This window comes from Ruminococcus sp. XPD3002 (assembly GCA_900119535.1).
In the GTDB taxonomy this organism is placed as follows: domain Bacteria; phylum Bacillota; class Clostridia; order Oscillospirales; family Ruminococcaceae; genus Ruminococcus; species Ruminococcus flavefaciens_H.
Window position 1 is genome coordinate 1 of the sequence record FPJT01000008.1, and the last position, 57,671, is coordinate 57,671.

The 57,671-nt window shown below is 45.5% G+C and carries 44 protein-coding genes and 2 pseudogenes (1 of these 46 running past the window's edge); 28 read left to right on the forward strand and 18 right to left on the reverse strand.

Annotation, left to right across the window (positions count from 1 at the left end; all coding sequences use genetic code 11):
• Positions 1-235 (reverse strand): transposase (locus tag BT127_RS16275; protein ID WP_082334961.1); only part of this gene is annotated, 235 nt, incomplete at its 3' end.
• Positions 236-414: 179 nt separating this feature from the next.
• On the opposite strand from BT127_RS16275, the gene BT127_RS08415 reads away from it, so the two are divergent.
• The 3 genes and pseudogenes from BT127_RS08415 (at position 415) to BT127_RS08425 (ending at position 2,900) form a co-directional block, all read left to right on the forward strand.
• Positions 415-822, forward strand: coding sequence for a hypothetical protein (locus BT127_RS08415; RefSeq protein WP_082334962.1), 408 nt, complete (start codon positions 415-417; stop codon positions 820-822).
• Positions 823-981: 159 nt separating this feature from the next.
• A complete protein-coding gene (locus tag BT127_RS08420) occupies positions 982-1,185 on the forward strand; it encodes a transposon-encoded TnpW family protein (protein ID WP_075424584.1) in 204 nt (67 codons plus the stop codon).
• A gap of 90 nt (positions 1,186-1,275) precedes the next feature.
• Positions 1,276-2,900 (forward strand): annotated as a pseudogene (locus tag BT127_RS08425) (recombinase family protein).
• A gap of 80 nt (positions 2,901-2,980) precedes the next feature.
• On the opposite strand, the gene BT127_RS08430 reads toward BT127_RS08425, so the two are convergent.
• The 4 genes from BT127_RS08430 to BT127_RS08445 are packed head-to-tail and all read right to left on the reverse strand — an operon-like array spanning position 2,981 to position 6,721.
• Positions 2,981-4,537 carry a recombinase family protein gene (locus BT127_RS08430; protein ID WP_075424585.1) on the reverse strand — a complete coding sequence of 519 codons (1,557 nt, stop codon included), beginning with the start codon at positions 4,535-4,537 and terminating at the stop codon, positions 2,981-2,983.
• Entirely contained in the window at positions 4,525-4,950 is a 426-nt protein-coding gene (locus BT127_RS08435) for a recombinase family protein (RefSeq protein WP_075424586.1), read from the reverse strand. The genes BT127_RS08430 and BT127_RS08435 overlap by 13 nt, the downstream gene beginning before the upstream one ends.
• The gene (locus tag BT127_RS08440; protein WP_075424587.1) at positions 4,950-6,500 is read right to left on the reverse strand and encodes a recombinase family protein; all 1,551 of its coding nucleotides are present in this window, start codon (positions 6,498-6,500) and stop codon (positions 4,950-4,952) included. Before BT127_RS08440 ends, BT127_RS08435 begins: the two co-directional genes overlap by 1 nt.
• 29 nt (positions 6,501-6,529) lie before the next feature.
• Positions 6,530-6,721 (reverse strand): SHOCT domain-containing protein, encoded by a 192-nt coding sequence (locus BT127_RS08445; RefSeq protein WP_075424588.1) that lies wholly within the window; start codon positions 6,719-6,721, stop codon positions 6,530-6,532.
• A 214-nt stretch (positions 6,722-6,935) separates the two neighbouring features.
• Here BT127_RS08445 and BT127_RS08450 point away from each other — a divergent pair, with 214 nt between their 5' ends.
• Together BT127_RS08450 and BT127_RS08455 are read left to right on the forward strand one after the other, a co-directional pair.
• Positions 6,936-7,379, forward strand: coding sequence for an Hsp20/alpha crystallin family protein (locus BT127_RS08450; protein ID WP_019679684.1), 444 nt, complete (start codon positions 6,936-6,938; stop codon positions 7,377-7,379).
• Between the two features lie 186 nt (positions 7,380-7,565).
• On the forward strand, positions 7,566-8,201 hold the full coding sequence (locus BT127_RS08455; RefSeq protein WP_075424589.1) for an SMI1/KNR4 family protein: 636 nt from the start codon (positions 7,566-7,568) through the stop codon (positions 8,199-8,201).
• A gap of 54 nt (positions 8,202-8,255) precedes the next feature.
• Here the strand turns inward: BT127_RS08455 and BT127_RS08460 are convergent, their stop codons facing one another.
• The 7 genes from BT127_RS08460 to BT127_RS08490 are packed head-to-tail and all read right to left on the reverse strand — an operon-like array spanning position 8,256 to position 15,430.
• The gene (locus BT127_RS08460) at positions 8,256-9,434 is read right to left on the reverse strand and encodes a GH25 family lysozyme (RefSeq protein ID WP_075424590.1); all 1,179 of its coding nucleotides are present in this window, start codon (positions 9,432-9,434) and stop codon (positions 8,256-8,258) included.
• The gene (locus BT127_RS08465; protein WP_075424591.1) at positions 9,431-9,892 is read right to left on the reverse strand and encodes a phage holin family protein; all 462 of its coding nucleotides are present in this window, start codon (positions 9,890-9,892) and stop codon (positions 9,431-9,433) included. Before BT127_RS08465 ends, BT127_RS08460 begins: the two co-directional genes overlap by 4 nt.
• 12 nt (positions 9,893-9,904) lie before the next feature.
• On the reverse strand, positions 9,905-10,576 hold the full coding sequence (locus tag BT127_RS08470) for a hypothetical protein (protein WP_075424592.1): 672 nt from the start codon (positions 10,574-10,576) through the stop codon (positions 9,905-9,907).
• A complete protein-coding gene (locus BT127_RS16785) occupies positions 10,573-12,075 on the reverse strand; it encodes a hypothetical protein (RefSeq protein ID WP_075424593.1) in 1,503 nt (500 codons plus the stop codon). The genes BT127_RS08470 and BT127_RS16785 overlap by 4 nt, the downstream gene beginning before the upstream one ends.
• Positions 12,075-13,454 carry a leucine-rich repeat domain-containing protein gene (locus BT127_RS08480; protein WP_075424594.1) on the reverse strand — a complete coding sequence of 460 codons (1,380 nt, stop codon included), beginning with the start codon at positions 13,452-13,454 and terminating at the stop codon, positions 12,075-12,077. Before BT127_RS08480 ends, BT127_RS16785 begins: the two co-directional genes overlap by 1 nt.
• 5 nt (positions 13,455-13,459) lie before the next feature.
• A complete protein-coding gene (locus tag BT127_RS08485) occupies positions 13,460-14,569 on the reverse strand; it encodes a siphovirus ReqiPepy6 Gp37-like family protein (protein ID WP_075424595.1) in 1,110 nt (369 codons plus the stop codon).
• A 3-nt stretch (positions 14,570-14,572) separates the two neighbouring features.
• The gene (locus tag BT127_RS08490) at positions 14,573-15,430 is read right to left on the reverse strand and encodes a phage distal tail protein (protein ID WP_075424596.1); all 858 of its coding nucleotides are present in this window, start codon (positions 15,428-15,430) and stop codon (positions 14,573-14,575) included.
• 235 nt (positions 15,431-15,665) lie between these two features.
• On the opposite strand from BT127_RS08490, the gene BT127_RS08495 reads away from it, so the two are divergent.
• On the forward strand, positions 15,666-16,097 hold the full coding sequence (locus BT127_RS08495; RefSeq protein WP_318257209.1) for a VanZ family protein: 432 nt from the start codon (positions 15,666-15,668) through the stop codon (positions 16,095-16,097).
• 22 nt (positions 16,098-16,119) lie between these two features.
• Here BT127_RS08495 and BT127_RS08500 read toward each other — a convergent pair whose 3' ends face one another.
• Genes BT127_RS08500 through BT127_RS08515 form a run of 5 tightly spaced genes read right to left on the reverse strand, consistent with a single transcriptional unit; the run spans position 16,120 to position 22,522 of the window.
• On the reverse strand, positions 16,120-20,997 hold the full coding sequence (locus BT127_RS08500) for a phage tail tape measure protein (RefSeq protein WP_318257204.1): 4,878 nt from the start codon (positions 20,995-20,997) through the stop codon (positions 16,120-16,122).
• Between the two features lie 52 nt (positions 20,998-21,049).
• Complete coding sequence (locus BT127_RS08505) at positions 21,050-21,700, reverse strand: YczE/YyaS/YitT family protein (RefSeq protein WP_075424598.1); 651 nt, start codon at positions 21,698-21,700, stop codon at positions 21,050-21,052.
• Positions 21,690-21,824, reverse strand: a complete 135-nt coding sequence (locus BT127_RS17185; RefSeq protein WP_318257212.1) for a hypothetical protein — start codon at positions 21,822-21,824, stop codon at positions 21,690-21,692. Before BT127_RS17185 ends, BT127_RS08505 begins: the two co-directional genes overlap by 11 nt.
• A 26-nt stretch (positions 21,825-21,850) precedes the next feature.
• The gene (locus BT127_RS08510) at positions 21,851-22,231 is read right to left on the reverse strand and encodes a hypothetical protein (protein WP_075424599.1); all 381 of its coding nucleotides are present in this window, start codon (positions 22,229-22,231) and stop codon (positions 21,851-21,853) included.
• Between the two features lie 15 nt (positions 22,232-22,246).
• A complete protein-coding gene (locus BT127_RS08515; protein WP_175541941.1) occupies positions 22,247-22,522 on the reverse strand; it encodes a major tail protein in 276 nt (91 codons plus the stop codon).
• A 499-nt stretch (positions 22,523-23,021) separates the two neighbouring features.
• On the opposite strand from BT127_RS08515, the gene BT127_RS08520 reads away from it, so the two are divergent.
• From BT127_RS08520 to BT127_RS08635, 22 genes and pseudogenes are all read left to right on the forward strand, one after another.
• A complete protein-coding gene (locus BT127_RS08520; protein ID WP_075424600.1) occupies positions 23,022-23,882 on the forward strand; it encodes an XRE family transcriptional regulator in 861 nt (286 codons plus the stop codon).
• A 2-nt stretch (positions 23,883-23,884) separates the two neighbouring features.
• Complete coding sequence (locus BT127_RS16790; protein ID WP_075424601.1) at positions 23,885-24,721, forward strand: hypothetical protein; 837 nt, start codon at positions 23,885-23,887, stop codon at positions 24,719-24,721.
• 10 nt (positions 24,722-24,731) lie between these two features.
• Complete coding sequence (locus BT127_RS08530; protein ID WP_075424602.1) at positions 24,732-25,295, forward strand: thymidine kinase; 564 nt, start codon at positions 24,732-24,734, stop codon at positions 25,293-25,295.
• A 13-nt stretch (positions 25,296-25,308) separates the two neighbouring features.
• Positions 25,309-25,602 carry a hypothetical protein gene (locus BT127_RS08535; RefSeq protein ID WP_075424603.1) on the forward strand — a complete coding sequence of 98 codons (294 nt, stop codon included), beginning with the start codon at positions 25,309-25,311 and terminating at the stop codon, positions 25,600-25,602.
• Positions 25,603-25,627: 25 nt separating this feature from the next.
• A complete protein-coding gene (locus BT127_RS08540; RefSeq protein WP_075424604.1) occupies positions 25,628-27,250 on the forward strand; it encodes a Y-family DNA polymerase in 1,623 nt (540 codons plus the stop codon).
• The gene (locus BT127_RS08545) at positions 27,225-27,707 is read left to right on the forward strand and encodes a hypothetical protein (RefSeq protein WP_075424605.1); all 483 of its coding nucleotides are present in this window, start codon (positions 27,225-27,227) and stop codon (positions 27,705-27,707) included. The genes BT127_RS08540 and BT127_RS08545 overlap by 26 nt, the downstream gene beginning before the upstream one ends.
• A 13-nt stretch (positions 27,708-27,720) precedes the next feature.
• Positions 27,721-28,011, forward strand: a complete 291-nt coding sequence (locus BT127_RS08550) for a hypothetical protein (RefSeq protein WP_075424606.1) — start codon at positions 27,721-27,723, stop codon at positions 28,009-28,011.
• 292 nt (positions 28,012-28,303) lie between these two features.
• On the forward strand, positions 28,304-28,909 hold the full coding sequence (locus BT127_RS08555; protein WP_075424607.1) for a DUF1819 family protein: 606 nt from the start codon (positions 28,304-28,306) through the stop codon (positions 28,907-28,909).
• An 8-nt stretch (positions 28,910-28,917) separates the two neighbouring features.
• Entirely contained in the window at positions 28,918-29,475 is a 558-nt protein-coding gene (locus tag BT127_RS08560; protein ID WP_075424608.1) for a DUF1788 domain-containing protein, read from the forward strand.
• A 12-nt stretch (positions 29,476-29,487) separates the two neighbouring features.
• Positions 29,488-32,973: a BREX system P-loop protein BrxC gene (gene brxC, locus BT127_RS08565; RefSeq protein ID WP_075424609.1), complete on the forward strand. Its 3,486-nt coding sequence runs from the start codon at positions 29,488-29,490 to the stop codon at positions 32,971-32,973.
• An 8-nt stretch (positions 32,974-32,981) separates the two neighbouring features.
• Positions 32,982-36,686: pseudogene (gene pglX / locus BT127_RS08570) on the forward strand (BREX-1 system adenine-specific DNA-methyltransferase PglX).
• Positions 36,687-36,705: 19 nt separating this feature from the next.
• A complete protein-coding gene (gene pglX / locus BT127_RS08585) occupies positions 36,706-39,243 on the forward strand; it encodes a BREX-1 system adenine-specific DNA-methyltransferase PglX (RefSeq protein ID WP_075424613.1) in 2,538 nt (845 codons plus the stop codon).
• 24 nt (positions 39,244-39,267) lie between these two features.
• Positions 39,268-41,847 (forward strand): BREX-1 system phosphatase PglZ type A, encoded by a 2,580-nt coding sequence (gene pglZ / locus BT127_RS08590; protein WP_075424614.1) that lies wholly within the window; start codon positions 39,268-39,270, stop codon positions 41,845-41,847.
• A 3-nt stretch (positions 41,848-41,850) separates the two neighbouring features.
• On the forward strand, positions 41,851-44,286 hold the full coding sequence (gene brxL / locus BT127_RS08595) for a BREX system Lon protease-like protein BrxL (protein WP_318257205.1): 2,436 nt from the start codon (positions 41,851-41,853) through the stop codon (positions 44,284-44,286).
• Positions 44,286-46,946 (forward strand): AAA family ATPase, encoded by a 2,661-nt coding sequence (locus tag BT127_RS08600; protein WP_075424615.1) that lies wholly within the window; start codon positions 44,286-44,288, stop codon positions 46,944-46,946. Before brxL ends, BT127_RS08600 begins: the two co-directional genes overlap by 1 nt.
• A 12-nt stretch (positions 46,947-46,958) precedes the next feature.
• The gene (locus BT127_RS16795; RefSeq protein ID WP_175541942.1) at positions 46,959-47,132 is read left to right on the forward strand and encodes a hypothetical protein; all 174 of its coding nucleotides are present in this window, start codon (positions 46,959-46,961) and stop codon (positions 47,130-47,132) included.
• Positions 47,129-48,220, forward strand: coding sequence for an SPASM domain-containing protein (locus BT127_RS08610; RefSeq protein WP_075424617.1), 1,092 nt, complete (start codon positions 47,129-47,131; stop codon positions 48,218-48,220). Before BT127_RS16795 ends, BT127_RS08610 begins: the two co-directional genes overlap by 4 nt.
• 13 nt (positions 48,221-48,233) lie before the next feature.
• Positions 48,234-48,866 carry a hypothetical protein gene (locus tag BT127_RS08615; RefSeq protein ID WP_075424618.1) on the forward strand — a complete coding sequence of 211 codons (633 nt, stop codon included), beginning with the start codon at positions 48,234-48,236 and terminating at the stop codon, positions 48,864-48,866.
• Positions 48,867-48,922: 56 nt separating this feature from the next.
• Positions 48,923-49,876, forward strand: coding sequence for a leucine-rich repeat domain-containing protein (locus BT127_RS08620; RefSeq protein ID WP_075424619.1), 954 nt, complete (start codon positions 48,923-48,925; stop codon positions 49,874-49,876).
• 163 nt (positions 49,877-50,039) lie between these two features.
• Positions 50,040-52,934 (forward strand): leucine-rich repeat domain-containing protein, encoded by a 2,895-nt coding sequence (locus BT127_RS08625; RefSeq protein WP_075424620.1) that lies wholly within the window; start codon positions 50,040-50,042, stop codon positions 52,932-52,934.
• A gap of 248 nt (positions 52,935-53,182) precedes the next feature.
• Positions 53,183-54,433, forward strand: coding sequence for a vWA domain-containing protein (locus BT127_RS08630; RefSeq protein WP_318257206.1), 1,251 nt, complete (start codon positions 53,183-53,185; stop codon positions 54,431-54,433).
• Positions 54,433-55,938 carry an ATP-binding protein gene (locus tag BT127_RS08635; protein ID WP_075424622.1) on the forward strand — a complete coding sequence of 502 codons (1,506 nt, stop codon included), beginning with the start codon at positions 54,433-54,435 and terminating at the stop codon, positions 55,936-55,938. The genes BT127_RS08630 and BT127_RS08635 overlap by 1 nt, the downstream gene beginning before the upstream one ends.
• A 918-nt stretch (positions 55,939-56,856) precedes the next feature.
• Here BT127_RS08635 and BT127_RS08640 read toward each other — a convergent pair.
• Positions 56,857-57,671: the 3' end of a DUF262 domain-containing protein gene (locus tag BT127_RS08640; protein ID WP_075424623.1), read on the reverse strand. 904 nt of this gene lie beyond the right edge of the window; 815 of the gene's 1,719 nt are visible here — the last part of the coding sequence; its start codon lies beyond the right edge, outside the window; it ends in the stop codon at positions 56,857-56,859.

Genomic DNA, 57,671 nt, shown 5'->3' on the forward strand with positions numbered 1-57,671 from the left:
TGAGAATGTCATTTGCTTTACGAAGTTCAGCGTTTTCACGCTCGAGCTCTGTAATACGCAGTTTTGCTTCGTCATCGGTCATCTGATACTTCTTAGCTTTGACAGCGGCATTTCGCTTTGTACGCCAGTCTGAGAGTGTGTAATACTGGATACCTAACTGCTGAGCAGCCTTTTTCAGTCCGATCTCATCCGAGAGCTTTAATGCTTCTTCTTTGAATTCTTTACTGTACTTCATAGTCGTTTTCCCTTTCTGGTTTTATCATTTATATTCTACCAGATTATTGGGCGTTTGTCGACTGCTCTTTCAGTATAACACTTCACTGCGAATAGACAGATAGCTCCGAAATTTGCTATAATATTATCGTGGGGTTAAATCAAATCTTGCGATACTCAAAACCGAAAGAGGTGATGCGAATGAGTAAGAAAGCGAAAGCTGAGGTCGCTGACGAGTCCGCCGTTATCATTACGGATGCCGTGCTTGCCGAGAATCAGGCGAAGCTCGATAGCTACGAAAAGTCTATCAAGGCAGCGCAGGAGCGCAGACGTAAGGTCATCATCGAAAGCAAGCTCTACACCTACGATAAGCTCTCACAGCTTTACGGCGGTGCTGAGGGGCAGGCACTTCTCGATGCAGTCACTGCGGAGCATACGCTCATCGGCAAGCTGACCGACAGTGGAATGTCCTACGCTGACATTGAGGGGCTTGTCGATAGCTCTGACGGTGTAGACAGCAAGTCGGGCGATGATGCCGACAGTGGCTATGCCGATGATGAATTTGTCGGACAGACTTCTTTCTTCGGAGATAATTCCTACAAGGATTAACATATTTCCGACAACAAAACGATAGCTGTGAGAGGGGCGGCAGCAATGCCGTTCCTCACGGCTATAATCACAAACAACAACCATGAGGGTAAGAGATATAAAGCGATGCCCTCAGACCTATAAGCGTAGATATAGATAAGCTAAGGAGATAAATTCGCTATGAATGAAACAACAACTGCCGCCGTTGCGGTAACAGATAACGTGTCCGAGTACCATATCGGGCATACGATTTACAGAGTAAAAACCGTCTTTAACCCAGCTTTTCGGCAAAGCCTGAGCGACATACTTGCAAGGCTCATCGCGGCTGACTGTGAAAAAATGCTCGGTGATAATGAACAGGAACAGGACAAGCAGGCTGTGTGAAATTTTAGCTTCGTGTGTATTGACTTTTTCGACAATGCGCGCTAAACTATTATCATAGCTTGCTGTATCCTGTCGGAAAGTGAGGTTAAAATGACAGACAAGATAACAGCTTTATACTGCCGTCTTTCGCAGGACGATATGTTGGACGGCGAGAGCAACAGCATTACGAACCAGAAAGCGATTTTACAGAAATTCGCTGAGGACAACGGCTTCCCCAATCCGACTTTTTATGTCGATGACGGAGTTTCAGGCACGACTTGGGAGCGTGATGGCTTCAAAGCGATGATGTCGGACATTGAGGACGGCAAGGTCGGTATCGTGATAACGAAAGACCTTTCAAGGCTCGGTCGTGACTACCTGAAAACGGGTGAGCTTATCGAAATGGTGTTCCCCGACTACGATGTTCGCTACATTGCCGTCAACGATAATGTCGATACGGCAAAGTCCGAAAACGAACTGCTTGCTTTCAAAAAATCTTCAATGACTGGTACGCCCGTGACTGTTCAAAGAAAATTCGTGCGGTGTTCAGAGCAAAGGGTCAATCGGGCAAGCACCTGTGTCCGCCCGTGTACGGCTACAAGAAGTCCGATACCGACAAGAATTTGTGGGTAATTGACGAACCTGCCGCTGAGGTGGTACGCAAGATTTTCAAGCTCTGCATTGACGGCTACGGTCCGGTGCAGATTGCCCGTATCTTAACGGAACAGGGTATCCCCACGCCTACCGCCTACGCTCTCTCGCAAGGCAGGGACAATGGGAGACACAATGCTAAAACATACCGTTGGGGAGCGCAGACAATTGCCCATATCCTTGAACGCTATGAATACTGCGGTCACACGGTCAATTTCAGAACGAAAATGAAGTCCTACAAGGTTCACAAGATCGTCTACAATCCGCAGGACGAGTGGCAGATATTCGAGAATACGCAAGAGCCTATCATCAGCCAGCAGACCTTTGACTTGGTGCAGGAGCTTCGCAAGCACAAGCGCAGATCGCAGAAAATGCAGACGGTCAATCCGTTCGCAGGAATAGTGTACTGTGCAGACTGCGGAGAGAAGATGTATCTGAGCCGCCGCAAGAATGAGCGTCCAGAACAGGAGCATACGCGTTGTTCTACATACGCAAAAGAACAGGATAAATGCACTGTGCATTATATCCGCACTTGCGTACTAAACGAAATTGTCCTCGGTGAGCTGAACAAGCTCCTGACAATGGTGCGTGAGAATGAGGACGAGTGTATCCAGACCGCTATGAGCAGTTCCGTTCAGCGTAAGTCATCGGAGCTTACAAAAGCGAAAAAGACCTTAAAGCAGGCTGAAAAGCGTATCGCTGAACTGGACAAGCTCTTTACAAGGCTCTATGAGGACAATGTTCTCGGCAGGCTGTCTGACGAGCGTTTCACGATGATGTCGGCAGGGTATGAGGACGAACAGAAGAAACTGAAATCTACTGTTTCAGAACTGACCGCCTTTGTCGAAACGGCAGAGCAGAAGTCCTCCGATGTGACAGCATTCCTCAAAGTGGTGCATAAATACGAGCATATCGAAAAGCTCACGCCTGAGATCATGCATGAACTGGTTGACAAGATCATCGTCCACGAACCCGACAAGTCCAGCGGTAAGCGTGTGCAGGATATTGAGATACACTTCCGCTTTGATGTGGCGGTTTCCACGATCTCCGTGGAAACAGGTAAATATGGAAAAAAGGTCGCATAATGCCTATTTTATGCGACCTGAATTAAGGGAGAAAAAACTTCTATATCACCACTGTGGTTTTGGATATGGTTTCAAATTAATTACTTACAAATTTCAAGCGTTACTCCTGATTTGAATTCAAATACGAGCTTGCTTTCAAAAACAGTCACTTTTGACAGCAGGTGCTTCACAAGGCTCTCGTCAAACTCGGTGATCGCATCAGGCTGTGATGTGATAAACTTCTGCAGTTCCCTGATACGGTCAAGATTATCGTTTCTGGAGGTATCATTCTGCAGGGCGTTTTCTTTCTGCTGGCGGAGCCTGAGTACCTCCTGCGCAGCTTCGCTGTAGTCCTCCTGACGGCTTGCCTTATCTATGATCTCCTGCTGAAGCGCACTGATCCTTGCCTGAATACTTTCGGCGGACTCAGGATTCATTGTCATAAGGACCGATGCGATATTCTTCTGCAATACCGGAAGGTAGGAGTCGCTGTCTGCTATCAGCTGGTTCAAAGCGGCGATAAAGGAATTTTTCAGTTCTGTCTCGTGTACTGTTCTTGCACAACAGTCACCGGCCTTATCCACTCTCGTGATGCATCTCCATACTACAGACTTGCAGCCGTGGTTGTTCCAATGGATCCTGCGAAATCGCTCACCGCATTCGGCACAGTATATCAGTCCTGAAAAGCAGTGATTAGAACTAAATCCTCGCTTTCTGCCGTTGCAGTCAATCAGCGAACCGCGCCGTGACATTTCTTCCTGTACTTTCATGAACAGTTCCTTCGGGATAATCGCTTCATGGTCATCTTCAACATAGTATTGCGGAACGTCGCCGTTATTCCGGGCACGCTTCTTGTTTAGAAAATCTACAGTATATGTTTTCTGTAGAAGCGCGTCACCCATATATTTTTCATTTTCAAGGATGCGCCTGATTCCACTGTCGTGCCATCTATTGTTTCCTCTGGCGGTAGGAACGCCGTCACGCTCCAGCCCTCTTGCTATCTGCTGACAGCTTGCGCCTTCCAGATACTCACGGAATATACGCTTGATTACTTCTGCCTGCTCAGGATTTATGACCAGGTGGCCATCTTCATCCTTATCGTACCCGAGAAAGCAATTTGCATTGACCATGACCTTACCCTGTTGAAAACGGTACTTGATACCTAGTCTTACATTCTGACTCAGCGATTCGGATTCCTGTTGAGCTAGGGAAGCCATAATGGTTATCAGGACTTCGCCCTTTGCGTCCATTGTATTTATGGACTCTTTTTCAAAATATACCGGGATATTCAGCGCTTTTAGTTCACGGATGTAGTTCAGGCAGTCCACAGTATTGCGGGCAAAGCGGCTGATCGATTTTGTAATGATCATATCGATCTTACCGTCCTTGCAGGCCTGAATCATATTATTGAACTGTTCTCTGTTCTTTGTCGATGTTGCACTGATTCCGTCATCTGCAAATATCCCCGCAAGCACCCAGTCCGGTTTTTTCTCGATTACATCGGTATAGTGCTCTATCTGCGTCTGATAGCTTGATGTCTGTTCTTCGTAATCAGTCGATACTCGGCAGTAGGCAGCTACACGTAGTTTCCGTATCTCTTCCTTTTTTGCGATGCTTCCGACCGGTTTCTTTGCCGGGATCTCGGTTACTTTTGGCATTTGACCACCTTTCTTTCTATGAGGCTGTACAGGTACTGAGCTTGTTCGTATGGATCGTTATACTGTGTCTGCGGGGGAGAGAACGTGAACTCCGTTTCAGGCTTTGGTATTATTCTTCTTGTTTTACCTGTCTGGTTCTTATTATCAGCCCGCCGTTTCAGTTCGCTGTTCGCTCTGTGAAATACTGCGGCATCAATAATTGCAGGGTAAAAATCATCACCGCAATAGCACTCTCGGTTTAGTATTCGTTTTACGCTGCTGTGAACGACAGGGTGACCTGCGGCTTTTGCCGATTCAGCAAGGCTCATTCCGCTGATGTAGTTATCGAAAATGCGTCTGACACAGTCTGCTTCAGCTTCGTTTATCACGGCAGCACCATTTTCGATACGGTATCCGTATGGCGTGTGTCCCATCACAGCACCTCCTTCAGCGTGAGCCCGCATTTCAGCTTGAACTCAATGCAGTCCCGGTCATAAACAATAATGTGATCTACAAAAGCAGTGAATAGCTCATCGCTGAACTCGTCAAGTAATGTCGTTGTTTCAGTAAATTTCAGAAGCTTGTCCAGCTCTGTGATCTCATAGGCTTCAGCAGAGGTATATGTTCCCAGGACTGCAAGCTCATTTCTGTAATCTTCTGCCGCTTTTCTCAGCATGTTCATTTCCTGATTAAACATCACATTATCGATAATATCCTGTGCTCGGAGCTGCCGCAGGGTGTGCTTTTTCTCAGAGTTCTTTTCCAGCAGCTGCTGAAGCTCCTGCATTCTCTTAATGCTTTCATCCGTACTGTCTGCTCTGAGCGTATCGTACAACGGCTTCAGGATCAGCTTTCTGCTGAATATGAGCTTATTGAGCATCGTTACAAATGTAGCTTTCAGTACATCGTCACGCACATATTTGGCGGAGCATCTTCTGATATCCTCTATATGTGTATTGCAGACCCATGCTATTTCAGCACCGTGACTGTGGATCCGACGCTTATACTTACCGCCGCATATCCCGCAGATGATCTTACCGGAAAATGCGAAGCGGTTCTGATACTTTCCGTTCTCCCTTACTATGCCCTTTTCTTTGCTACGCTGTCTGACCAGGGCATTTGCCCGTTCATAGGTTTCACGGCTGATAATTGGCTCATGATGTTCGGAAACAAGATATGTTTTGACCTCACCGTGATTATTATGCCTGCGAAATGTATCGTCTGTATATGTTTTCTGAAACAGTGCATCGCCGACATATTTTTCGTTTACGATAATATCTCTCACAGTCGAGCCTGACCATTTTCCGCCTTTCCTTGTGGGGATGCCCTGCTGCTGCAGAGCGGATGCGATTGTATCAGTGCTATTTCCGGCAAGAAGCGTTCTGAAGATAAATCTCACAACGCCGGCTTCGGCGGGTTCAATTACCATATCCCCGTTTTCATCTCTCTGGTATCCGTAGGGAACATAGCCTATTTTGAAAGTGCCGGCTGCCATTCTTCGTTGTATCGACCACTTTTCGTTTTTTGATATGGAAGAAGATTCTTCTTCTGCCATGCTGCTGAGTATAGATAGGATCAGCTCACTTTCCATATCGCCGGTATCGATGTTTTCCTTTTCAAAATAGATTGTCACACCGATATTCAGCAGTTCCCGGACAATGGAAAGGCAGTCCGTGGTATTTCGGGAAAAACGGCTGATAGATTTCACAAGGATATGCTCCACCTTTCCGATACGGCAGGCTGTCAGAAGATTCTGCAGCCCATCACGGATCTCAGCCTTTGTGCCGGTAATTCCGGTATCATAATACAGGCCGGCATACTCCCATTCTGAATTAAGCAGGATATATGATTCATAATGTGCTTTTTGTGTTTCAAGGCTCTCAAGCTGATCGGAATGATCTGTTGAGACGCGGCAGTATGCAGCCACACGCCGTTTCTTCTTTTTAACACTCGGCTTCTGCGCTTCGATCACTCGAATGTTCATGGAAACACCTCCTTTTGTTGGTATCTATATTAGCTCTGACTTCTAGATAAATCAAGCGTTTTCGGCAATAGCTCCACAAAAAGGGGAGAGAAAGACTGCCTGTTTAACTGCGTCAATTTGTCATACTCGTCAAAGGAAATAAGTCCGCTTTTGTAAAGGGATTCTGTGATCTTTTGTGCCTTATGGTAGTTTACTTCGTCAATGATTTTCTGCTGTTCCATAGCATACCTCCTGAAAAGCTAATGTGACATTTCTGTCAAAAATATGAAACCTGTGTGAAAATTAGCACTCTCCCCTTGACAGTGCTAATCCAGAGTGCTATAATATAATCAGAACAAAGGAACAGAGAAGCACCAAAGGATCCGGGTGCTGAACCCTCCGTCCCCTTGCTCGAAGCAATGGAAACAATGTGACGAGTAAAAGGAGGACTGACCTATGTTGTATCCTAGCATTTTCGGTGAAAACTTATTCGATGATTTCTTCAGATTCCCTGACTTCGGCAGAGACGTGGAGAAGAAGCTGTACGGCAAACATGCTGCACAGGTTATGAAGACGGATGTCCATGAGCATGACGACCACTATGAGATCGTTATCGATTTGCCGGGCTTCAAGAAAGACCAGATTAATCTTGAGCTTCAGAACGGTTATCTGACAGTCAGTGCCGCAAAGGGTCTTGACAAGGACGAAAAGACTAAGAAGGGCAAGCTGATTCGTCAGGAGCGTTACGCCGGTGCAATGCAGAGAAGCTTCTATATCGGTGATACTGTTACAGAAGCCGATGTGAAGGCAAAGTTTGAGGACGGTGTTCTGAACATTTGCGTTCCGAAGGCAGAGCCTAAGAAGCTGGAGAATCACAAGTATATTGCAATTGAGGGATAATACCTCGCTAAGATATGATTCCAAAATAATGCTCCCCGGAGCTGTTCTTTTTGAGCAGTTCCGGGGAGTTTTTGTGCCTGATGGCTATGTGGGCGTAACACATTGACTTTTTCCGGGATTGGATGTATAATTAAAACAGACAGGGGCAATCTAATCTCCCCTACAAATCGGAATTTGGAGAAGAAAATGGACTACATATCTGAAATCAGGGCACTTGCACAAGAAGGACTTCGCAGAGATCCTATGTGCATAAAATTCGGTGCAAATCATCATAGATGGCAGTTTGCTAAACCGGCTAATAAGCGGGCTATACGAAAGTTTGAAAAAGATATGAAGCTCACTTTGCCCAATCCGCTCGTTAGGTATCTTACCGAACTTGGAAATGGCGGTGCAGGTCCGGATTATGGTATTTACAGCCTTGAAGTGATGCGTAAAAGAAATGGATTCGTTCCCAAAACAGAAAAAATGCCCGTCATGCTTGATCATTCCATGACAAATGAACAATGGACGAATTTTGCAAGAAAATATGAAGAATTAGATGACATTATGTGTTCAGCAATATTTGAAGAAAAAACTAAGGAACAGCAAGAATGTTTTTTCCATGAACAATCGAATATGCAATTGGCATTGTGCGCAGGAGGTATTTTTATAGGCACACCGGGCTGTACCATGAACTCGATTCTTATGTGCCGTGGAGCCGCCACAGGTGAAGTGTTTATTGTTGATTTTGATTACATTTTCACGTTACGCTCAGAACCATATTGCTGTGGGAAATTTGAGGACTGGATTGTAAATGAAATGAGAAAGTCTCTTGAGGTATAAATTCTGAGTTGTCACAGTATGTACCGGGCAGAGAACTACCTCTGCCCTATTGTTTTACTCCTTCATAAGCGTGCCCTTGTAGGTTTCCGTGCCAATCATGATGGTAGCGGTCACGGTGGTATCGGGCTTATCGGGTGCAGGCGTGGAAGTTGGCTCTGTCTTACTCCAACCGTTCAGCCCCTTGCCCTTGATGACAGTCGGGAAATCCTTATAGCAGATGTCAAGATCCACATTGCCGTTGATTCCCGAAACCCTGCCCTTTTCACTATGCTGCCAGATTCCGTAAGCGCCGCTGTAATTGGTCTGATCGACCCAGTGCGCCAGCCAGATCGTATACCAGGACTTTATATCATCAGCAGTATGCGTGGTCAGCGAAGAAGCAGAACCGTACAGACCGACAAAATAGCCGGCGCTCTCAACCTTTTTGAGGAACGCACGCATGATAGCGGAGACCTGTTCCTTGCCGAGGTCGAACTGCTTCTTTTCCTCAAGGTCGAAGTACAAAGGCATCTCGAACTGCTTTCCCTTAATAACGGACAGGAACACATCAGCTTCCAGTTCTGCTTCCTCCGGGGTCATGGCATAGGAGTACCAGTATGCGCCGACGGGAATACCAGCGGCTTTTGCACCTGCGTAGTTCTGCTCGAACTTCTCGTCCTTCTGCGAAGCAAGCCTGCCGTAGCCGGCACGGATAATGGCGAAATCAATGCCGTCAGCTTTGACCTTACCCCAGTCGATATCGCCGTTGTGTACACTTACATCAATACCCTTCATATCCTCACCCCCGAAGTACTTGTAGAAATCATCGGTCACAGTGCAGTTGCCATGCACTTCGTCGCCGTACCAGTTGCCGTTGGGACGCACATCAACGTGAGTGTACTGGTAAGCGGCGGTAATATTTGCAATGCCCCTGAACCCGATATCCTGCGCCTTGCAGCAGACCACCTTGGAGGAAATAGGCTGCCCGTCCTGACCGTAACAGCAGATGTCAGCTGCATTACCGAGTGTATGCTGTCCGGTTCCGCTGCCCTTCACTGCTTTATCGTGAGCAGAACATCTGAAGCCGGAAGTCACAATGATCTTGGAGCAGTTCAGGGCGGCATAGAACTGTTCCAGCTTCTGCACCAGCTCATCGGACACACTGAACTCGTGCTCTTTGCCGCACTTGCAGCGGAACTCACAGGAGTTGAAATGCGGTGTGATCTGCACGGAATCGGAATACTGATACTTCATTTCTCATCATCCTCCATTTTATCGATCATTTCCTGAATATCATCGTCAATGTGCTGCGCTCTCTTCTGAAGCACCTCGATAGCCTTTTTGATTGCAGGCGGATACGGGATACCCATGAGACTTGTATTTTCAATGATTGAGAGCAGTTCATTGACACAGAAGCCGATGCAGGTCGCGTCACGGATATATGTGGTGCCGATCAGAATATCCATGCGGACAGCCACTACGACCATGAGCAGAATACAGAATTTCTTCGCAAGTCCGACCCAGCCTGCCTTTGAACTCAGCCTGCCGGTCTTGCTGTGCTTGCTTCTGCCCATAGAAGCGGTGATCAGTCCGGTTGTGAAATCAATCGCCATGAAAATGAGAAGTGTTGCCAATGCTGAATCCCACCCTCCGAGCAGCGCCGCAAAAAAGCCGCCGATGACTCCGGCGGCTGTACAGATATTTTCTTTCATTGTATCATCCTTTCAAATTGTCACATCCACTACCTTCACAGCACGGATCATCGGACTGGTATTGTCGGTGATTGCTTTCCATGCAAGGTAATACTCTCCTGCACTGATACCGCTGCACTCATGCAGTACATTGACATAGTTGCCCACAGTGCCGAGCCAGCCGAAAGGAACTGCAATAGCACTATGATTCTGGATCGATTCATAGATATATCTTGCAGTTTCTGCTGAAGATAACTGCTGATTGTTTTTCGGAACAAGCCACATCTCACCGATATCCGTAGCACCCGACTTATAGCTCATCATGATCTTTCTATTGATGCTGATGTGAACAGGCTCAACACACATCGTATAAATGGTCTGCCCCCAGTTGAAATCTGGCTGATTGTAGTAGATCGCGTATCCGTTCTCTTCGCAGCAGAAATGCTGATACGATTCTGTAAAGCCGGACAGACTGCGGTAGCCGTCATTGTAGAAGGTATAGACCTTTTCACCGTAGTCATGGAGCGTGTCAATAGAAGCCCTGAACAGCGTGACATCCGGCTTTGCCTGCGGAATTTGCAGCACCTTCGGAACAAGGTTATTCAGCTTTTCAGTCTCCGATGCCTGCACGCCCATTGCTACAAGGTTCCTTGCAAGCTGATCGCGCTGATTGTCTAGCTCGGTCAGATAGTTTCCGATACTCATGCTGTCACCTCCACAATATTGGACAGTGCCTCCTCCACTCCGGAGAGTGCATTTTCCACAGCTTCAAGGCGGGTGTAAATATCCGTGATAGAGGTCTTTGCACCCTGCATATCATAGAGAATTTCCGTCTTGAAACGCTCGAACACGCCCTCATTGACACCTACACGCTCATTCAGGTTCATTGCTGCGGTGTATGCTTCGTTCCATCTGCTCACATGGGATTCCGTGATGGAGTTGAGCGTTGTGAGGTTATGATGCCAGTGTGCCTGTCCGATCACCGTTGCGATAGAAGCCATGTCATCGAGCATTTCCTGCGTAATGCCGTCCAGAACAGCTTTATTGGCATGGGAATGCGCCTGTGCCGAAACCTCGCTCAGTCCTGTGGACAGCCCATGCAGTGCGCCTGCGGTCGAAGCCTGAAATGCAGCCTGATCACGCATATACTGCTCCGTGATCGTATCAAGAACAGCCTTGTTGTCATGTGTATGCCGCTGTGCATTCAGTGTCAGGAGCGCCTCGTTGATCGTCTGGATGTCATACTGCGTACTGTCCTCAAACTGCTGCAAGCCTGCGAGATCGGAGAAAAGTTCCGGTGTCAGGGCATCGAGAGTGACCTTGTTTTCGTGGGTATGGGCTGTGTTGCTGAAATTGTTGACCATTTCAAACAGCGTGTGGATCTGCTCTCGCGTCCAGTCCTCAAAGGGCGGATATTCCGCAATCGCATCGATCATTGCTTCAGTGATGCGGTCAAGCACAGCTTTGTTATTATGCGTGTGTGTGCTCGGTCTGAGGTTCTCCACGGCTTCATTCAGTGTCTGAAGCTCATAGGTCGTGCTGTCCTCAAACTGCTGCAAACCGGAAAGGTCAGAGAACAGTTCCGGTGTGATGCTATCGAGCGTTGCTTTGTTATCGTGTGTGTGTGATTCCTCCGCAACAGGTGCGATCTCACGCTCGATAATGGTCGTGACCTCGGAGGTTTTCGGGTATTCCGACATATCCGGTGTAATGCCGTCCTTGCCGTGCAGGGATGCCAGCCACTCCTCCTCGGTGCCGACATAGCCGTGTTCCACAGCAATCTCATAGGCACTCTTACCGTCAAGACCGTGTTCAGCGTCCTCGATACGCTTCAGAAGCTGCGTATACAGATCCGGTGTCGGCGGGATAGGCGGTTCATCACCTTCAAATCCGGATTCACGGATATTCAGTGTCACAGGAACAGTTGTCGCCCTCACAGTCGTATCTGATTCCGTATCATAGCCGAACACTGCCTTTTTCACCGCACCTGCGTGAAGCTCCGCAGGCAGGTACAAGGTTGTTCCCTCTGTGCCGAGTACAACGGAATACACCTCATCGCACTGCGAAAACTGCACCACCTTGTGAAAACGCTTCCAGTCACCGTCAAATGTGAATTTGAACTGCACATACTGGATCTGATGGTCTGCAAGAATCTCTCGCTCCACGATCTCAATGCTCTGATTCTTTACAAGGAATTTCCACATTATTCTTCACCAACTTTCCACTCATGATTCTCTGCATTCCATTCCATAAATCCGTCAAGGCACTGGATACGGGTAAGCCCCGACTGTCCGACCTCCATGCCGCCTTTGCCGTCCCAATTGTTCTGCTTTGTGATCGCTGCCCAATCCGCAAGACTGCCTTCGTAAGTGATTGTTTCAAGTGCGCCGCAGTAATTGAAGCAGTGTTCACCGATTGTTGTGACCGTGTGCGCCATTGTAAAGCTCGTGAGAGCTGTGCAGTTAACGAACATAAAGCCGCCAATCACAGAACCTTCATAACGGACGGAGGTTAGTCTCGTACAATCACGGCAAGCATACTTTCCAACCGTCGCTACATTATGAGGAACTGTGAGAGAATTAAGAGCGGCACCCCAGAAAGCACCACCGCCGATTGTTGTAACGGCATCTGGAATTGTAATGCTGTTCAGCTTTCCGGCTGCACTCGGATATTCATCTGCAGGCATAAATGCACCGCTGCCGATCGAGGTGAGTGATGTCGGGAGAGATACAGATTCCAGATTCAGACAGCGTTCAAAGGCATCCTCACCAACGGTTGTAATGCCTTCGGAAACAACAACTGATCTCACTGCATCGTTTCTGTAGAACGGCGAACGATTGGATTCGAGGTCGTAGTCATACATTGCGCCAGTGCCTTTCACAAGCACCTTTCCGCTGGAATAGAGTGCATAGTACGCATTTTCGCCGCACTGACCAGCGGCAATGATATCGCCAATATCCTCGATCTCCGCTTCCAGCTCTGCCACTCTCGCCGTCAGTTCAGCGACCGTATCGTTATATTCCTGCATCTCCGCCGTGATCTGCGCCATCTGTGCCAACATATCCGTCACCTTGCATTTGCCGAGGATACACCTGCAATAGCCGCAGACGTTCCTGTCCTCACGGTAGTCGTACCAATCACGCTCTGTGAGAGATTCAGCCCCCGGATTCAGGCGCACCGCATACATCAGCAGGCGCACATGGTCTGCATCCTGTGGAATAGACGGAAGCTGTGGACTCTCCGCAGGCGTTCCGGGAAAGAGCTTCAGCGTGACGCTGCGGACTGCCTCCGTGGTATCCAGATAAATGCAAATACCCACATACCGAGGAAGCGACTCGTCCTGATAAGAACTGAGGTCGATGCTGTATCTCGCATCGTTGATGAAATAATGCCCGTTGATCCACGCCTTACCTCTGCCAACTGTGACCTTCAGCCCGGAAGATGCGGCTGTCAGCTTGAAGCAGTCGCCGTAATTGTCCTGAATGCCGTTGCAGATGATGCTGCCGAGGTAGTCACAGAAATTCTCCGCAGTATAGGTGCGGTCAAGACCTTTTGAATTGAAAAATCCGCTTGAAAAAGCCATAAAAATCACTCCTTAAATGTCGGTGTCAGGCTGCGCCCGTTCTGGTCAAATGCTTCTATCATGCCGATAAGCTGCACTTTCGGTTGGATCATTCCGAAACGCTTATGTTCTACGGTCACATAATCACCGACGAAATAGTCACGGTTGTAGACATACTGCGTGCTATCCGCTGCAATCTCCGATTCCGATGCAGTTTTCGGATCGACCAGCTTTTCAGAGCCGCGGGTTTTCAGCAGTGCGATATACTGCTCCTCGGGAATCGGCACAGTCTCGCCCTCGACCTGTTCCTCCTCTGAGATATCCTTCGCATCCACATATAGTTCGTAGCGTTCGAGATAGGTCGGCTCATCAGAAACACAATATGTGGTATGTTTTCGCTCCCAGCCCTCACCGTGACCATAGATATAGGCGAAGTTGCGAGTAACAGCAGAATCAGAAGCATATGAGAATGACAGCAGATTGCTGTAGGCATCAGAGAAGATAATATGCGGATTATCTTCCTGCATCAGACTTCGGTCTGCGCCTTCTGCAAGGTCAAGCACCATTTTGTAGGTTTCACCAACAGCCTTCACAAGTCGGATATTTGCAGTGCCGCCGATCTTTTCGCAGATGGTATACACCCACTCCATTAGATTTTCGTAGGATACCTGCAGCGTTGTGGTCTGCTCCCAGCAAGCACCCGATACTGCGCCGAGTGATAAGCCCGGAATGCGGCGGTTATCATTGAGAAGCGTATTCTGCCTGACAATATCATGCACAATTTCGCTGTATGCCTTCTGCGCCGTGACATTATATGTCGGGTGAATGATGCGGCGCTCCAGCAGGCACATGAGAAATCTTCCTTTTACGGTCAGATAGTCGCCGTTTTCGGCATCAGTGTCTATCTGCACCGACTCAATAATGCCAAAATGCTGACTGTCATCATCTCTGCCCACGATGCGCCCGGTCTGAAAAATCGAAAGATTCTCCGGATTGGCGGCGATATACACCTCAAAGCTGCCGCACTGGTAGTATTCGATATCCCACAAGAGCGATGAAAAGCTGTCACATACCGCTTCGAGGGTGATCGTCAGGCTGTCCGCTTCAGCATTCATTCTGTAAACTTCAATCTGCATATATCACACCCCTAGATAAGCATTTGTGTGGACGATAGTCACTCTCAGATTTTGCAGTCCCGTGCCACGGAGATAGAACCGGTTCTTGCCCTCACGCAGCGTCAGCCAGGTCGAGCCGGACACAAGCCGGTTAATGATATTGGTTTTCACACCGCCTCGGTCGAGCGTTACCGTTTTATGACCTGTCTTTGTTGTAACAGTAATGATATCGCCTGCGAGGATGTCGCCGGTGATTTGCAGATACTCATCTGTATCCGCATTGTACAGAGTGGGTGATCTGGCGTCCTCAAGGGCTTCTATCTGCAAAGTAAATCCTATTTCGTCGCCGTCGTTGATGATCTCCATGATGTTTTGTGTATTGTATTTGCCCAGTACAAACGGTTCTGGATTGCTTTCAGTCGGGAATGGGAATGTGAATGCACCCGTGATCTGGCTGTAGTATGCCATGACGGATTCTGTGGAATACCAGTAGATATCTGGACAGAGAATAGAAATTTGTCCGGTGACAAGCTGCTCAAAGTTGCTGACCTCGCAAGTCTCCACATAGCCCTCGGTAAAAACATCTATGCCTGCTGTCTTGTAGTAGACCTTGACATATCTGCTCGGTTTCGCTACTTTGTATAGCTGGTGACGGCGGGCTTCTACACCTACACCACGCATCTCAAAGTGAATTACCACATTCCGCTTTTCGATGAAGGCATTGTTCAAGTAGCTGCCGTCCATGCCTGCGTAGGAGGAGGTGCTGATCGTTCCGGGCGGAGGCGACAAGCCCTCGACCTTTGCTGTCATATACTGGTTGGCGGTCGTGGTCATGTCAACACGATCACCATTGGCATTTTCAAGGATAAGTTTGAAAAACATGGTTGCCCCCCCTTTACTTATTCGGACCGGATATGCTATAATAGAAAAAATGAGCGGAGGCTCTCTGCGCTAAATCGTAGTTTATCAAGCTATCTGCTAAAGAAAGGAGGAGGCAGTGACTATGATTGAGATTTCCTATCTACAGATGTTTATTTTTATAACTCTCATTTGGATACTTGTGCGATTCATAATTGCGATCAGATTCATGAAGTTTTCAGTAAAACGCGAACTACAGATGCTTCTTGTCTATATATGCCTTGTAGTTATTGCAAGATTTGTATACTTTCCGTTACATTTTATTAATGGAAAAATAGGTACACTAACAATTGGATTTTCAAAGACACCGTTTGACATGATAAGCTTAATCCCGTTCTATTTTCTCTTTGACAGATATGATGGATGGATTATCAATATTATCGGGAACATAGCAATGTTTATACCTGTAGGAATAGTATGGCCTATCTGTTTTCGCAAGCTTGATAATATCAAAAAAACTGTATTCGCAGGGATTTGTTTTATTATCTTTATTGAGTTGTCCCAATTGCTATGTCCCGCAAGGCATACAGATATTGATGACATAATATTAAATACGAGCGGTGTTATGATTGGGGCGTGTGTCATATTTGCTATACGAAAAGCCGCAAATTCTGATATATCGCGGCAATAGGGCAAGCATAAAGCCCACCCCATCACACATTCAGCGCATTCCGCGTCTGACGATAGATCTCCAGCCGTGACAGCGATTTCGGACTATTATTGGTCTGATTCACTGTACGGCTGTTGTCGTTATTGTAGTTGTTTACAACTGTCGTACCGCCTGCGCCTACCATTGCGCCGGTCACGCCGGACATATCCACATTGAAGTCGGAATTCATAGCAATAGTCATAGCATCAGCCACGCCGGAAATCGCTTTCTCGACATATTTCTTGCTCTTGTTGATACCGTCAGCCAGCCCCTTCATGAAGTCCGGCATCCAGGATTCAAATTCTGTCAGAGGTCCCTTATCAGGAACGGAGAAATGCAGATAATCGCTGATTGCTCGCGCTACATCCGCAACTGTATTGATGAGATTGCCGAGCATATAGTTCAAACCGTTGATAAGGTTCTGCATGAGGTCACGTCCCCAAGACCATGAGCTGTTGACTTTCTCCATGACAGCCTGATATACCGCATTCATCGCTCCGGATACTGCATCGCGCACTCCGCCGAGCCTGTCGCCGATGCCGTTTTTGATGTTGTCCCAGATCGACAGCACAGCGTCCTTGACCTGATTCATCGGGTTCCGGACAATATCCGGCATGGTATTCCAGATCGTCTGCACCACGGATTTAATACCGTTTAGGGCTGTATTTACTACATCCTTCGCAGCATTCCACGTTGTCGAGATCACATTTTTGATGTCAAGCTGTCCGGTATTGATGAGCGTTTTCATCGCCGTCCATACCGTTGTCACGATCTTTTTGATACCGTTCAGTGCGGTTTCAATAACAGTCGCCGCCGATTTCCATGTTGTGGTGATGACTTTTTTGTTGTTTTCGAGCGCGGTTTCAATCACGGACACAATGGTTTTCCAGCCGCCCGTGATGCCGTTTTTGATCTGCGACATTGTTCCGTCGATTGCAGCATTGGAGTTCGACCAGACCGTTTTCACGGTTTCAAAAACCTGTTCCATGAAGCCCTGCACCGCCGTCACCACATTGGACAGAGCGTTTTTGATAACAGTGCTGATCGTTTCTGCAAGATTGCCTGCAAAGCCGTTGACTGCATCGCCGACAACATTTGCATTGGCATTGATACCGTCCGCAAGTCCCTGCATGAAGTCAGGCATCCAGCTCTCAAAATCAACCAGAGGGCCTTCATCCGGCACTGAGAAGTGCAGGAAGGACTTGATCTTGTTTGCCACGCCCTTTACTGCATCTGCGACCTTGCCGATACAGTTCTTGATGCCGTTGACAATGTTGTTGATGATATCCGCGCCCCACTGAAATGCCTGAGAGCCGAGATTTTTAATGAAGTTTACTGCCGCATTGAAGCCGTTGACGATAGTGTCTTTAATTGCCGTAATCTTTTCGGTGACCGCTGATTTCACACTGTTCCAGATATTGGAGACAGTGTTTTTTATTGCGTTCATGACTGTGCTGACTGTATTTTTGATGCCGTTCCAGATGTTGGATACTGTAGTGGAGATTGCATTAAGCACGGATGATATGAATCCGCTGATTGCATTCCACACCGCAGAGGCGACCGCATGAATCGCATTCAGCGTATTGGTGATGTGATTTTTGATGCTCTCCCAGATAGAGGAGATCACCGACCAGATGGCGTTCAGAATACCAGAGATGAAGCCGGAGATCGCATTCCATACGGTAGAGATCACATTGGAAATGGTATCCATTACCGTGCTGACAGTCGTGGAGATCGCATTCCAGATCGTTTCAAAAAATGTCCGGATTCCTTCCAGAACGATAGTTACGACCGCCTTAATGGTCTCCCATGTTGTAGTGATCTTTTCGTGGATCCAGTCCATAACACGGGAAATAATCACATGGATCGCTTCAAAAATCGTCTCAAACAGATATCTGAAAGCATCTAGCAGCGGAGAGATGAAATCATAAATGGTCTGCCATACAGTTGTGATAACCGACCAGATCGCATTCAGCACCGTGCTGATAGCAGTATGAATCGCATTCCAGACAACAGTAATAACCGTCTTAATTAGGTTGATTTTCTCTGCGACGCTGTTGTAAATCGCAGTCCAGATACCGACAAAGAAATTCTTGATACCCGTCCAGATAGTTGTGAAAAAGTTCTTGATCGCATTGAGGACTGTGCTTACGAAGTTCTTTATACCGTTCCAGATGTTTACAAAAAAGTTCTTGATGCTCGTCCAGACGCCTACCCAGAAGTCCTTTACTTCACCAAGATCGGTGCCGAAAATACTGCAGATCATATTCAGCGCATTTTTCAGCGTATCCTTGATGAAATTCCATACAGCAGAAAAGATACCCTTGATGCCGTCCCACACTCTGCTCCAGTCACCGGTAAAGATGCCGACGAAAATATCCAGAACACTCAGGATAATGTCTGTCACAGCCTTGAAGATATTTGCAATCTGCTGAAACTGCCCCTCAAAGACCGGTTTCAGGAATTTGCAGAGCCCGTCCCATACAGCCTTGATGACCTCGCTGATGTTTTTGAAGTCGAAGCCGAGAGCGTTGATACGGTCAACGATGCCCTGACAGAAGCCGGAAAAGATGTTCTTGATCTGCTCCCAGATCGCAGTGACCTTATTTCGGAAGTCCTCATTCGTGCGCCACAAATGCACAAAAGCCGCTACCAAAGCGGCAATGACCGCAATGACAGCGACTACGGGTGCGGATATACCGCCAATGGCTGCGCCGAAGGATGAAAAGGCGGCTTTTGCGCCTGCGATCATGGAAGGCAGGTTCGCTACAAGCTGCATCAGTTTGCCAATACCGACCATTGTTTTGCCGATAACAAGAAGCAGCGGTCCCAGTGCCGCCGCCACAAGTGCAATTTTCACGATAGTCTCCTTCGTTGCCGGAGACATCGCATTGAATTTATCAATAAGTCCCTGAATACGGGATACAATAGAACGGATTGCAGGCATCAGGATCTCACCGAAGCTGATTGCAAGCTCCTGCAGCTGTGATTTCAGAATCGTGATCTGACCTGCGAGGTTGTCCTGCATGGTGTCTGCCATGCCCTTTGCAGAGCCTTCACAGCCGTAAATGGCGGTAGAGAGCTTGTTGTAGTCCTCTTCGCTGGCATTGATGATCGCAAGCATACCTGCCATATTCTGCTTACCGAAGATAGCGGCAGCCGCCTGCATCTGCTCTGCCTGTGCAAGACCCTCTGTGGTCGTAGATAGTTCTGCAACAATATCATCGAAATCACGGGCATTACCCTCCGCGTCTGTCAGTTCCACATTGACCTTGCCCATTTTCTCACGGAGCATACCCATGATATCTCCGAGCGACCGCATATTGCCGTCTGCATCGGTCATGAGTGTATTTGCCCCGGCGATCTCCTTTGAGACACCTTCCTGTTCTTTGGCAAGTGCCTCTTGTGCTCGAGCAAGTTTCAGCTGTGCTTTTTCGTAGTTGTTGCTTGCGATTTGAGCCTGTGAGCTGCCTTCGCCGTACTTGTTGATTGCATCGTTCAGTTTTACCTGTGCATTATCGAGGGAGATAGTCGCATCCTCAACAGCGTGCTCTGCCTTCTCGACCTTCTCAAAGTCGATTTTCTGAATCGTTTCAGTGCTGATAAAACCGAGCTGCTGCATTGCGGCAGCCTGCTGTTTTGTCGGCTTTGTGAGGTTTACAAGAGCGTTTTTCAGACTGTTACCGGCCTGAGAACCCTTGATACCTGAATTAGCCATAAGACCGAGTGCAATAGACAGGTCTTCCGCAGATGCTCCCATAGAACCGGCGATCGGCGCAACATACTTGAAGGATTCACCCATGAGAGACACATTGGTATTGGCGTTACTCGATGCTGCTGCAAGGATATCTGCGAAGTGTGCAGAATCATCTGCGCTCATACCGAGCGCCGTCAGAGCGTCCGTAACAATATCCGATGTCGTTGCAAGGTCTTCACCGGAAGCTGCAGCGAGGTTCATAATACCCTCGACACCGTTCAGCATATCCTCGGTTTTCCAGCCTGCCATAGCCATGTAGTTCATAGCGTCAGCGGCTTCCGATGCGGAGAATTTTGTCTGAGAACCCATCTCACGGGCTTTTGCACGCAGCGCCTCTAAGTCCTCACCGGTAGCACCGGATACAGCAGAGACTTTGCTCATAGAGGCATCAAAATCCGCTGTCGTTTTGACCGCAGCAGTACTGAGTCCAAGGATCGGCACAGTTACATATTTTGTCAGATTTGTGCCGACTGTAGCGATTTTGTCGCCGACCTTTTCGATAGATGCTCCCGCTTCACCGATCTTTACAAGTGCTGTCTGAGAATTTGCGGCTTCCTGCTGCAGGTTCTGCAGTTCCTGTTCCGTATCAACAATTTCACGCTGAAGGGCGTCGTACTGTTCCGGTGGGATCGGATGTCCGAATTCATCGGAGACATCCTTTGCCTGCTGTTTCAAGCCGTTCAGCTCATCGGTGGTCTGCTTGATCTCACTTTGCAGGGCATCATATTTCTCCTGCGAAATTTCACCGCGGGAGAGCTGCTCATCGGCAATGCGGCTCTGCTCCTTCAGTTCCCGGAGCTTTGTCTCAGTTTCACCGATCTTCTGCTTGATAGGGTCGTATTTTGCCTTCCACGCATCGTAATTGTCTTTGGTTTTGGCGGCCTGTTCGCTGGCTTTTTTCAGCGTTTCGAGCTTATCACTGGTCGATGATACGGCATCGGCAAGCAAGCGCTGTTTCTGCGACAGCAGTTCCGTATTGGTAGGGTCGAGCTTCAGCAGCTTTTCCACATCCTTGAGCTGCGTCTGCGTGTTTTTGATGTTTTTATTGACACCTTCAAGGGCTTTGCTGAGTTTCGTGGTATCGCCGCCGATCTCAACGGTAATACCCTTGATTCTGTTTGCCATGCGGATCACCTGCCTTTCGCATGGGTATATTCAAGCATCATATGTGCTGTTATCATTTCATCAGCCTGAATGTTTCTGACAGGCTTTTGTGTTTCAGCTTCCTCGGCTCAAACCCGATCACGTCAAAAAACAGGTGCATAACAACACCGCCGACAAATACAGAAATGATAGTTCCAATACCAACAGAGCCGCCGAGTAACCACCCAGCAAATGTGATAACTGCCCACAGCAGTATCTCAACCACCCCGATTGGCAACTTCGGCATTCGTTTCCCGATAGCAATCAGCAGTCCGTCCTTCGGACCGCAGCCCTGTTCTGCGGACATATACAGATACATTCCGAGTGAGATAAACAGAAATCCGAACAGCATCAGTACGATACCGAGCCAAATGCTGTGATTCTCAGGATATGGGGAATAATCGTTCAATAGTTGTGTCAGGTTTCCGGTTATAATAGCATCCAGTAATGTCGCAAATCCGATGTTTTCTCTGAGAACAAGCTGTATCAGAACAGCAGTCACAGAGATCAGCACCATAGAACTGCCGTAGTTCAGCGGAGTGTGCTTTGCAATACCCATGCCGAGGCAGTCCCACGGTTCGAGACCTATGTTTGCGGCTATCGTCAGATGCACACCGAAGGAGTAAATGGCTAGCCCGAACAGGATCCGCAGCCAGCCGGAAAGAATGTGCTTTTTAGAAGGCATCGAAGTTTTCCTGTGTTGCCTTGATCGGGTAATCATAGTCGTCATTATCCTTTTCAATGAACATTTCGTTGACCATTCCGATAGTGAGCAGATCAAGGTCGGAAAGACTCAGCCCGATCTGCACACATCGGAGAAGGAACAGCGGCGTTGTCATCTCGCGGTCAACTGGGCGAGATTTTTTTTTGACTCCGCCTGTGTCTCCAGATTCACACCCCAGAGCTCAAAGAGCTGCGGGAGCACTTCGTAGATGGAGAAGGTGTTGAACTGCTCCAGCCACTCGTCGGGGCTGTCAGGAACGCCCTCCGGATCGGCGTGCTTCGCCATCGTCCAGGCGATATTCTCGAAAACCTCAAGGCTCTCGATGCCGAGACCGGAATTCTCCTCATCGCTCTCGTCAACAGAATCCTTCAGCGCAGAAAAATCCTTGAAGATATCCTTGCGGAACTTTGCACGGTAAAGGCGAGGCAGTGTTGCACTCGCCTTGAAAGGAACCTCGATGCCGTCAACAGTAATTGTTTTTCTGATAGCCATATTCTTTCTCCTTTATCAGTCTGTTGTTGCTGCGGCTGTGCTGCCGCCCTTTGTGGTACTTGCGGAACGTGTACCGGTGCTGTTGTTGGTGGTTGCTGCAGTCGGGATATAGACGGCGCTGTACCAGTTGTTATAGGTGGTCTCATCTGTGCTTTCACAGGTCTTGGACTTTACCAGACCGGAAGGCAGCGCAGAAGCCTTCAGCGACAGTGTCTCTGTCTTGACTTCCTTGCTCTCCTCAGTGGTCTGACCTTCAGTTGCAGGACGGGATGCAGAGCAGCAGTACAGCACATCACTTTGTACTGCCCCGGATGCAGCTTGTCGGGAATGGTGAGAAATGGTCCTCTGTCAAGATATATAGTCATTTACGCCCTCCTGTTTCGCAACTTGTGTTTCTATGATACTGTCCCTATCTCTTGTTCTGTATTTCTCTATCTTTCGTGGCGAAGTGGGTTGATGGCGAAGCGGTCCCCTGAACGACTGCTGCCCCGTCTGCCACACACCTTAAGGCGGACTGAGGTATCATTTTTCCGTAGACCGGATACCGACATTAACATATTACATCATTATCACGAAAATGTCAATAGAAAATGTGCTTGACATTTTCGTGATAATGTGATATACTAAACACAAAGACGGCATGACAGCTAGAGTTTTCATACTCCGGAGCAGAATGCCGACAGGAAAACTTTGTAGGGCTGCACAATTTTTTTACAGAACATTTGTTTGATTTGTGCGTTGATGAACCCGGCAGCCAGATCAATACCATATTGTACCAAAGGAGTCTATTATGGGAGCTAAGAAAAAGACAGGTGAACCGACTTCTGCTGCATTTAATGTGACAAAGCAGGAGGAGGTCGTCAAAAAGGAAATACACATTGTAGGACAGCGTGTAAAATATTACCGTGAGAAAAAGGGGATAGAGCAGATGGCGCTTGCAGAGATGCTCGGCGTCAAGTCCAATGCCATCAGCAACTGGGAGCACGGCAGAACACGCCCTGATCTCGACCAGATTCCGAAGATATGCAAGGCTCTCGGGATCGGATTCTACGAACTGTTCGGTGTTGACGACCCGCTTCGTACCTTTACAGCAAAAGAACGCGCTATTATTGCGGATTACAGATATCTGAATGACCAGAACAAGTCCGTATTCAATGCAGTCCTCGACACACTGACAGAAAGACAGCGTGCGGAGGAGTGTCCGCCAATCACAAAGCTTATCAAGTTCCAGAAGCAGCTGGCTGCAGGATTCGATGTTTCTGCAGACTTTGATGACGAGGGGGAGGATATCTATCTCTATTCATCGGAAGAGGTTGACAGTGCCGATTGTGTATTTACTGTCAGCGGCAACAGTATGGAACCGGAGTATTATGACGGTGATCTTGTGCTGGTACGACGCTATCCCGGCTGCAGAAAGCTGAAGCCCGGTGATGTCGGTGCATTCATGATCGGCAACGAGACATACATCAAGGAATATCAGAAAGACGGCCTGCACTCATTTAACGAGGATTATGATACCATGCATTTTAATTCCGATGAGCACGTTATCCTGATTGGCAAGGTCATGGGTATTGTTGAAGAAAAGGATCTCGCATCGGATGAGCATATTGAGCTGTATCGTGTCCTGCATCCGGAGGATGAGGAGGAATGATCATGAAAAAAACGGAGAACAAAGCTATGACCAAACGATCTATTTTTCGCTGTTTAATTGCTGCACTATGCCTAGTTGCTATTACCGGATGCAGTGAAAAGAACGGCTCTGATGCAGGAGTTGAACCAACTTCAAGCCATATCACAGCGGCAGTCACGACTGATACAACAGAGACAGCAACGAGCAACTCAACAGCTGAGACTACTACAACGACGACTATAACAGCGGTTACAACGACTACAACAGCAACTGAGACAACTGCCGAAATTACCACTGTCACTGAAATTAGATTAAAGGAGCTTGACAGGATTGCAGATTCTTTGGATGAACCATCTGAGCTGACCTCTCCGTTCGGTGATATCAGCGACGCTTATGTCTGCTTCGGAGGTACGGCACTGTTTCCGAGCGTTCGTGTTCTGTCTGCTGATGAAGTAAAGAAACTGTCAAAGATCCTGAACTCAATGGAGTGGGAGGAATTTCCTGATAAACCTGAGACACCTGCCACGCCCGGACCAAACGACCTTACCCTTTACATAAATGATAACGGAAAGCGCAGTCAATTAGGTCTGCTTGGTGATACATACTGTGATGAAAACGGATACAGATACTTTAGGACAAGATCACCGGAAAACGTTGAAGAAAACATTTCTCTTCATCAGATATGCAGCGATCTCCTTTTTGACAGTGACTTAAAAAACGTTTCAACGCATTTATCCAGATTTCTTGAGATAAGTCAACCGGATGGAAGCTATGACATAAATGAATACTGGGATCTGATATGGGATGATGTTATGCAGTATATAAACGATGAGGCAACCCAGGACGATGATATAGAATGAGGGAAAATAAATGGCAAAACTAATATTCCGCTACGGTGCGATGGGCAGCTCCAAGACTGCCAATGCACTTATGGTGCGGTATAACTACTATGAACGTGACAAGAAAGTTGTACTTCTAAAGCCACGCTGCGAGGACAGAGACGGCACAAAAGTTATTAAGTCACGCATTGGTTTGGAGGAACCCTGCGAATTTGCTGAGGACTTCCTCGAAAACTATAGCGGAGAGCATTATGACTGCATTATCGTAGACGAAGTACAGTTCCTTGCGCCGGAGATCATTGACAGGCTCAGTAATCTGGTTGATACCTACGGCATCACCGTTATCTGCTACGGCCTGCGTACAGACTTCCAGAGTCATTTGTTTCCCGGCGCACAGCGGCTTATGGAGCTTGCAGACGATATAGAACAGATACGGACGATCTGCTGGTGCGGCAAGCGGGCACATTTCAATGCAAGGCTGCTGAACGGCGAGATGGTCACAGAGGGCGAACAGGTACAGCTCGGCGGCAACGAAAGCTATATCTCGCTTTGCAGGAAACATTATAAGGAAAGACGAATCAAGCCACAGATATAAAGGGGGCGGTGGCATGAAACAGCCGGTAATACGGATGGAGCGAAAATATGTCAAGGTCACTTCCGATTTTGATGCAACAGGCTATATGCAGCCGAGAACGATAACATGGGAGGACGGACGAGTATTCAGAATCGAAGCGGTCAAGGATTTCAGGCCTGCCGGTGCGAACCACGACAGCCTGACCTGCGGCTGCTATACGGTCGTTATAAAGGGAGAGATCAAGTATCTCTTCTTTGAAAAAGCGAATACACATCATGTCAGCAGTGTCGGCAGATGGTATGTGGAGTGTCCGGTCGTGATACAGTAAGGTTAGAACATAGGGGGCGTAGGTTATGGACAAGGTTTATATCGCTATCGATCTGAAATCATTTTACGCCTCGGTCGAGTGCGTTGACAGGCATTTTGACGCTCTGACAACAAATCTTGTCGTCGCAGACGAATCCCGCACCGAGAAAACGATCTGTCTGGCGGTCACACCCTCGCTGAAAGCCTACGGCATTTCTGGACGCGCCCGACTGTTTGAGGTCGTACAGGCTGTCAAGGAAATCAATCAGAAACGATTCAACGAGGCGTTCCGCAGGAAGCTGCTGCCGAAGGACGAGAACGGCAAATATCATTTCAGCTCAGCCTCTTTTGATGCAGAGGCGCTTGCCGCCGATCCGTCTTTGGAGCTGTCATACATCATAGCACCGCCCCGCATGCGGCTATATGAGGAAATCAGCACGAAAATCTTCTCAATCTATATGCGGTACATCTCACCGGAGGATATCCATGTATACAGCATTGACGAGTGCTTCATCGATGCGACCGGATATCTGAACACCTACCACATGACGGCACACGAGCTCGCCATGACGATGATTCGTGAGGTGCTGTACGAGACCGGTATCACCGCAACAGCCGGTATCGGAACAAACCTCTACCTTGCCAAGGTCGCTATGGATATCGTTGCAAAGCACGTTCCTGCTGATAAGGACGGTGTCCGTATCGCAGAGCTTGACGAAATGAAATACAGGGAATTGCTCTGGTGTCACACGCCTCTGACTGACTTCTGGGGGCATGGCGGCGGTACCGCAGCCCGTGTTGCTGCGCTGAACTGCTATACCATGGGCGATATCGCAAGGCTGAGTACGATCAACGAGGATCTGCTGTATAAGGCACTGGGCGTAAAGGCTGAAATCGTGATCGACCATGCATGGGGCTGGGAGCCGACAGAGATCGCAACGATCAAGTCCTACAGACCTTCCACAAACTCGCTTTCTTCCGGACAAGTGCTGAAAGAGCCGTATACCGCAGAACTTGCAAGGCTGATCGTCCGGGAAATGACGGAGCTGCTTGTGCTGGATATGGTCAGAAAGTACGTTGTTACGAAGAAGCTGACACTGACAATCGGCTACGACCGGACATCTGTGCAGCTGGTACGCAGAGGCAGAACGCCCAAAGAAGACGAATACAAGGTCACATCAACAGGAAAGCGATACAACGGAGTCGTTCACAAGGATCACTACGGCAGACCTGTTCCGAAGCATGCGCACGGTACGGGGAACCTCGAAAGCTGGACATCTTCTACTTCTGCGATCGCTGAGTGCATGATGCAGCTTTATGACAGAATCATTGATCCTGATCTTATGGTGCGCAGGATCAACATCTGCGCCTGCAACCTGATCTATGAGAACAATATCCCGGACGATGACGCTCCTGTTCAGCTTGAGCTCTTTGTGGACTATGAAGAGGTCGAACGTCAGAAGGCGGAGAAAAAGCGCAAGGAAGAACGTGAGCGTGCTCTGCAGCGTGCAACATTGCAGCTACAGGGCAGATTCGGCAAAAACGCCGTTCTGAGGGGCATGAACCTGATGGAAGGTGGCACTACGATTGAACGAAACGGCCAGATTGGCGGCCATAGAGCTGAGGCTTCGGAGGTGAAGAAGGATGGCAAAAGGGATAAAAAGCAATGAACCTGATGCAAGAGTGGTTTATGCAGACATTATAAGACTGCCGCACTGGCAGTCACCCACACGCACGCCGATGTCCGCCTATGAGAGAGCCGCGCAGTTTTCGTCCTTCAACGCTCTGGCGGGCTACGAGGACATGGTCGGTGAAGAAGCACGAGAGGTCGGCAGTTTTCAGGAATTGACAGAATCTGAGATGGAAGTGCTGAACCAGAAAATCAGTCTGATAGCGGATGCGTTGGAGAACGGACATCATCCTGTTCTGAAGTTTACGTACTTTATAGCGGATATAGCCAAAGTCGGCGGCTCCTATGTTACCATGACCGAGCGTGTCAGGAAAATTGATGCTGTCGGAAAGAAGATACAGCTATTCAGAACTGTTGGAGCCAGCAAGAGCTATATGGAACTTGATATGGACAAGATCAAGGATATTTCCGGAGAACTTGTGAATTACATCGAATGAGGAGGAAGCTGCCATGAGTGATATTTCGACTCCGAATGACTTACTGCCACCGGGAATCATGACTCCGGGAGCATTTATAGCAGATAAGCATCCTGACCTGCCTGATTATGGCGTAGATACAGGCGATCTGGTGATTGTGGATTCCGGAACTAAATTCGTAAACGGCGAGTTATCTGCGTTTCAGAGCAAAAAGAATGCCGGATACCGACTGTCGAAGGAAAAGCTGCGGGGATATACGCACTTTAGCAAGGTCGTTATGGTTATGAAGTATTACGGGAGAGGCCCCTTCAGCAACCAAGCATAAAACATACTTGTGATATGGACTCTGTGAAATCGATGTTAAAAACATCGCACCACAGGGTCCTTAATTGTTATAACGAACAGCAATGTTGACATATAACATACCAATTCAGCATTAGTAAGTGTTTAATCCATACATCTAAACAGAGTATCGAAATTTTGTTGAAAATAACCAACGAAAACCTTGACATTTCAACTAAAATGTGATATAATATAAAAAGATATACATTCTCCCGTTTAGGCCGTATTGTTATGAAAATAACTCGGCAATTTTGGAGGATAGAAAGAGAAAAAACATGAGCATAAAAAAACACTATAGCGGCGGCCTGACAAGGGAACAATTCTTGTTCTACGAAATTAGAACAATTGCCTCTTTATTATGCGCAGGAAGCGACCGTAATGAAATATATGATAAAGTTGCACAGGAAAACCTATTTCAGTATCCGACAGAGCGGATGATACGTTCAATGACAAATATCTGTTTTAAGCGGATTGATGCACTAAACTCACAGACACTGGTGGAACTTTTGGCAGATGCTTCAACAAGTGTTGCAAAACAAATCAATCTTTATGCAATCATGCGTGAAAACAGTATTGTATACGATTTTATGACTGATGTTATTGGAGAAAAATTCAGAACTCAGCAGATGAATTTTTCACATAAAGATATAAATTGTTTTTTTGACACATTACAAGAATGCTATTCTGCCGCAGCAGACTGGTCCGAAAGTACGAGGGCCAAGATTCGACAAGTTCTCACAAGATTCCTTGTCGAATGCGAATATCTTGAGAATGTGCGTTCACAGGCGCTCAAGCCTGTTTTTTTGTTTCCGGAACTGGAAGAAGGAATCCGGCAGTTAGGTGATGAATCTGCTTTGTGTGCTTTTAACTGCTTCCACTGAGGTGTAATATGAGTAATATAAGAAATGATTTAGAATCAATAAAAGAACGCTTTTCAGATGAAGTGTTTCTTAGTAATAAGGGACTATCCAATGAAGTTGGCATCCATGTTTTATGCTATGATCCGCATGACGAGATGATCGTTCGTGATTATATGGCAAACCTGATACAACAAACAGATTTGCCGTTCCGATTGATTGAATGTGATTTGTACAAAATCTTTTTGCAGATATGCGAGGATAAACGTATATTGAAAACGATTCCCGCAATGGAACAGAAAAAAGGATCTGAAGGCTTACTCAAGCAACTTCAGAAAATTGCAACACCGGAGACTTTTGTTGAACGTATGCAATATGCTCAGCATCAGCACGGAGATATCCTACTTATTTCAGGAGTGGGTAAAGTATACCCGTTTATGCGTTCGCACAATATATTGGACAATATACAGCACCTGTTTTCGGATATTCCAATTGTTATGCTATATCCGGGAAAGTTCAACGGACAGGAACTTTCATTGTTTGATGAGTTCCATGATGGAAACTATTATCGGGCATTCAATATGCTATAAGGGGAAAAGAAAATGAAATTACAGACTATGTATAAAGCGGATATTAACCGCGATATCAACGGTGTTATTAAGGTCGCACAGGATGATGAACGTTCTCTTGAGCAGGAACTCAGAGAATACATTATCACAAAGGAGCTTCGCCGTCATTTCAGTACTTTTCTGAATCATTATGAAGCATCACTGGAACAACCGACAGATAAGATTGGGGTATGGATCTCCGGTTTCTTCGGAAGCGGTAAATCTCACTTTCTGAAAATACTATCCTATCTGTTTGAGAATCCCGTTGTTGCCGGAAAGCACGCTGTAGATTACTTTGCAGATAAATTTGATGACCCGATGATGTTCGGAAGACTCGAAAGCTGTGTTAAAGTGCCTACCAGAGCAATTCTATTTAACATTGATTCCAAGAGCCCGCTCACTAAGGATAAGACAGCTATTCTGCGCGTATTCGCAAAGGTATTCTACGAGCATCTTGGCTTTTATGGGAACGATCTTAAGGTTGCGAAACTTGAACAGTTTATCGCAAAATCCGGCAAAACAGAAGAATTCAGACAGGCTTTTGAAAATGTCAACGGCGGCACATGGGAAGAATCTCGTGATTCGTTTGCTTTCTTTGAGGATGATGTCGTAGAGGCAATGACAACCGCCCTTGGAATCAGTGAAACTGCCGCACGAAACTGGTTTAACGGTGAGGAAGAGATCGACCTGAGCATAGAGCAGCTCGTTAAGGAGATCAAGGAATATATTGACAGTCAGGGCAAACAGTTCAGGCTAATGTTTATGATCGATGAGGTTGGTCAGTATATTGGTTCTGATTCAGATCTGATGCTCAATCTTCAGACGATCGTAGAAGAAATCGGTACCAAATGCGACGGCAGAGTATGGGTAATGGTTACCAGTCAAGAAGCGATCGACAGCATCACAAAGATAAGCGGAAACGACTTCTCCAAGATTCAAGGAAGATTTAATACTCGCCTGAGCCTTTCTTCTTCCTCTGTAGACGAGGTTATTAAAAAGCGTATTCTTGCAAAGACAGTCGCTGCCGAAGGCGTTCTCAAGCTGCAGTATGATAAGAATCAGGCCGTACTGCGCAATCTCTTCTCTTTCAACGGCGCGGTGCTGGATCTGAAGGGCTATGCTGGTGAAGGTGAGTTTATAGATACATATCCCTTTGTTCCTTATCAATTCCGCCTGATGCAGAATGTTCTTGCACAAATAAGAAAACACGGCAACTCAGGAAAGCATCTTTCCGGCGGTGAGCGTTCGATGTTGTCAGGATTCCAGGAGGCTGCACAGGCAATTCAGGATAAGGACGAGTATGCTCTGATTCCTTTCAGCTTATTCTATGATACGGTTCACACATTCCTTGAAAGCTCAATTCGTCGTGTTATTGATCGCTGCCAGACTGCAGCAGATAATATGGATGGTATTGAGCCTTACGATGTCAGTGTATTAAAGCTTTTGTACCTTATTCGCTATGTTGACGATGTCAAAGCGAATCTTGATAATATCACAGTACTCATGACTGATGACATCCGTGCTGATAAGATCACCATGCGTCAGACGATTCAGCAGTCTCTTGACAGACTCGTTTCACAAAACTATGTTTCTCGTGCAGGTGATACCTATACATTCCTGACAGATGATGAGCAGGATATTGCAAGAGATATCCGTAATACACCGGTCAACAGTGCCGATGTTACACTCGCTATTGGAGATGTGATTTTTAATAAACTTTATGCAAGCAAGAAATTCCGCTATGGAAAATATGATTTCGCCTATGATCGCCAAATTGATGAAACTCCGATTGGTCAGCCAAGCGGAAATATCATGCTGCAGTTTATTACGGTAGCATCCGAAATCTACAGCACTGACGATAATGTGTTTCAGCATAAATCCGGTACGAATAATGCCGTTATGATTGTTTTGTCTGATACCATGCCATATTTTGAAGAGCTTGAATTCGCAATGAAAATCCGAAACTATGTCAAAGGAAAAAATGTCGCACAGCTTCCGGAGGCAATTCAGACGATTATCCGCAGCCGCACATCGGAGGCATCTGCACATGAAAAAGAAGCAGAAAAACTCATTACACAGGCAATCTCTGACAGCCGTATCTATGTAGCTGGAGAACGTCTGAATTTGAGAATTTCTTCTGTAAAGGATAGAATTGAACAGGCTCTCTCGACACTGATTGAAAGTGTTTATACAAAGCTTGAATACATTCGTAAAAACTATGATAGTGATGCGGAGCTGCTTGAGATACTTTCAGGCGCAAATAAGCAGATGAGCTTTGGTGATATCGGAACACCAAATGCTGACGCTGTAAAGGAAATGAATGAATATCTGGTTCGTCAGAAAGAAAGAGCGCTGCCCACTTCTATGGGTGATATTCAGCGACGATTCTCGGCTATCCCATATGGCTGGCGTGAAATTGATATTGCTGCAGTAGCAGCGGAAATGATTGCCGACGGTAAGATTACTCTTAAGTACGCAGGCAATGTAATTGCTGCATCTGATAAGAAACTGCCTGACTATCTGCGCCGCAAAACTGAAATTGATAAGGCAATCATCAGCTTCCGTGTAGCTCCGCCTGTTGCTCTCATCAAGAAATCTCGTGATTTCCTTGGTGAATACTACAACTGCGGTCTTGGTGCAATCCCGGATACAGAAAACGAGTTGATTACATACATTATCGACAAGTTCACAGATCAGCGTAATAACCTGAACGATCTGCTTTCTAAGCAGTATGCGAATCATAACTATCCCGGAAAGGCAATTGTCGAGCAAGGTGTGAGGCTCTGCAATGACCTGTTGATGCATAAAAACGACAGCATTGCGCTTCTGGAGCAGGCTGTCAAGATGCAGGATGACTTCCTTGATAACGCAGAGGATATCGCCGATGTTCTGACATTCTTCCGTGTTCAGCAGCAGATTTTTGATAAAGCACAAGAAAAACTGGATGCTGTTTCTGCCGAAAAGGAGTACTTTAGCGCAGAACAGGCTGCTTTATCGACGCTCTCCAAAATGAAGGAGATTTTGACAAGTGCAAAACCTTATCGCCGTATTTCCGAACTTCCGGAGCTGACCCAGAGCATTCAGGAAGTGTATAACAGACTTCTGAACGATAAGCGTGAGGAAGTATATGCGGAAATCCATGCAGCGATGGGTGAAATTCATCAGACAGCGGCAATTGAGCAAACCGATATTGTTCGCAGAGCAGATGCCGAACTTGAAGATAAAAAGAGTAGTGCTGAACAGTCTGATAAGCTGACTGCTCTTGATGCAATGAAAATACAGATAGCAAACATCAGACAGAGATATCTGCAAAAGCTGGTTACGGTCGAACCGAGTGTTGATACGGTCACCATGAACCGCAGCACTGTCTGCCATACAATGAAACTTCAGAGCGAGGCAGATATCGATGCATATCTCGCAGAGATCAAGAAAACACTCATGGAGAAACTGGAAGGTCACGATGTTCTGCACATAATCTGAGGTGAACTATGGATAAAACAGCTATAAAGAATTTCGCAATCGCTGCACGACTCACTCTGATTGATGCCGTAACGCAGCGTGCGTTTGAATATGAAATAACAGAAAACGGTAAAAACAATCCCAATCAATCCGAGGTCAACGGTAAGGCTTTGACACCGACTGAACTCAGTCAGCGTCGGCAGCTCATTGACCGCATCCGTCAGAACGGCTTTGCGCAAACAATGGAGGAAGCGGCATACACATGGTTCAACCGCTTTATTGCGCTGCGTTACATGGAGGTAAACGGCTATCTGCCGACGAGAATCCGTGTGTTTACTGATGAGAATAACGCTTTCAAGCCGGAGATTCTCGCTGAGGCATCACGGATTGAGCTGGACGGCATTGACCATGACTATATCATGGATCTGCTGGACGCACAGCAGAACGATACGCTGTACAAGTATCTGTTGATTGCACAATGCAACGCTCTGAATACCGGACTTCCGGAGATGTTTGAGGAGATCGGCGGCTGGACGGAGCTTTTGTTCCCGAACAATCTACTCCGCAATGACAGCGTGATCGCACACATGGTTGAGGATATCCCCGAAGATGACTGGCGCGACCAGGTACAGATCATCGGTTGGCTGTATCAGTACTACAACACCGAGCCGAAGGACAAGGTATTCGCTGACCTGAAAAAGAATATAAAGATTAGCGCAGAGGCTATCCCTGCGGCAACACAGCTTTTCACGCCGGACTGGATCGTGCGCTATATGGTCGAGAATTCCCTCGGCAGACTGTGGACGGAAGGACACGGCAAGCCTGAGAATGCTGACTGGAAGTACTATCTCGAAGAAGCCGAGCAGGAAAATTCGGTCAAGGCGGAGCTTGAAAAGCTGCGTGCGGAGTACAAGAGCATTCAGCCGGAACAAATCAAGGTCATCGACCCGTGCATGGGTTCGGGGCATATTCTGGTGTACGCATTCGATGTGCTGATGGACATTTACACGTCCTGCGGATGGTCGGAGCGTGATGCGGCACTGTCGATCCTGCAGCATAACCTCTTTGGTCTGGACATCGACCGTCGTGCGTATCAGCTTGCATATTTTGCTGTGATGATGAAGGCGCGTCAGTATAACCGCAGCATCATCAAGAGCGGCAAAATCCAACCGCAGCTTGCGAATTTTGCGGATGTAATGGGCGTGGACACAAGCCTGATCTCTGGCAAGATCAGAGAGTTTGCGGAGCAATTCAAGTTTGCGGATACCTACGGTTCTCTTATGGAGATCAAAGCGCCGGCAGGACTGGATGAGGCCGTTTCGGATTTCAATGTGTCTTTTGGTATCAGTAAAAAGCAGCTTGATATGATGCTGCGGATTTACAAGAACCTTTCACAGAAATATGATGTTGTTGTGACGAATCCGCCGTATATGGGAAGTTCTGGTATGGACACAAAACTGTCCGATTTTGTGAAGAAGTATTTTCCGGACAGCAAGAGCGACCTGTTTGCGTGCTTTATCGAGAAGTGCGGACAGCTTGCAAAGCCACACGGTTTCTATGCGATGATTACACAGCACGCTTTCATGTTCCTGTCAAGCTATGAAAACCTGCGCCGTAAGCTCATGAATAAAACTACAATTAATATGGCTCATTTAGGGATAGGTACATTTGAAGATTTGAATAGTAAGATCGTCCAATCGGTTGCTTTCATAACGCTGAACACTCATATCAATGAATATCTTGGAAGATACGATAGATTATTTGAAAAGCAAGGATTACAAGAAAGCAATTCCGATAAGGAAGTATGGTTGATTACGGGGAAACATAGTTTCTATACTTCACAAGAAAACTTCTCCAAGATTCCGGGTATGCCGGTGGCTTATTGGGTGAGTGAGGCGTTTATTAGAGCTTTCAAAACTGGAAAACTTCTTGGTTCAATCGCTGATTCAAAACAAGGCGTAGCAACTGCTGATAATAATCGATTCCTTCGAGAATGGTTTGAAGTCTGTGCAGAAAAAATCAAATTTGATACATTGACGCATGAAATGTCTCAAAAGGCGTCTGAAAAATGGTATCCGTACAATAAAGGTGGAGATTTTAGAAAGTGGTATGGTAATAACGATTTTATTGTGAATTGGGAACATGATGGGTTTGAACTAAGAAACTTCAAAAAGTCAGTCATTAGAAACCCAAATTATTTCTTCAGAGAGTGCTTTAGTTGGTCTCTAATTTCCTCAAGTGTAGCAGCATTTAGATATAAACCAGTAGGTCACATATTCGATGTTGCTGGGATGAGTTGTTTTTCTAATGAAAACTTGAAATATCTGCTTGCGTTATGTAATTCTAGTTTTGCAATGAAAGTTCTTGAAGTAATAGCACCTACAATTAATTATCAATGTGGAGACATTGCTAATATTCCTGTTATCTTCCCTGACACAGCAGAAGAAAAATCTAAGGTTGAGGATATGGTACAAGAAAACATCGATCTTTGCAAAACTGATTGGGATAATTTTGAAACAAGCTGGGATTTTGAACAGCATCCGCTGATTTAATGGAGGAAGAAATGAAAACGATTACAATTACTAATGAATACAAGGATACTTTACGCGAATTTGTAGAGTGGTTTCAAGAGAAGTTTGAACCAACTGACAGAGAAAACCAGATTGTATTGAAGCGGCTTATGGCTAAATTAGACAGAACAGAAGGAACAACGGAGTCTATTGAAATCAACGAAACCGAAATCTGGTTTCTGAGAAACTATCTGCAATCTGCATGGCAGGATACTTCTTGTACTGTTGACTGGAATGCTTTACATGAATTATTTGATTATATAGTGGAGAAAGACAATGGGCAGACTAATAGCTGACAAATACGCCGAATGGGAGCAGGAATGTGAAGCACGCTTCCAGAAGCTCAAGGCGAATGAAGAAGAACTTAACCGCATTTTCATTGAAATCTACGGCTTGCAGGACGAGCTGACACCCGAGGTCGAGGACAGAGACGTGACCGTGCGCCGTGCCGACCTCACCCGAGAGATCAAGAGCTTGATCTCTTATGCGATCGGCTGCATTTTCGGGCGTTATTCCGTAGATACCAAAGGGCTTTGCTATGCAGGCGGAGACTGGGACGACAGCAAATACAAAACGATCACCCCAGACAAGGACAATGTTCTGCCGATCTGCGACGATGACTACTTCGAGGACGATCTGACCGCCCGTGTCATTGATTTCGTGGCAAAGGTCTACGGAGAGGATACACTGGAGGAGAACCTCCGATTCATCGCAGATGCACTCGGCGGCAAGGGTACGCCCCGGGAGGTCCTGCGGAACTATCTGCTGACCGGATTTTTCGCCGATCACTGCAAGATCTACCAGAAGCGTCCAATCTACTGGCTGTTCAGTTCTGGAAAGAAGAATGGCTTCAAAGCACTTGTGTATATGCATCGCTGGCAGAAAACTACTGTTGCGACCGTCCGCACGGACTATGTGCATGAGTTACAGGAGCGTTATCGCACACAGCTTTCGCTCCTCGAAGATCAGATGCAGACGGCATCGGCGAGTGACCATGTCAAGCTGAAAAAACGTCAGGAGAAGCTCATGGCGCAGCTCACCGAGATCAACGCTTATGAGGAAAAAGTGCATCATCTCGCAGATATGATGATTGACATTGACCTCGATGACGGCGTGAAGGTGAATTATGCAAAATTCGAGGATATACTTGAAAAAATCAAGTGATCTTTAAGGGGCAATGTCTATGAACAAAACATCTATCAAGAACTTCGCAATTGCTGCACGACTCACACTGATTGACGCCGTCACGCAGCGGGCGTTTGAATATGAAGTCACAGAAAACGGGAAAAACACCCCCGATCAGACCGAGGTCAACGGTAAGGCTTTGACACCGACTGAACTCAGTCAGCGTCGGCAGCTCATTGACCGCATCCGTCAGAACGGCTTTGCGAAGACCATGGAAGAAGCGGCATACACATGGTTCAACCGCTTTATCGCCCTGCGTTTCATGGAAGTCAACGGCTATCTGCCTATGCGAATTCGTGTGTTTACGGATGAGAATAATTCTTTTAAACCGGAAATCCTTGCGGAGGCATCCCGGATTGAGCTTGACGGCATCGACCATGATTATATCATGGATTTGCTCGATGCGCAGCAGAACGATACACTTTACAAGTATCTGTTGATTGCACAATGCAACGCTCTGAATACCGGACTTCCGGAGATGTTTGAGGAGATTGGCGGCTGGACGGAGCTTTTGTTCCCGAACAATCTACTCCGCAATGACAGCGTGATCGCTCACATGGTCGAGGATATCCCCGAAGATGACTGGAAAGACCAGGTGCAGATTATCGGCTGGCTGTATCAGTATTATAACACCGAGCCGAAGGACAAAGTGTTCGCTGACCTGAAAAAGAATATAAAGATCAGCGCAGAGGCTATCCCTGCGGCAACGCAGCTCTTTACGCCTGACTGGATCGTGCGCTATATGGTCGAGAATTCCCTCGGCAGACTGTGGACGGAAGGACACGGCAAGCCTGAGAATGCTGACTGGAAGTACTATCTCGAAGAAGCCGAGCAGGAAGAATCCGTCAAGGCGGAACTTGAAAAGCTGCGTGCGGAGTACAAGAGTATTCAGCCGGAGCAAATCAAAGTCATCGACCCGTGTATGGGTTCAGGACATATTCTGGTGTATGCATTCGACGTACTGATGGCTATTTACACGTCCTGCGGCTGGTCGGAGCGTGATGCGGCGCTGTCGATCTTGCAGCACAATCTCTACGGTCTGGACATCGATCGCCGTGCATATCAGCTTGCGTATTTCGCTGTGATGATGAAGGCACGTCAGTATAACCGTAGCATTATTAAAAACGGCGAAGTGCAGCCGCAGCTTGCGAATTTTGCAGATGTGATGGGCGTGGATACAAGCCTTGTTTCCGGCAAGATCCGGGATTTTGCAGAGCAGTTCAAGTTTGCGGATACCTACGGTTCGCTTATGGAGATTAAAGCACCTGACGGCCTGGATGAGGCCGTCTCGGAGTTCGATGTCTCCTTTGGCATCAGCCGCAGACAACTTGACATGATGCTGCGGATTTATAAGAATCTGTCTCAGAAATATGATGTTGTGGTGACGAATCCGCCGTATATGGGCGGAAGCGGCATGAATGCAACTCTCTCTGATTATGTCAAGAAAATTTTCCCTGACAGTAAGAGTGATCTTTTTGCATGCTTTATGGAAAAAGCTTATCAGCTTGCAAAGCAATCAGGATTTACTTCGCTTATTACAATGGAAAGCTGGATGTTTCTTTCAAGTTTTGAAGATTTCCGTAAGAGAATCTATGATTCTAAAACCATTATCAATATGGTGCATATGCCATATTTAGGGAAAGGCGGTACAAGCCTTGGTATCAATTTTGGTACGGCAGCTGTTGTAACTCAAAATAGAAGAATATGTAATTACAATGCACAATATGAATGTATCGTTTATTACGAAACTGATGATGAAGGAGTACCTTTTGTATTCCCAACAATTAATAAAAGATGGAAAACAGCTAAGCAGGAAAACTTCTCTAAGATTCCAGGAATGACTGTAGCATATTGGGTTAGTGATAGTATAAGAAAAGCATTTTCTGTAGGAAAACCAATTGATGAAATTGCTTCACCTAGACAGGGAATGGCAACATCTGATAATGATCGTTTTTTACGATTATGGTATGAAATTGATTCGCATAAACTAGGATTAGGATATAAGAATAGAGAAGAGGCTATGCTGTCTCGAAAAAAATGGTTTCCATATAATAAAGGTGGTCCATATAGAAAATGGTATGGGAATGCATGCTATGTAGTTAATTGGCAGAATGATGGAGAAGAAATAAAGAAATATCGTGAATATAAGAATTCAACTCTTACATCTAATATGGGAGTTGCTGGCCTTCCATTTATATTCAAAGAAAATGTTACTTGGTCAAAAGTTACCAGCGGGAAACTTTCAGTAAGATATTTACCTGAAGGATTCTTATTTGACGTCTCAGGATGTTCTATTTACTCTAAACACGAAGTTATTTATATTGTCATGGCACTTCTTAATAGCTCTGTAGCAGAGTTACTAGTATCCGCTTTGTCACAAACAATAAACTATGAGGTTGGTTCTATAAAGGCTATACCTATGTTTGACTTAAACTTTGATTGTCAAAGTATTGTTAATGATAATATTAGAATTTGTAAAGACGATTGGAATTCGTTTGAAACAAGCTGGGATTTTGAGGAGCATCCGCTGATATAATCACCTCTGAATGGAGAAACACTAATGACAATAGATAATATAGCGGCTTCACTTCGCGAACGATTTGCACAGCCGCTTAAGGATTGCTATAAACGCAGGATTATATTCTGGTATGACTCCGAACGCGAATTCGAGCCTATGCTCGATGAGATTGATCTGCCGGATGTAAAAATTCTGCGCCTTACGGGAGATAACTTTTTTGAAGCGAAAATGCTTCTTTCGGAGACTGATACAACGAGTAATTATCTTGTGTATCATCCAATCTCCATGCCTCATGTATGGGATGACTGGCTCAGAGATATTGAGCTGTACAGCGAGGAGTTCCGTGCTGATCTGATTTCCATGCAGATGGACGATCTGCATATTCCGCAGACAGTTTCTTTCCGCAGAACAGTCAAGACCTATCAAACGTTCTTTGGTAATAAGGAGCGTGTGGCAAAACTTGCATCACTGCATACAAAATATGAAACAGCAGCACAGCTCCATATTGATATCATGGCAGTACTGACCGGAGCAAAGGATAATTCTGCGCAAGGCGTGATTCGGGCTATTCTATGCGAATCGCTGTATAATGACGATAATGCCGCTCTGGAGCATATCCGCAAATTCGGCAATGAAGACGCGTTGAAGGATATGCTTACAAAGTATACCGGATATCATGCAGACGAGATCGTACTTTCCGATCTTGCTAAGCATGTTATGATCACTGCGCTTTCGGGCGTTGTGCAGCCTCAGACGCTTTCAGGGTTAGAAAAATACATATCCGCTGACAATCAGGCTTTCTGCTATAATGTGACCGATGAATGGGCGCATTCAGAAGACAGTGCAAAGCTGTTTGAACTCGCAAATGAAATCTCGCAAGAGCTTGGTCTCAGCGCAAGGCTTGAAAAGCAGGGCGTGGAGACTCTCCTTGACGCCGACTGTCTGCCATGTATCGGAGAGTGCGTCATCTCGCATTATATGAACGAGATCAGCGAGGATGTCATAAAGTCTGCTGATATTCTGGCTGCAGTCGATAGGCGCAGAACCAGTAAATGGGCAAAACACTTTGAAATCTACTATGATGGACTGTATGCGTTTGCACAGATGCACACATTCTATTTGGAGCATATAACAGGTTTCCACTACGGAACAGCAGAGCAGATTTGGAAGGCGTACTGTGATGAGCTGTTTCTCATGGATACTTATTACAGAAACTTCCATGTTGTCTTCCGCAAAAGCCTGAAATTTGCTGCCTCTGAGTTGGATGATCTGTTTAAGAATGTAGCGGATGCAGCAGAGCGTATTTATAAGAACTGGTATCTGACGGAACTGAATAGCCAGTGGTGTACTCTAATCCGAGACGGTATGGAAACAGAAGGTTGTGTAGCAAAACTACCGCAGCAAAAGGACTTTTACACAAGAGAAGTTCTCCCCTTTGTCAAGAAAGAGAACCGTGTCTTTGTTATTATCTCTGATGCTATCAGATATGAAGTAGCGGCAGAACTCAGTAAGAAACTGGTTCAGGAAACAGGTGGTACCGCCGGAATCACTGCCATGCAGTCTGTTTTCCCCAGCTTAACAAAATATGGAATGGCAGCCTTACTTCCGCATGAAGCTTTTACACTGACAGATGATTTGCAGGTAATATGTGATGGACAGTCCACTGACGGAACAGAAAGCAGAGATAAGATACTTAAAGCGGTAAATAGCGGCAACTGCGCCGTGGTATACGAAGATTTGCTAGCAATGAAACAGGCACAGCGGCGTGAACTAGTTTCCAAAGCTGAAGTTGTATACATCTACCATAACAAGATTGATGCTATTGGCGATAAAGCAATGACTGAAAATCAGGTCTTTGATGCCTGTGAGGATGCAGTGGACGAGCTACTGAATCTTGTAAAACTCGTTGTCAATTCGATGAATGGCACGAACATTCTGATTACAGCAGATCACGGCTTCCTATATTCCTTTCAACCTCTGGAAGAGAGCGACAAAGGAGATAAATCATTTGTTGATGGTACAATTCTCAAGACAGATCGCCGCTGTATTGTTGCTGAGACAGGTGCGTCTTCTGAATACTTGATGCAAATTCCGATGAGCACATTCGGTTCTGATAAAATCGGATTCGCACCGCTTGATACTATCCGCATAAAAAAGCAGGGCGGAGGAATGAATTTTGTTCATGGCGGTATTGCTTTACAAGAGTGCTGTGTGCCGGTAATTACATTTAAGAACATCAAGGCGAGCTCCAAACGATTTGTGGATACTAAGAAAGTACCCCTGCAGCTTCTAAGCCGAACCCGGAAGATCGCTAACAACATCTTCTTCCTTGAATTCTATCAGCCGGAAGCAGTCGTTGGTAAGACCGTGCCTGCAACATACGAGATGTATATCTGTGACCGCCTGAGTAATATTGTCAGCGACGTACAGACAATCATTGCTGATAAGACTACTGAAAGTGTGCAAGACAGAGTAACTCGACTGCGTTTCACACTGAAGGGTCAAGAATTCAGCAGTACTGATTCTTACTATCTCAACATTGTCGATAAAGCCAGCGGAGAAGTTAAGGAACATATTGAATTCAGCATAAAAATCGCATTTGCCAATGACTTTGGATTTTAAGATATGAAGACAAAAAAATATAAATTTAGGCCTAAAAGCCGCTTCATTTCACATGAAGTGTGGGTTACCCAGCAACATTCTACCAAACGAGAGGTTCAAGCCAAAAGAGACAGGGAAAATGACCAAGCCTTGAAAGATATCATGTCATGCGGAGCGCTTGCTTTAAGACTCCTGCTTAAATCAGGAAAAAAGCCTAAGATAGCAAGAGTCGTATCATTTGAGCCTCGCCGTGAAGTTGATTATGCTGCAGCGGAGCGGCATCTGGAGACGATAATGGATGCCCCGCAAGGGCAATTTACTGGAGGAATCGGAATGGATACGCTTGATAGAAAAATAATTGATGCATTTCCGGGAAAAGTCGTTCGTAAGGATCTGACTGCTCTCATGAAAAAAGGCGCGAATGTTCCAACGTATGTGCTGGAATACCTTCTCGGAATGTACTGTACGACAGACGATGAAGAAGCTATCCAGATCGGTATGGAAAAGATTAAAAGAATTCTTAGTGAGAATTATGTCCGTCCCGATCAGAGTGAATATGTTAAGTCGAAAATTAAGGAAAACGGACAGTATACAATCATTGATAAAATCACAGTCGAGCTTGATGAGCGTGAGGATAAGTATATCGCCCGTTTCACCAATCTGAAGATTTCTCCATTTGAGGTGGAATCCGACCTTGTGGTACATCATGAGAAGCTCCTGATTGGTGGAATCTGGTGTATTATCCAAATTGAATATGTCGGTCTGGAACCGGAAGAAGGACAGGAAGAAGAAATAGAGGAAGATATCTTCGGTGATCAGAAAAAGGCTAAGAAAAAGCTTAAGAAGAAACGTTCTAAATATGAATCGCCATTCAGTATTTCCGGTCTGAAGCCGATCCAGATGGCAAATCTTGATCTCGATGAAATCATGGATGCAAGAAGAAGTTTTACTGATGATGAATGGAAGACACTGTTACTACGTTCGGCAGGATATGAGCCGGATGAATTAACGGAGAAGCAGAAATGGCACTATCTACTTAGATTTGTGCCATTCATTCAAAAAAACTATAACCTTGTAGAACTCGGTCCTCGCGGCACTGGAAAATCTCATGTCTACAGTGAATTGTCACCGTATTCTATCCTTATGAGCAGCGGACATACCACAGTATCCAATCTGTTTTATAATATGGCATCCCGTCGTGTCGGCCTTGTAGGAAAGTGGGACTGTATTGCCTTTGACGAGGTTGGTGGTATTACAGAAACCTCCGGTGATATGGTACAGATCATGAAGAACTATATGGCGAATGGCTCTTTTGCACGCGGCACCGATTCTATCAATTCAGATGCTTCTATTGCTTTTGAGGGTAATACCTTCAGAAGTATCTCGGATATGCTCAGAACAACAAATCTGTTCGAGCCGTTCCCTGATGGATTTAATAATGACTCAGCATTCTTTGACCGTATCCATGCCTATCTCCCTGGATGGGAAACGCCGAAGTTGAGAGCCAGCCTGTTCACATCAAAGTATGGTATGATATCGGACTGCTTCTCTGAGTTCTGTCATGTTATGCGTAAATATGACTTTACTAACTCCTTCGGTATGTATTTTGAGTTGAACCGCAATTTCAACACCCGCGATGACACGGCTGTCCGCAGAACCTTCTCAGGTCTAGCAAAGTTGATGTATCCGGACGAGCAGATCAGCAAGGAACAGGCAAGAGAATTGCTGGAATATGCGATTGAATGCCGCCGCAGAGTAAAGGAACAGCTCCGCAAGATGAATCCTGCTGAATTTAGCGATGTTGCACTTGGTTACATAGATCTCGATACCGGTGTAGAAAAGATTATCGAAGTACCGGAGATTTCCGATGGCACTTTGATTCCGGCTGTATTCGAGCCTGCTGGCTATGTTTATGCGGTCGGACGCAGTATGGATAACAAGGTCGGTGTTTATCGACTTGAGAATAAGCTCGTTGAAGGCAACGGCAAACTTAGCTTCCGAAATGTGGAAGGTCTGTCCGGTGCGCCGAAGGCTGTGCGCGACAGCATTACAGCCGCATTTAATTACTTCGGAGAGCAATCAAAGAAACTGGTGTCTGGCAACTTTGAAACATTTGACTACAGCTTGTATTTCAATGACCTGCAGAACCGTGGCGTAAGCGAAGAAGTATCTGTTGCTGAAGTTGTAGGATTGTTCTCTGCGATAGTCTCCCGCCCTGTAATGCCGTCTTTGATTATCTGTGGCAGAGTAGTGATGTCCGGCGGCATGATGCCGCTGACGACTGAGTTGGACGAGATTTTTGTGACCGCCGCAAATGCTGGAGCAAGGAAGATACTGCTTCCAGAAGACTGCCGTGAGAACTACGAAAAGCTGTCTGCTGAACTCAAAAGTGAGGTGCAGGCGCTGTTCTACAGCACACCGCTGGATGCTGCAAAGATCGCATTGGGAGTTGATTCATAATGCCTGAATTTAAATGTATCAGTTGTGGGAATAGCGTTGAACACGAGAAACAATGCACCTGTCCGCACTGTGGTTATACGATGTATGAGCTGCCCTATGACAGGGCAGTTCTGCTAAGAAATGAAATTATCAGATTTGTGATGACAGTCAGCGGGCAGCCTGCTGATATAAAACTGCTGATCTGGGGAACAAAAGCAAAGGATGACAAAAGATTTCCTGATTTTGGAAAGATACAAGCCTATGCCTGTACCGCTCAGAAAACAGAGCTTTTTCTTAGTCGGGTGAGGGAAAGTATTGAAAAGATCAGGCAGCATATACATACCCCATTTCAGAAGAAATACCGTGCGGAGACAAAGTTCCTGCAAGAATGGAGCGATGATGTCAAAGATCAGCTAGCTGAAGCTGCTGCTGCGCTTTCAGTTGAGTGTGAACTTCCTGAGCTGCTGCTTCCTGAAATGATGCTACATCATACTGAAACGCCTGATATGGAGCTTGTTGGTCTGGCGGATTTGGTTTTAGACAAAGCCGAACAGCTGGCTGATAAGATTCAGAAGTTCATAAAATTGAACAGTATCTATGGTAGGTCTTTCTCGAAAACAAAGAATCCTCCGAAAACCAGTGATCACTGGGCGCAGGAACTTCAAAAGCGTTCTGAAAAGCTTGATAAGATTCTGCAAAAGAAATATGTCGTAGATATTTTAGACGATGGAACGAAAGAGCTTCAGGAGATGCTTCAAGCTCTATGGGATAGTATCTACACTGTTATGTCTTTACCGATCCTAACACTTGAAGACAACTATGATATTGGTGAAGCCATCAGCCTTTCAAAAGAAGCGTTTGCTGAAAAACTGACGGCGCTGATTACAGCTCGATTCTCTGACATTCGTAGACTCGTCAATGAAACAGCCTTTCTTTCTGAATACGATGAGGATAAACTATTTGAGCTATATAACGCCATGCTCGATCTTGACACAGACGGCTGCATGAAACTGCAAAAAGGCATTACCATGAAAACTGGATCCAGCGAACAGCAACTGAATGCTCTCATCGGCTTAGACTCAGTAAAAGAGAGTATCCGAAAGCTGAAAGCATTTGCTTTGGTTAATAAGGGAAATACCGATTTCAACCTTCATATGACCTTCTGTGGAAATCCCGGAACCGGCAAAACGGAAGTTGCACGCATTATTGCCGGAATTCTCCATGAAAACGGTCTGCTGCCAACAGCCAAGGTTGTCGAAACAGATCGCAGTGGACTTGTAGCTGCTTATGTGGGTCAGACTTCTCTGAAAACGATGGAGCGCATTGAAGAAGCAATGGGCGGTGTTTTGTTTATCGATGAGGCATATGCGCTCACACAAGGTGAAAGCAAGGGTGATTATGGACATGAAGCCGTTGCAACACTCATCAAAGCGATGGAGGATTATCGCGGAAAGTTCTGTGTAATTCTTGCAGGATACAGAAATCCGATACAGGCAATGATTGCTTCAAATCCAGGATTCCGTTCAAGGATACAGTTTCATATTGATTTTCCGAACTATGCTCGAAATGAGCTTGGAAAGATAGCAGCTCTCATGCTGAAAAACAAGGACTATACCATTAGTGAAGAAGCACTTGAGAGGATTCTGGATATAACTGATATTAAACGGAAAGAGCCGGATTTTGCCAATGCTAGAGAGATTAGAAACATTCTCGATCAGGTAATGATCTGTCAGAATCTGCGTTGTATGGACGCAGAAGATAAAAAGTTGGAGATTGTTGATGTCAATAAATACATAAAGGACGCACATCTGAATCTTCCCACAAGCGGTGACGGTGTTGTCAAAAAGATCATGACCGCAGAGGATGAATTGGACGCATTGGTCGGATTATCTGCTGTAAAGCGGATGGTTAAGAAGATTAAAGCGTATGCGAAGCGAAATAAAGGCGATCCCGATTTCAATTTACATATGTGCTTCTACGGCAATCCCGGCACAGGAAAAACAGAAGTTGCTCGTTTGCTTTCAAGTATCCTTAATGAAGCAGGAGTGTTGCCGGAGGCAAAGCTGACTGAAACCGATGCCAACGGGCTGATCGGTAAATATGTCGGAGAAACGGCACCCAAAACCCTTGCAAAGATCAACGATGCAATGGGTGGCGTTCTGTTTATAGATGAGGCGTACAGCCTGACTGAAACAACTGGTAGTGATGGCCATTCTGCCGGATACGGTGATGAAGCTATTGCCGTTCTCCTAAAAGAAATGGAAGATCGCAGAGGACAATTCTGTGTTATTCTTGCTGGCTATCGTGAGAATATGGAATCTATGCTGAACAGCAATCCTGGCATGAAGTCACGGATTCAGTTCCAGCTTGACTTCCCGGATTACATTCGTGAGGAGCTTGGCGATATTGCAGCAGCATTTCTCGTTAAGAAGAAATATGAGATTACCGATGACGCATTACAGCTCGTATTGGATGTAACGGAGTATTATAGAAATCGTCCAAATTTCGCTAATGCTCGAACGATCAGAAATATTCTCGATCAAGTAATCATGAACCAGAATCTGCGTACTGAGGATGAACCTGATAATACGATAGTAAGAAGCGATGTCCAGGACTATATTGATGACGAAAATATCAATTTGTCTGATACATCTGGTGGAAAAAGAAAAATTGGTTTTTAGGAGGAAATGCTTGTGAACACAGGGGAAGAAGTGATGAATCAACCTTATTACAGTGCAGAAATACTCGAAAAACTAACTGACGACATGACTAGTTTTATGAAAACAGAGCATCCTGATGGCAAGAGCGTTTTCCACTTTTTTGGGCTGAAATTGCAGAAATATGCCGATGATGAGGAAGACGAATGAAATACTCCGTACACGACAAGAAATATCATTACAAGTATTTCTTTGATACCGAAACTGGTTTCTATATGCGCACCGGCATACTCGATAAGAACGGCAGGGATACAGGCGTTGATCCATTCATGGCTTCGTTTCCGCATCTGATAGATATTGGAATTATGGGACATTGTATCCACGGTGAAAGCGGTCTGTGCAGGGCGGCAGGGGTACAGTGCTACCAGAGCGGTTATTCAGTGAAGAAGCCGGATATGACTGTTGAAGATTTTGAAAGCATCGCAAAGCAGTGCAAACATATCACCAACCAGCTTGCACTCGGCGGACGTGGAGACCCAAATCAACATAGGGATTTTGAGCGTATTTTGCAGATAAGCCGGGAGTATGATCTTGTCCCGAATTATACAACGTCGGGCTTTGGCATGACTGACAAACAGGTGCAGCTCACAAAGGAATACTGCGGCGCAGTTGCTGTGAGCTGGTACAGAAGCGAGTACACTGAATCTGCGATACGCCGCTTTATAGATGCAGGCTGTAGGACGAATATCCACTATGTGCTGTCAAAAAATACGATTGCTGAGGCAGTCGAACGTCTATCCGGAAAAGGATTTATTGACGGCATCAATGCAGTCATATTTCTTATGCACAAGCCGGTCGGACAGGGCGAGCGTGAGAATATGATCACTCTTGATGATCCGCTGCTGAGAGAGTTCTGCCGACATGTCAACGAGCAGGAACAGCCGTACAAGATAGGCTTTGATTCATGCAGTGTGCCTATGATAGTGAACTTCTGTCAGAATATCGCAAAGGCCACGCTGGACACCTGTGAGGGCGGACGGTATTCCTGCTACATTTCAAGCGAAATGGTGATGTCACCTTGCAGCTTTGATTGCGAGGAGAAATACGGCGTATCACTTAGGAATATGTCTATCCGTGAGGCGTGGGAAAGTCCGCAGTTCGAGGCATTCCGTGACAGCCTGAGGAAGTCGTGTCCAGATTGTCCCGACCGTGAATTCTGCATGGGCGGCTGTCCGCTTGTGCCTGATGTTGCTCTTTGTTCGAGTAAAAACAAAAAACAGCTTTACGCTACAAAATAGGAGGGAATCGATTATGATGATTATAAATGGGAAAGATGCTTTAAGCCTTAAAAAATACGATTACAATGTTCTGAAAAAAATATATGACCAAGGTACTAAACAGATTATGCTTGATAAGGACTCTCTTTCAGATACAGAATTAGCCCTTATCACTTCGGCAGGGCACGCTCTTGATCTTGTTGACAGTCTTAAATCAGAATCCGCTAAGAAAATCAAATGTAAACTTGATTTTCAAATTGAGACTCAGGTAAATATAGGTAATGCTGTCTTGGTAATGTTTATTTCGAAATTACAGAAAGGGACAGATGAGCGTGAGATACGCAATGACGTGGCTAAAAAAGTAAGCTCTTATCTTTTGTTTGAGATGTGGAATTTTTTTAATCTTGACAGTGAGGGCGTTGAGATTGAATTTGATCTTGCTATGGGATTTGATCTGCTTCAGGGGTGCAGAACTATGAGCAAACAGGGAATCAGGCTTATCAACAGTGAAGATAGAACTAATACGCATTATTTTGATGCTCTCAGCATAGGAAGAGATTTTTCCAACGAAGATGTACATATCCTTGATCCTAAAAATAATCTTATCGGAATAGACATGCCATCTTTTTCTGAAAGAATACAGGATGTACTTGTTGGATTCGTGTGAATAAGCGGTTTTGCCAATTTTACACCAGCTTTGTGCTGTGGAGGGGAGGAATCATTATGAAAATACGCACGGACTTTGTTACGAATAGTTCCAGCAGTTCATTCGTTGTTGTAGGAATACACAGCAAAGAGCTTGCTGATTTTATCCGCCGGACAGCAGAAAACTTCCAGAAGAAGGTCGATTCCGGCATCGAATATGATATTATTTATTCAGCAGGTTCCGAAGTAGGAACTCTCTATATCAAAGACGATGTAGTCAACATTGACGAGGAGTGCCGTGGATACTATCTGACTGTAAATGAGCTGATAAAAACAAAAATGCCTCACTATCTTCCGGGACTTAGTGAGGAAAAGTATGCAGAACTGACGGGTATTATCTCAGGCATAAAGGACAAGAATGCTGTAAGACAAAGCTATGAGGGAATGACTGACGGTATGCGCTCGCCGGAGCTTTTCAGCAAGTATGAAATTATCGGAAGCAATAAGAACATAAAATATAATGACAGGGTTTATAACATTAAACGCGGTTATTTCTGCGGTTCAGTCCACAACCGCAAGGAGATTGACATTCCAAAGGGCGTTGTGGGAATAAAAAGCATTGGTTTTGCTGAGAAAGTCATTATCCCCTCCAGTGTTGCGGATATATGTCCGGGGGCATTGGATCCTTCCTCGTTGAAGAGCATTACTATCGATGAAAAGAACAAGTTTTTTACCTCTGTTGACGGAGTGCTTTTTGATAAAAAATGCAAAAAGCTTATACGCTTTCCAAGTGAGCATAAAGCCGCTGAATATACAGTCCCGGACGGCGTTCAGGAAATTGGCAGCAGAGCATTTTATATGTGCTATGATCTAACAAAGGTCACACTACCGGAAAGTGTCAGGGTAATTGGTGACGAGGCATTTGCGTTTTGCTCCAGCCTTGGTGAAATAATTGTTTCCAGCACATTGACTTCAATCGGCAGCGATGCTTTCAAGAATTGCAGTAAGCTTGAAGTGAAACCTGAAATCTAACAGGAGTGATTTCTGTGCCGCATTTGACAACACTTTTAGCGCAACAGTGTTCAACTTTTGTATTGTGTTTATAAAATTTCTGCGAATTGCTATAGAAATATATTGACATTGCCGGTGGACAGTGATAAAATATAAGACAGAAATACCAGCAGGAGGATTTATTATGGGATTCAGAATCAGTAATGGTGAACTTATAAAATATGATAGCGAATCGGGAATTACAGATATCACGATACCGGATGGTGTGATAAGAATATCCGAAAGGGCTTTCAAGTGCTGTACAAGCATTACATCGATCATAATGCCCGACAGTGTGAAATGGATAGACGATTTAGCTTTCTATAGCTGTACAAGCCTGACTTCTGTGAAGCTGTCAAACAACATTACCAAAATAGGGTATTGTACTTTCAAAGGCTGTACAAGCCTTACTTCGCTCATAATACCTGACAGTGTGACTGAAATTGGCAGTTTTGCTTTTAGCAACTGTACAAGCCTTTCTTCTGTCACAGTACCCGACGGTGTGAAATGGATACCTGGCGATGCTTTCGAGAATTGTCCAAACATCGAAACAATAAATGTCTCAGATAATTCTACAGCCATTAATTACTACCATATAGAAAAAACAAAATGGGCTGAATACCATAAAAAAGATGATTTTGTTATTTTAGGCAAAAGGCTGCTCCGGTGTAAGGATAATGCTGATTCTGCCACGATCCCGGACGGTGTAGTATCAATAGGTACTCGGGCTTTCGAAAAATGCGAACGGCTGAGGTCAATCACGATTCCTGACAGCGTGACAATAGTAGCTGGACTTACTTTCGAGGATTGCGAAAGTTTAGAAACAATAAATGTCTCAAAAACTTGTACAGCAATTAATTACCACGATATAGAAAACACAAAATGGTATAAAGACAATACTGATGATTTTGTTATTTTAGGCGCAAATCTTATCAGGTATCAGGGCAAAGCTGCTTCTGTAACTATCCCGGACAGCATAACAGCAATAGGAAATAGCGCTTTCGAAGACTGCGATAATCTGAAATCTGTTACGATACCGAGCAGCGTTACTGCAATAGGAAATAGAGCTTTCGGAGACTGCGATAATCTGAAATCTGTTACGATGCCGTGCAGTGTTACTAAAATAGAAACCGATGCTTTCGCAGAATGCTCTGTCAGCAAGCTTAATATTATTCTTCCGGACGGCAGCACGATGCCTGTGGATTTTGGTGCGCCATTAAGGGAAAGCGATTTTGCAAAGGTGATAGATGCTGTGCAAAAGGGCGACGCTGCGGAAAAAGTGTCCAGCACAGGATTGAAAAACAAGCTGCTGATGTATCAGTATATCTATACAAGAAATGAGACCATAGAGAAGAAATTCAAGACAGCCATTTCCAAGCTTGCCGAGACTCTAATTGACGAAAAAAATGCTGATGCATTTAAAGTCCTGGTTTCGACAGGTCTTATAGATGAGAGAAAGCTTGTCAAGATCGAGGACTATGCCAAAAATAAAAAGAACATCAAAAAGATCAAGGATATCATCGCAGATATGAGGAACTCTCTTGACGGAGCAAAGGAGACAGCACCGAAAAAGGCTGCCAAGACCTCGAAAAAGGCTGCCGATACACCTACGGACGTTTTCATTATACAAAGCGGACGTCTCAAAGGTCTGTCAGGCAACGATTTTAAGGAGATCATACTGCCCGATAATGTAACGAACATCGACAAGGGAGCATTCCTGTCGGTGAAGGTGAAAAAGCTTTTGCTTTCCGGTAGCCTTAAAAAGCTGACAGGACAGGTGTTCAAGGACTGCACAGGTCTTGCCGAGGTGGTCATTTCCGAGGGCACGGAAAGCATCGGCAAGGAAGCATTCAGAGGATGTACTTCACTTAAAGCTGTGACTATCCCATCTTCTGTGACGACAATTGGAGCGAGTGCTTTTATGGGATGCACCAAGCTGAAGGAAGTGAATATCAGTGAGGGAACTGCGGAAATCGAGGACAGCGCATTTGCTGAATGTTCAGCCCTTACTGAGATAGTGATTCCTGCAACTGTAAAAAGTATCGGCAACAAGCTATTAAAGAACTGCAAAAAGCTGACAAGCGTTACTATGCCTGGAAATCAGGTCATCAATTTTGATGAATGCTTTGACGGCTGTAAAAAACTCGAAACGATCACATTCGCCGCAAAAGACTCTAAATATCGCTTTGAAAACGGCATAGTTTTGAGTGGAAAATCGGGGGCTGTGGAATATATAGCGCCCGGCAGCAGTACTATTATCATACCAGAAGGAACAAAAAGAATAACTGTCAAAACAGCGATAAAGGAGCTGACAATCAATTATTCCAAGGGGCAGCATATTGACATCAAGACTACCTCTGTCAATATCCTGAACTTTATCCATAAGGGCAAAACCTACACTATTGATATCTTAGAAGCAAAGGACATGCTTGATTACGCTCCATTTGATTTTATTACCAGCAGATTGTTCCCCCGAAAAAAGGAGGCAACGCTCAATCTCATCAATGGCATAGTGGATATCATAATAAAAGGGGATATTAAGTCGTATACCAACTACTGTTACGAGGCATTAGGTGAGGTCTGCTATTCCGACGGCTATGAAAATACCACTAAAGTTGAGCCACTGCTTGATCTGAGAAAACAGCTCTCGGAGATCACTGCGGAGATATATGGCACTGACAGGTTCAGGAACTTTTCTGACCTTATGTTTCCGGTCATTGAATGCTATTATAACGATGATGACATTGATCATTTTATCGGCTATGCAGTTGCTTTTTTTGCCAGAAATATTGAATACTTCGAGTGCCTGTCAGATTATCCTGAGATGCAGGAAAAGATCCTGAACAAAATCGCAGAAGCTATGATAAACAATGATGAATCGGATATAACTGAAATACTCGACAAATTCAATCAGAAACAGTTCCAGGTGCTTATCAATGCAGCTCAGAATGCAAAGGCTGCCAATGTTCTTGCGCAGCTCCTTGAGTATAATAACAACAAATTCGGAGGAAGTGACCCTCTTGGCGATCTTAGTCTCTGATAAAGCAGCATCCTGAATATCATAGAAATATTGAAGGCGGCTTCCCGGAAGCTGATACGGGAGCCGCTTTTTTTGTGCTTTGTCAGATTTGTTTTAGGGAACGAAAGGCGGTGGTGTTTTTGGACAGAGATGAGATAATCATTCATCTAAGCGGTCAGGTGTTGAATAATTGCAGAAATACGATAATTCTGAATCTGCGTTTTATGGACTCTGCTCTGAGCAGACTGAAACCTTTGCCGGTAGATTTTATGAAATTTGGCTCTGACGGAAGGCATCTGGTTTATTACCCGAATTTCCTGCTGAAAAGCTATGTCGATAATAATGCGCTGACTGTGCGGCGGTATTTTCATACTCTTCTGCATTGCGTGTTTCGGCACAATTTTGTCAGACTTGATATTGATCGCCGGCTTTGGGATATTGCCTGTGATGTTGCAGTTGAGAGCATGATCTACGGAATGTCTCTTCCACAGCTCGAAGCGGGACGCAGCAATCTTCTGATGCGTGAACTATGGCACTTTGAGAGTGAATTGAATATCATTACCGCTGAGAAGGTCTACAAGCTTTTCAGGGATGACCCTCCCGATGAACAGCAGCTCAGCGAACTGGAGGATAATTTTTCCCTTGATGATCATCGGCTTTGGTATATGCCTCCGAATGAGAAGGAGCAGCTCGGCATAGGTGGGAACAATAACGAAAACAGCAGCGATGATGAACAGATGCTCGGAGATAAGCAAGGCAGCAGCACTACTGAGGCACCAGCACTCTGCTCCGAGGCGGATTGGGCAGTTATTTCCAGACGAATACAGGTAGATATGGAGACTGTGTCAAAGACTCAGGGCGATAAGGCAGACAGTATGCTCCAGAGCTTGAAGGCACTCAACAGGGAAAAATATGACTATACCTCATTCCTGAAGAAGTTTGCCGTTATGGGAGAGGCAATGCAGGTGAACGATGATGAATTCGATTATATATACTACACCTATGGACTAAAGCTTTACAATAATATGCCGCTGATTGAGCCGCTGGAGTACAAAGACGTCAAGCGGATAAGGGAGTTCGTCATTGCCATTGATACGTCCGGCTCTGTGTCCGGAGACCTTGTTCAGACCTTTCTCAACAAGACATATAATATTATGAAGCAGACAGAGAGCTTTTTCAGAAAGATAAACGTCCACATTATTCAGTGTGATACCGAAATACAGGAACACGTTATGATCACGTCGCAGGAGGAATTCGATAATTATATTGCTCGTATGGCGCTTCACGGCTTTGGCGGAACGGATTTTAGACCTGTGTTCTTACTTGTGGATAAGCTGCTTGAACAGAAGAAATTCACCAATCTGAAAGGGCTGATTTATTTCACAGACGGTTACGGAGACTTTCCTGAAAGGAAGCCACCTTACGAGACTGCATTCGTTTTCGTTGAGGAGGATGAGACCTATGTGCCGCAGGTTCCGCCCTGGGCGATAAAACTTGTTTTAATGGAGGATGAGATCTGATGAATATTGCACAGGCAAAGGAACAAATAAAAAACACTATGACGGCATACTTCGCAAAGGACGAATTCGGCGAATATCTGATACCGGAGGAGGAGCAGCGCCCGGTGTTCCTTATAGGACCTCCCGGAATCGGCAAGACAGCCATTATGCAGCAGATTGCACAGGAATTTGGAGTCGGTCTGGTCTCATATTCAATGACCCACCACACAAGGCAGTCCGCTCTGGGACTTCCCTTCATCGAGAAAAAAACATTCGGAGGCAAAGAGTACCGCATTTCGGAGTACACAATGTCAGAGATCATCGCCAGTGTTTATGAGGTTATGGAGAATACAGGCGTAAAGGGGGGCATACTCTTTATCGACGAGATAAACTGCGTCAGTGAGACACTTGCCCCGTCAATGCTACAGTTTTTGCAGTATAAGGTCTTTGGCAGCCACAAGGTGCCGAACGGCTGGATAGTTGTCACTGCGGGAAATCCGCCGGAGTACAATAATTCTGTCAGGGAGTTTGACATAGTTACATGGGACAGACTGAAGGTCATTGAAGTCGAGCCGGAATTCAGCGTATGGACGCACTATGCCGCAAAGAAAAATATCCACCCGTCCATAACGACCTATCTTAACATAAAGAAGGATAATTTTTACCTCATCGAGACTACGGTCGATGGCAAAAGCTATGTAACTGCCCGCGGCTGGAACGACCTGTCAAATATGATATGGCTGATGGAGAAGAACAATATCACTGTAAATGAAATGCTGATCTCGCAGTATCTCCGCCACAAGGGCATAGCAAGGGATTTTGCGATATACTACGACTTGTTCAACAAATACAAGTCTGACTACCAGATCAAGGACATCCTTTCGGGAAAGGTCACCAAGCAGCTCCGGGAAAGAGCCTCCGCTGCCGCCTTTGATGAAAGGCTCAGCATTATCGGTCTGCTGCTTGACGGCCTCGGACACGAATTCAAGAGCATCTGTATTGCAGAAATGGCTCTCAGGAAATATATGATGTTCATTAAGGAACTGCGGCGGAATAAGACTGACTACAACGGTATCACCGCAGAAATTGTCAGAAAGGGTCTGGATAAATACAGGAGTGATTTTTCGGCTGCGAAGCTTGCAGCGGGTGTATCTGCTGACGAAAAAGCCACCTTTCACAGAACTGTGAAGATCATAGAGGTGCTTGAAAAAAAGCTGACGATCGACAGAGGTTCAAGCGATGACATTATACGGTCAGATTTTCAGGTTCGCAAGGAAGGGCTTCTGGAAGTATCGCCTGCAGCTGGCAAAATGCTGGAAAATGCTTTCGGATTCGTTGAGGATTGCTTTGGCATCGGTCAGGAAATGATGATATTTATAACCGAGTTGACAATCAATCCCTATGCGTCATCATTTATCTCAAAATATGGCAGCGAGAAATATTTCAAGTACAACAAGGAGATGCTCCTGCATCAGAGAGGTATGCAGCTCACTGCCGAGATAGCAGAACTGCAGCTTGATGAATGAAAGCTATGAGCCTTATCAATTTAGAGTATGATTACTGCTGCTTTAGAAAAACTGCCTCAGAAAACGCTTTTGATTTCCATTTATAATGCCTACAAGGGACGGCTGAGACTCCCTTTGACTGAGTATGAAGATTATTATGTGGATATCGCTGACCCTGAAAATCCACAGAAAAGCATTAAGAAGCGTGGGTTCAAGACTTCTCTTCCAAAAATTGATCATATCACTCATACAAACTAGTTCTAATTAAGGCAATACTGTCAGAGTGTGATTCTAATGGTCGAGTATCGATTGATCGAATCGTAGATTCCTTCAGCGACTACTACTCTGCTCGGAAAAATGCAGGGATACTTTCAGAAATAAGTGATAGTATATTTGCAAAAGAAACATGTGATAGAAAGTCTGTTCAAATGCTGATTCTCCGATATCACAAATTCTTTCCCATACAAAAACACTTGGAATGCTTGAAATAGAATCTACAATATGGAAGAACCTGACTTCGGATGAGAAATTATCGCTCATTCAATTATGCGATGAGAAACTCGATTCGTATTTTTAGCATTTACAAGCATAAGTGTTTCCAAATTGCGTCACTGCTCAGATTTTTTCCCTCCAACTACATAAGGTCGGGTGCTTTTAGTAAGTCAAAGCGCACTGTATCTCCGAGAGACACTGGACTTATTTCCAAGGACAGGAAAAATCCACTCCGCGATAATTTCATCATTTCTGCATAATAGAAAAAGTGCCGAATTTTCGGCACTTTTCTTATGCTCTCTATTTTTTTCTTGACATCAATACCACGCACTCAACGTGCCTCGACTTTCTCGATTTGATGTTTTGGCGTGAAATACTGTGACTTTGAGTAGCGGGGGATATAAACAATGCTCTTATCGCTACGGGGAGATATGGCTGCAATAATGCTTATATTTTCCATAGATTACGAGCCTGAATATAAAGCCATTGAGCGCGAGCTTCTATTTCAGATTCATCCCATACATCTTTTTCAAGGGCTGCACTTAATGTGATGAGTCCATCAGCGCAAATTTTTAATCCAAGTTTATTCCTCTTACCTGTTTTCTTTGTAGTCCAGTTTGCATCTCGAATAGAGGCATTGAGGGACTGTGTAATAATTGCAAGATTTCCAAGAGTAAGTAGCTTTGAGTCTCGTTCTTTAGCGAGTTCTTCAGTCTGCAAAGGCTCCCAGTTGTTACGCCATTTTTTAGGAATAAGGTGCTCCAAGCTATAGCCATCAAAGCCGAGTAAGACTGTTGCACTATTCGCCGGTCTTATACCGCTTTCAATAAGATATAGTATGCCTCTCGTCTGCAAGTTATAAAGCTTTGAAAATTTGAATCCGTTTTCAAGATCAGCGTCTGAAGGAACATAAGATGTACTGTCGTCTGCTTCAAGTAATCGCTTACTCAAAGTATCCGCATCGCAAACCTGATTCAGTATCAGAGAAGTATATAGATTATTATAGTTTTTCGTTGTTGCATGAACTACCATTCGTCTCATAACATAGCTTTCAAGCACTCTGCATAACTGATTAAAATCGTTTTGACTGGTTACTCGTTTGGCAAGGAATAAAACGTATGGAATCATAGTGGCGTTCTTTAAACCAAAAATAATCACATTCAATCTCTCAATACCATATGTAGCAGGCAATGCACGCTGGCAACAAGAAGGATCGAATATTTCGCGGAAACAATCCGCATATTCCTTAAGTTTTGACAGAA

Coding starts and splice junctions, on each gene's coding strand:
- BT127_RS08495 (WP_318257209.1), top strand. CDS start 15,666: ATGCTTCTTGTCTATATATGCCTTGTAGTTATTGCAAGATTTGTATAC.
- BT127_RS08615 (WP_075424618.1), top strand. CDS start 48,234: ATGATGATTATAAATGGGAAAGATGCTTTAAGCCTTAAAAAATACGAT.
- BT127_RS08635 (WP_075424622.1), top strand. CDS start 54,433: ATGAATATTGCACAGGCAAAGGAACAAATAAAAAACACTATGACGGCA.
- BT127_RS08470 (WP_075424592.1), bottom strand. CDS start 10,576: ATGAGTATCGGAAACTATCTGACCGAGCTAGACAATCAGCGCGATCAG.
- brxC (WP_075424609.1), top strand. CDS start 29,488: ATGAAATTACAGACTATGTATAAAGCGGATATTAACCGCGATATCAAC.
- BT127_RS08460 (WP_075424590.1), bottom strand. CDS start 9,434: ATGAAGTATCAGTATTCCGATTCCGTGCAGATCACACCGCATTTCAAC.
- BT127_RS08555 (WP_075424607.1), top strand. CDS start 28,304: ATGAGCATAAAAAAACACTATAGCGGCGGCCTGACAAGGGAACAATTC.
- BT127_RS08415 (WP_082334962.1), top strand. CDS start 415: ATGAGTAAGAAAGCGAAAGCTGAGGTCGCTGACGAGTCCGCCGTTATC.
- BT127_RS08630 (WP_318257206.1), top strand. CDS start 53,183: ATGAAATTTGGCTCTGACGGAAGGCATCTGGTTTATTACCCGAATTTC.
- BT127_RS08445 (WP_075424588.1), bottom strand. CDS start 6,721: ATGGAACAGCAGAAAATCATTGACGAAGTAAACTACCATAAGGCACAA.
- BT127_RS08435 (WP_075424586.1), bottom strand. CDS start 4,950: ATGGGACACACGCCATACGGATACCGTATCGAAAATGGTGCTGCCGTG.
- BT127_RS08600 (WP_075424615.1), top strand. CDS start 44,286: ATGCCTGAATTTAAATGTATCAGTTGTGGGAATAGCGTTGAACACGAG.
- BT127_RS16785 (WP_075424593.1), bottom strand. CDS start 12,075: ATGTGGAAATTCCTTGTAAAGAATCAGAGCATTGAGATCGTGGAGCGA.
- BT127_RS08510 (WP_075424599.1), bottom strand. CDS start 22,231: ATGGCTATCAGAAAAACAATTACTGTTGACGGCATCGAGGTTCCTTTC.
- BT127_RS08420 (WP_075424584.1), top strand. CDS start 982: ATGAATGAAACAACAACTGCCGCCGTTGCGGTAACAGATAACGTGTCC.
- BT127_RS08500 (WP_318257204.1), bottom strand. CDS start 20,997: ATGGCAAACAGAATCAAGGGTATTACCGTTGAGATCGGCGGCGATACC.
- BT127_RS08550 (WP_075424606.1), top strand. CDS start 27,721: ATGAGTGATATTTCGACTCCGAATGACTTACTGCCACCGGGAATCATG.
- BT127_RS08560 (WP_075424608.1), top strand. CDS start 28,918: ATGAGTAATATAAGAAATGATTTAGAATCAATAAAAGAACGCTTTTCA.
- BT127_RS08480 (WP_075424594.1), bottom strand. CDS start 13,454: ATGGCTTTTTCAAGCGGATTTTTCAATTCAAAAGGTCTTGACCGCACC.
- BT127_RS08535 (WP_075424603.1), top strand. CDS start 25,309: ATGAAACAGCCGGTAATACGGATGGAGCGAAAATATGTCAAGGTCACT.
- pglX (WP_075424613.1), top strand. CDS start 36,706: ATGAACAAAACATCTATCAAGAACTTCGCAATTGCTGCACGACTCACA.
- BT127_RS08530 (WP_075424602.1), top strand. CDS start 24,732: ATGGCAAAACTAATATTCCGCTACGGTGCGATGGGCAGCTCCAAGACT.
- BT127_RS08545 (WP_075424605.1), top strand. CDS start 27,225: ATGGCAAAAGGGATAAAAAGCAATGAACCTGATGCAAGAGTGGTTTAT.
- BT127_RS08610 (WP_075424617.1), top strand. CDS start 47,129: ATGAAATACTCCGTACACGACAAGAAATATCATTACAAGTATTTCTTT.
- BT127_RS08490 (WP_075424596.1), bottom strand. CDS start 15,430: ATGTTTTTCAAACTTATCCTTGAAAATGCCAATGGTGATCGTGTTGAC.
- BT127_RS08430 (WP_075424585.1), bottom strand. CDS start 4,537: ATGCCAAAAGTAACCGAGATCCCGGCAAAGAAACCGGTCGGAAGCATC.
- BT127_RS08505 (WP_075424598.1), bottom strand. CDS start 21,700: ATGCCTTCTAAAAAGCACATTCTTTCCGGCTGGCTGCGGATCCTGTTC.
- BT127_RS08465 (WP_075424591.1), bottom strand. CDS start 9,892: ATGAAAGAAAATATCTGTACAGCCGCCGGAGTCATCGGCGGCTTTTTT.
- BT127_RS08520 (WP_075424600.1), top strand. CDS start 23,022: ATGGGAGCTAAGAAAAAGACAGGTGAACCGACTTCTGCTGCATTTAAT.
- pglZ (WP_075424614.1), top strand. CDS start 39,268: ATGACAATAGATAATATAGCGGCTTCACTTCGCGAACGATTTGCACAG.
- brxL (WP_318257205.1), top strand. CDS start 41,851: ATGAAGACAAAAAAATATAAATTTAGGCCTAAAAGCCGCTTCATTTCA.
- BT127_RS08450 (WP_019679684.1), top strand. CDS start 6,936: ATGTTGTATCCTAGCATTTTCGGTGAAAACTTATTCGATGATTTCTTC.
- BT127_RS16790 (WP_075424601.1), top strand. CDS start 23,885: ATGAAAAAAACGGAGAACAAAGCTATGACCAAACGATCTATTTTTCGC.
- BT127_RS08620 (WP_075424619.1), top strand. CDS start 48,923: ATGAAAATACGCACGGACTTTGTTACGAATAGTTCCAGCAGTTCATTC.
- BT127_RS08540 (WP_075424604.1), top strand. CDS start 25,628: ATGGACAAGGTTTATATCGCTATCGATCTGAAATCATTTTACGCCTCG.
- BT127_RS08485 (WP_075424595.1), bottom strand. CDS start 14,569: ATGCAGATTGAAGTTTACAGAATGAATGCTGAAGCGGACAGCCTGACG.
- BT127_RS08440 (WP_075424587.1), bottom strand. CDS start 6,500: ATGAACATTCGAGTGATCGAAGCGCAGAAGCCGAGTGTTAAAAAGAAG.
- BT127_RS08625 (WP_075424620.1), top strand. CDS start 50,040: ATGGGATTCAGAATCAGTAATGGTGAACTTATAAAATATGATAGCGAA.
- BT127_RS08455 (WP_075424589.1), top strand. CDS start 7,566: ATGGACTACATATCTGAAATCAGGGCACTTGCACAAGAAGGACTTCGC.